General features: G+C 37.4%; 50 protein-coding genes (1 of these 50 cut by a window edge). 26 read left to right on the plus strand and 24 right to left on the minus strand.

What is annotated here, in order from left to right; translation table 11 throughout:
- Nucleotides 1-639, minus strand: the 5' portion of a protein-coding gene (locus tag MM239_RS04200) for a FecR family protein (protein WP_241346857.1). 384 nt of this gene lie to the left of the window's left edge; only the first 639 of its 1,023 coding nucleotides appear in the window; it begins with the start codon at nucleotides 637-639; its stop codon lies off the left edge, out of view.
- An 88-nt stretch (nucleotides 640-727) separates the two neighbouring features.
- Complete coding sequence (locus tag MM239_RS04205; RefSeq protein ID WP_241346859.1) at nucleotides 728-1,336, minus strand: RNA polymerase sigma factor; 609 nt, start codon at nucleotides 1,334-1,336, stop codon at nucleotides 728-730.
- A gap of 442 nt (nucleotides 1,337-1,778) precedes the next feature.
- Between MM239_RS04205 and MM239_RS04210 the strand changes: the two genes are divergently transcribed.
- Nucleotides 1,779-3,113 (plus strand): YfcC family protein, encoded by a 1,335-nt coding sequence (locus MM239_RS04210; protein ID WP_241346861.1) that lies wholly within the window; start codon nucleotides 1,779-1,781, stop codon nucleotides 3,111-3,113.
- A gap of 85 nt (nucleotides 3,114-3,198) precedes the next feature.
- Nucleotides 3,199-4,227, plus strand: a complete 1,029-nt coding sequence (locus MM239_RS04215; RefSeq protein ID WP_241346863.1) for a patatin-like phospholipase family protein — start codon at nucleotides 3,199-3,201, stop codon at nucleotides 4,225-4,227.
- A gap of 89 nt (nucleotides 4,228-4,316) precedes the next feature.
- On the opposite strand, the gene MM239_RS04220 is transcribed toward MM239_RS04215, so the two are convergent.
- Nucleotides 4,317-5,108 carry a hypothetical protein gene (locus tag MM239_RS04220; protein ID WP_241346865.1) on the minus strand — a complete coding sequence of 264 codons (792 nt, stop codon included), beginning with the start codon at nucleotides 5,106-5,108 and terminating at the stop codon, nucleotides 4,317-4,319.
- Between the two features lie 211 nt (nucleotides 5,109-5,319).
- Here MM239_RS04220 and MM239_RS04225 point away from each other — a divergent pair, with 211 nt between their 5' ends.
- Genes MM239_RS04225 through MM239_RS04235 form a run of 3 tightly spaced genes read left to right on the plus strand, consistent with a single transcriptional unit; the run spans nucleotide 5,320 to nucleotide 7,486 of the window.
- Nucleotides 5,320-6,444, plus strand: coding sequence for a pyridoxal phosphate-dependent aminotransferase (locus tag MM239_RS04225; protein ID WP_241346866.1), 1,125 nt, complete (start codon nucleotides 5,320-5,322; stop codon nucleotides 6,442-6,444).
- 45 nt (nucleotides 6,445-6,489) lie between these two features.
- Nucleotides 6,490-7,053: a GNAT family N-acetyltransferase gene (locus tag MM239_RS04230; RefSeq protein ID WP_241346868.1), complete on the plus strand. Its 564-nt coding sequence runs from the start codon at nucleotides 6,490-6,492 to the stop codon at nucleotides 7,051-7,053.
- Nucleotides 7,028-7,486, plus strand: a complete 459-nt coding sequence (locus MM239_RS04235; RefSeq protein WP_241346870.1) for a hypothetical protein — start codon at nucleotides 7,028-7,030, stop codon at nucleotides 7,484-7,486. The genes MM239_RS04230 and MM239_RS04235 overlap by 26 nt, the downstream gene beginning before the upstream one ends.
- A gap of 10 nt (nucleotides 7,487-7,496) precedes the next feature.
- Here MM239_RS04235 and MM239_RS04240 read toward each other — a convergent pair whose 3' ends face one another.
- Entirely contained in the window at nucleotides 7,497-10,253 is a 2,757-nt protein-coding gene (locus MM239_RS04240) for a TonB-dependent receptor (protein ID WP_241346871.1), read from the minus strand.
- A 270-nt stretch (nucleotides 10,254-10,523) separates the two neighbouring features.
- Here MM239_RS04240 and MM239_RS04245 point away from each other — a divergent pair, with 270 nt between their 5' ends.
- A complete protein-coding gene (locus tag MM239_RS04245) occupies nucleotides 10,524-11,000 on the plus strand; it encodes a copper resistance protein NlpE (RefSeq protein ID WP_241346872.1) in 477 nt (158 codons plus the stop codon).
- 132 nt (nucleotides 11,001-11,132) lie between these two features.
- On the opposite strand, the gene MM239_RS04250 is transcribed toward MM239_RS04245, so the two are convergent.
- From MM239_RS04250 to MM239_RS04260, 3 genes are all read right to left on the minus strand, one after another.
- A complete protein-coding gene (locus MM239_RS04250; protein WP_241346873.1) occupies nucleotides 11,133-11,771 on the minus strand; it encodes a carboxypeptidase-like regulatory domain-containing protein in 639 nt (212 codons plus the stop codon).
- A gap of 154 nt (nucleotides 11,772-11,925) precedes the next feature.
- A complete protein-coding gene (locus MM239_RS04255) occupies nucleotides 11,926-12,858 on the minus strand; it encodes a GNAT family N-acetyltransferase (RefSeq protein ID WP_241346874.1) in 933 nt (310 codons plus the stop codon).
- A 27-nt stretch (nucleotides 12,859-12,885) separates the two neighbouring features.
- The gene (locus MM239_RS04260; RefSeq protein WP_241346876.1) at nucleotides 12,886-14,484 is read right to left on the minus strand and encodes a glycoside hydrolase family 10 protein; all 1,599 of its coding nucleotides are present in this window, start codon (nucleotides 14,482-14,484) and stop codon (nucleotides 12,886-12,888) included.
- A 298-nt stretch (nucleotides 14,485-14,782) separates the two neighbouring features.
- Between MM239_RS04260 and MM239_RS04265 the strand changes: the two genes are divergently transcribed.
- The gene (locus MM239_RS04265; RefSeq protein ID WP_241346879.1) at nucleotides 14,783-16,201 is read left to right on the plus strand and encodes a Glu/Leu/Phe/Val family dehydrogenase; all 1,419 of its coding nucleotides are present in this window, start codon (nucleotides 14,783-14,785) and stop codon (nucleotides 16,199-16,201) included.
- Nucleotides 16,202-17,184: 983 nt separating this feature from the next.
- Here the strand turns inward: MM239_RS04265 and MM239_RS04270 are convergent.
- The 8 genes from MM239_RS04270 to MM239_RS04305 form a co-directional block, all read right to left on the minus strand.
- Complete coding sequence (locus tag MM239_RS04270) at nucleotides 17,185-19,416, minus strand: sodium-translocating pyrophosphatase (RefSeq protein ID WP_241346881.1); 2,232 nt, start codon at nucleotides 19,414-19,416, stop codon at nucleotides 17,185-17,187.
- Between the two features lie 280 nt (nucleotides 19,417-19,696).
- A complete protein-coding gene (locus tag MM239_RS04275; RefSeq protein ID WP_241346883.1) occupies nucleotides 19,697-20,569 on the minus strand; it encodes a DUF1684 domain-containing protein in 873 nt (290 codons plus the stop codon).
- A 63-nt stretch (nucleotides 20,570-20,632) separates the two neighbouring features.
- Nucleotides 20,633-21,016 (minus strand): hypothetical protein, encoded by a 384-nt coding sequence (locus MM239_RS04280; protein WP_241346885.1) that lies wholly within the window; start codon nucleotides 21,014-21,016, stop codon nucleotides 20,633-20,635.
- Between the two features lie 207 nt (nucleotides 21,017-21,223).
- Complete coding sequence (locus MM239_RS04285; RefSeq protein ID WP_241346887.1) at nucleotides 21,224-22,519, minus strand: TRAP transporter large permease; 1,296 nt, start codon at nucleotides 22,517-22,519, stop codon at nucleotides 21,224-21,226.
- Nucleotide 22,520: 1 nt separating this feature from the next.
- Entirely contained in the window at nucleotides 22,521-23,009 is a 489-nt protein-coding gene (locus MM239_RS04290) for a TRAP transporter small permease (RefSeq protein ID WP_241346888.1), read from the minus strand.
- Between the two features lie 20 nt (nucleotides 23,010-23,029).
- Nucleotides 23,030-24,010, minus strand: a complete 981-nt coding sequence (locus tag MM239_RS04295) for a TRAP transporter substrate-binding protein (RefSeq protein ID WP_241346889.1) — start codon at nucleotides 24,008-24,010, stop codon at nucleotides 23,030-23,032.
- A gap of 24 nt (nucleotides 24,011-24,034) precedes the next feature.
- Nucleotides 24,035-24,694, minus strand: coding sequence for a beta/alpha barrel domain-containing protein (locus tag MM239_RS04300; protein WP_241346891.1), 660 nt, complete (start codon nucleotides 24,692-24,694; stop codon nucleotides 24,035-24,037).
- A gap of 173 nt (nucleotides 24,695-24,867) precedes the next feature.
- On the minus strand, nucleotides 24,868-25,863 hold the full coding sequence (locus MM239_RS04305; protein ID WP_241346893.1) for a sugar kinase: 996 nt from the start codon (nucleotides 25,861-25,863) through the stop codon (nucleotides 24,868-24,870).
- Between the two features lie 104 nt (nucleotides 25,864-25,967).
- On the opposite strand from MM239_RS04305, the gene MM239_RS04310 reads away from it, so the two are divergent.
- Entirely contained in the window at nucleotides 25,968-27,614 is a 1,647-nt protein-coding gene (locus MM239_RS04310; RefSeq protein ID WP_241346894.1) for a UxaA family hydrolase, read from the plus strand.
- Nucleotides 27,615-27,665: 51 nt separating this feature from the next.
- Here MM239_RS04310 and MM239_RS04315 read toward each other — a convergent pair whose 3' ends face one another.
- Nucleotides 27,666-28,472 carry a M48 family metallopeptidase gene (locus MM239_RS04315; protein WP_241346895.1) on the minus strand — a complete coding sequence of 269 codons (807 nt, stop codon included), beginning with the start codon at nucleotides 28,470-28,472 and terminating at the stop codon, nucleotides 27,666-27,668.
- A 104-nt stretch (nucleotides 28,473-28,576) separates the two neighbouring features.
- Here MM239_RS04315 and MM239_RS04320 point away from each other — a divergent pair, with 104 nt between their 5' ends.
- Nucleotides 28,577-29,056 (plus strand): DUF4442 domain-containing protein, encoded by a 480-nt coding sequence (locus tag MM239_RS04320; RefSeq protein WP_241346896.1) that lies wholly within the window; start codon nucleotides 28,577-28,579, stop codon nucleotides 29,054-29,056.
- A gap of 1 nt (nucleotide 29,057) precedes the next feature.
- Here MM239_RS04320 and MM239_RS04325 read toward each other — a convergent pair whose 3' ends face one another.
- The 3 genes from MM239_RS04325 to MM239_RS04335 all read right to left on the minus strand — a co-directional run bounded on the left by MM239_RS04325 (nucleotide 29,058) and on the right by MM239_RS04335 (nucleotide 32,387).
- On the minus strand, nucleotides 29,058-29,798 hold the full coding sequence (locus MM239_RS04325) for a hypothetical protein (protein WP_241346897.1): 741 nt from the start codon (nucleotides 29,796-29,798) through the stop codon (nucleotides 29,058-29,060).
- 325 nt (nucleotides 29,799-30,123) lie between these two features.
- On the minus strand, nucleotides 30,124-31,605 hold the full coding sequence (locus MM239_RS04330; RefSeq protein WP_241346936.1) for a S10 family peptidase: 1,482 nt from the start codon (nucleotides 31,603-31,605) through the stop codon (nucleotides 30,124-30,126).
- 95 nt (nucleotides 31,606-31,700) lie between these two features.
- Nucleotides 31,701-32,387: a potassium channel family protein gene (locus MM239_RS04335; protein WP_241346898.1), complete on the minus strand. Its 687-nt coding sequence runs from the start codon at nucleotides 32,385-32,387 to the stop codon at nucleotides 31,701-31,703.
- 314 nt (nucleotides 32,388-32,701) lie between these two features.
- Between MM239_RS04335 and MM239_RS04340 the strand changes: the two genes are divergently transcribed.
- A complete protein-coding gene (locus MM239_RS04340) occupies nucleotides 32,702-34,189 on the plus strand; it encodes a potassium/proton antiporter (RefSeq protein WP_241346899.1) in 1,488 nt (495 codons plus the stop codon).
- A 114-nt stretch (nucleotides 34,190-34,303) separates the two neighbouring features.
- On the opposite strand, the gene MM239_RS04345 is transcribed toward MM239_RS04340, so the two are convergent.
- Complete coding sequence (locus MM239_RS04345; RefSeq protein ID WP_241346900.1) at nucleotides 34,304-36,859, minus strand: phosphoenolpyruvate carboxylase; 2,556 nt, start codon at nucleotides 36,857-36,859, stop codon at nucleotides 34,304-34,306.
- Between the two features lie 263 nt (nucleotides 36,860-37,122).
- Between MM239_RS04345 and MM239_RS04350 the strand changes: the two genes are divergently transcribed.
- From MM239_RS04350 to mnhG, 7 genes are read left to right on the plus strand one after another with little or no spacing between them, the layout of a single operon-like run.
- Nucleotides 37,123-39,429: a putative monovalent cation/H+ antiporter subunit A gene (locus MM239_RS04350; RefSeq protein WP_241346901.1), complete on the plus strand. Its 2,307-nt coding sequence runs from the start codon at nucleotides 37,123-37,125 to the stop codon at nucleotides 39,427-39,429.
- Between the two features lie 6 nt (nucleotides 39,430-39,435).
- Nucleotides 39,436-39,846, plus strand: coding sequence for a Na+/H+ antiporter subunit B (locus tag MM239_RS04355; RefSeq protein WP_241346903.1), 411 nt, complete (start codon nucleotides 39,436-39,438; stop codon nucleotides 39,844-39,846).
- A gap of 1 nt (nucleotide 39,847) precedes the next feature.
- The gene (locus tag MM239_RS04360; RefSeq protein ID WP_241297235.1) at nucleotides 39,848-40,204 is read left to right on the plus strand and encodes a Na+/H+ antiporter subunit C; all 357 of its coding nucleotides are present in this window, start codon (nucleotides 39,848-39,850) and stop codon (nucleotides 40,202-40,204) included.
- Entirely contained in the window at nucleotides 40,197-41,720 is a 1,524-nt protein-coding gene (locus MM239_RS04365) for a proton-conducting transporter transmembrane domain-containing protein (protein ID WP_241346905.1), read from the plus strand. Before MM239_RS04360 ends, MM239_RS04365 begins: the two co-directional genes overlap by 8 nt.
- Complete coding sequence (locus MM239_RS04370) at nucleotides 41,717-42,196, plus strand: Na+/H+ antiporter subunit E (protein WP_241346908.1); 480 nt, start codon at nucleotides 41,717-41,719, stop codon at nucleotides 42,194-42,196. The genes MM239_RS04365 and MM239_RS04370 overlap by 4 nt, the downstream gene beginning before the upstream one ends.
- Nucleotides 42,193-42,468 (plus strand): cation:proton antiporter, encoded by a 276-nt coding sequence (locus MM239_RS04375; RefSeq protein ID WP_241346910.1) that lies wholly within the window; start codon nucleotides 42,193-42,195, stop codon nucleotides 42,466-42,468. The genes MM239_RS04370 and MM239_RS04375 overlap by 4 nt, the downstream gene beginning before the upstream one ends.
- Entirely contained in the window at nucleotides 42,461-42,826 is a 366-nt protein-coding gene (gene mnhG / locus MM239_RS04380) for a monovalent cation/H(+) antiporter subunit G (protein WP_241346912.1), read from the plus strand. The genes MM239_RS04375 and mnhG overlap by 8 nt, the downstream gene beginning before the upstream one ends.
- 168 nt (nucleotides 42,827-42,994) lie before the next feature.
- Here the strand turns inward: mnhG and MM239_RS04385 are convergent, their stop codons facing one another.
- Complete coding sequence (locus MM239_RS04385; RefSeq protein WP_241346913.1) at nucleotides 42,995-43,777, minus strand: endonuclease/exonuclease/phosphatase family protein; 783 nt, start codon at nucleotides 43,775-43,777, stop codon at nucleotides 42,995-42,997.
- Nucleotides 43,778-44,342: 565 nt separating this feature from the next.
- Between MM239_RS04385 and MM239_RS04390 the strand changes: the two genes are divergently transcribed.
- A complete protein-coding gene (locus tag MM239_RS04390) occupies nucleotides 44,343-47,489 on the plus strand; it encodes a S41 family peptidase (RefSeq protein WP_241346914.1) in 3,147 nt (1,048 codons plus the stop codon).
- Between the two features lie 126 nt (nucleotides 47,490-47,615).
- A complete protein-coding gene (locus MM239_RS04395) occupies nucleotides 47,616-48,047 on the plus strand; it encodes a response regulator (protein WP_241346916.1) in 432 nt (143 codons plus the stop codon).
- A 133-nt stretch (nucleotides 48,048-48,180) separates the two neighbouring features.
- Here the strand turns inward: MM239_RS04395 and MM239_RS21070 are convergent, their stop codons facing one another.
- Entirely contained in the window at nucleotides 48,181-48,354 is a 174-nt protein-coding gene (locus MM239_RS21070) for a single-stranded DNA-binding protein (protein ID WP_317235614.1), read from the minus strand.
- The gene (locus MM239_RS04405; protein ID WP_241346918.1) at nucleotides 48,308-48,424 is read right to left on the minus strand and encodes a single-stranded DNA-binding protein; all 117 of its coding nucleotides are present in this window, start codon (nucleotides 48,422-48,424) and stop codon (nucleotides 48,308-48,310) included. The genes MM239_RS21070 and MM239_RS04405 overlap by 47 nt, the downstream gene beginning before the upstream one ends.
- Nucleotides 48,425-48,977: 553 nt before the next feature.
- Between MM239_RS04405 and pfkA the strand changes: the two genes are divergently transcribed.
- The gene (gene pfkA, locus MM239_RS04410) at nucleotides 48,978-49,952 is read left to right on the plus strand and encodes a 6-phosphofructokinase (RefSeq protein ID WP_241346920.1); all 975 of its coding nucleotides are present in this window, start codon (nucleotides 48,978-48,980) and stop codon (nucleotides 49,950-49,952) included.
- 5 nt (nucleotides 49,953-49,957) lie between these two features.
- Nucleotides 49,958-50,314, plus strand: coding sequence for a hypothetical protein (locus MM239_RS04415; RefSeq protein WP_241346922.1), 357 nt, complete (start codon nucleotides 49,958-49,960; stop codon nucleotides 50,312-50,314).
- Here the strand turns inward: MM239_RS04415 and miaA are convergent.
- On the minus strand, nucleotides 50,299-51,219 hold the full coding sequence (miaA, locus tag MM239_RS04420; protein ID WP_241346940.1) for a tRNA (adenosine(37)-N6)-dimethylallyltransferase MiaA: 921 nt from the start codon (nucleotides 51,217-51,219) through the stop codon (nucleotides 50,299-50,301). The two genes, MM239_RS04415 and miaA, sit on opposite strands and share 16 nt — an antisense overlap.
- A 44-nt stretch (nucleotides 51,220-51,263) precedes the next feature.
- Between miaA and MM239_RS04425 the strand changes: the two genes are divergently transcribed.
- The 5 genes from MM239_RS04425 to MM239_RS04445 are packed head-to-tail and all read left to right on the plus strand — an operon-like array spanning nucleotide 51,264 to nucleotide 55,013.
- A complete protein-coding gene (locus MM239_RS04425) occupies nucleotides 51,264-52,028 on the plus strand; it encodes a response regulator (protein WP_241346924.1) in 765 nt (254 codons plus the stop codon).
- Nucleotides 52,015-52,392 carry a response regulator gene (locus tag MM239_RS04430; protein WP_241346926.1) on the plus strand — a complete coding sequence of 126 codons (378 nt, stop codon included), beginning with the start codon at nucleotides 52,015-52,017 and terminating at the stop codon, nucleotides 52,390-52,392. The genes MM239_RS04425 and MM239_RS04430 overlap by 14 nt, the downstream gene beginning before the upstream one ends.
- 16 nt (nucleotides 52,393-52,408) lie before the next feature.
- A complete protein-coding gene (locus MM239_RS04435) occupies nucleotides 52,409-52,687 on the plus strand; it encodes a hypothetical protein (protein WP_241346928.1) in 279 nt (92 codons plus the stop codon).
- A complete protein-coding gene (locus MM239_RS04440) occupies nucleotides 52,684-53,451 on the plus strand; it encodes an MBL fold metallo-hydrolase (RefSeq protein WP_241346932.1) in 768 nt (255 codons plus the stop codon). The genes MM239_RS04435 and MM239_RS04440 overlap by 4 nt, the downstream gene beginning before the upstream one ends.
- Nucleotides 53,451-55,013: an NFACT RNA binding domain-containing protein gene (locus MM239_RS04445; RefSeq protein ID WP_241346933.1), complete on the plus strand. Its 1,563-nt coding sequence runs from the start codon at nucleotides 53,451-53,453 to the stop codon at nucleotides 55,011-55,013. Before MM239_RS04440 ends, MM239_RS04445 begins: the two co-directional genes overlap by 1 nt.
- Nucleotides 55,014-55,266 lie beyond the last annotated feature (253 nt).

A 55,266-nucleotide genomic window follows, 5' to 3' on the forward strand; every position in this document is an offset into this window, starting at 1 on the left:
TGATGAGTTTGTGCTTTTTATATTAAAAGAAGTACCAAGCGCAGTAGTAATTAAGCTTCTTGACTTTACTTTAAATGGCCTTGCTTTGTCTTCATAAACTTCAAAAAATGCTTCCCCAACTAACTCTACCATTCGAACCGAATCAGAAAACTGCTCTGGATAAGTCAGTGAACTGTTACTGTTGAGCCATACCCTAGTTCCATCAGGAAGTCCAAAGCTTCGCTTCTCACCTACGTTGGTGATTTTTTCAACCAAAACCTGTGGTTGAATTTTGATTTCTGATTGAACTTGAAGCATCAAGTACCCAAGTGATACCGCAAAAACAATCATTGCAGCGACTTTCAACCATTTCCAAGAGAAGAAATTATATCTACTATTTTTAATTTCTTCTGTTCTCTTATCTATTGAGCCTGATTTTATTAAGATTTGAGTGAGGATTCTGTCCTTTTCTGCTTGTGTTACCTCAAGTTCCTCCTGAAACTTTATTCCCAGCGCAATCTCTCTAGCTAAAAAGAATTGTGATTTTGCTCCTGGATTCACCTCTACCCAATTGCTCCAATACAAGTCCAGTTCCTTGTTAGGATTTTTAACCCATTTGATAAATTCTGGATCGAGTAAAAAGTCTTCTTTGGTGTACATTTTGGGATTTATAAGGATTGATTGCTTTAGTCTCTAAAAGTATAAAGCCGCAAACCTTCAAAATGACACCTTTAATTTTTAACTTTTTTTAATAAATATTTCTCAGAAAATCCAACGACTTGTATATCAGGTTTCTAACTGACTTTACATTATCTAAATTCATCATGTCTTGAATTTGTTTGTAGTCCATTTGCTCATAAAAATAATAGTAAATCACTTCCTTCTTCCTAGGACTAAGTTTAGCAATTGCCTCATTGAGCTTTTTTGAAATCTCATCATCCACTTGTCTATTGATCAATAGCTGTTCTGGAGAAAAACTAAAATTGAAATAATATTCATCATCAAGTGCTTCAAGTTTATTCGTCTTTTTATTTTCTTCTTTGAAAAGTTTTCTCTTGAGACTTTTGAACAAGTAAAACTTGATTCTATTGGTTTCTCCCAACCTGCTTCGGCTGTTACGAAGCTCAATGAATAAATCTTGGATAGCATCTTTGACAAGACCCTGATTGCTCACCATTTTTTTACCATAAGCAAAAAGCTGATCAAAATAGGTTGTGTAGATAGTTATAAAAGCCGCTTCACTCCCGCTTCGGAAATCATTCCATAGCTGGATGTCTTGAATTTGATGATCTCTATCACTTGGAAAATCATCATTTTTAAGAATATCAAAATAGGGTTTATTATTAGTATTTATCATAATCGATAATATTTAAGATCATCAATTAAGGGTTGAAACTAGTTATAAATTTAATCATTCAAAACTTTGTTTGGTAAATCAACCTCAAAACTATCTTTTTAACTACACACTCAGTATTATCAGTTAAAACCAAATTTTAACAATGAATTAATATTTTATAGAATTGATGATCAATTTCACACTTGAAGTCTAGACATTTTGAAGTTTTGATAATCTCTAGCTTTAATTTTAATCCTATTATTTCTTTTACATTTTTTCTCTATTTCTAAGAAATCGAATGAAATGCTTTACATTATCTCTGAATGATAATCCAGATTTTCTACTCAGTTTAATCAGGGCTTTCTTTGATTCCACTTGTGCAAAAATACATACTTGCTTGCCTGAATCTTAAAGTTCCATATCACCAAATCATTACCTTTGCATCAATCAGACTAAAACACCTATGAAACTTTCCTTTCCACATCCTATGATTATCATGTTGGTATTCATTGGACTAGCTACACTTTTGACTTACTTAATACCAGCGGGAACTTATGAAAGGGTCTTAGATGAATCTACAGGAAGAGAAATAGTAGTGGAAGGAAGTTATAGTCAAATGAGCAATCAACCTGTCAGTATTGGTAAAGCATTCTTGAGTATACCAGAAGGAATTATTGAAGGGGCTGAAGTAGTTGTTTTGATTTTGATCATTGGAGGAGCCTTCTATGTTGTGGACAAAACAGGTGCATTTCAAGCTGGTTTGGAAAGTTTGATCTACAAGTTTGATCAAGCGAAGTCTTGGCTACTGATTCTAGTCGGTGTTTTTTTTGGTACTGCTGGCGCTTTGAATGGGTTACAGGAAGAGATCATAGCCATGGTTCCGGTTTTGATGATTCTGACAAAAAGAATCGGATACACAAGGATAGCAGGTGTAGGTATAAGTTTGGGAAGTGCACTGATCGGTGGATCATTTGGCCCATCTAATCCCTTTTCGGTTATCATCGCTCAAAAAATCTCGGAGGTCCCAGCATTTTCTGGAGGATTATACCGAATGATATTTTTGCTTATAGCTTTAACTTTTTGGATCACTTATATCATCCGAACAGGCAAAGATCAAAAATCAGATCAAACAACATTGAAATTTGAAAAACCAGGTAAACTTTCCTATTCCCATCAGGTTATTTTGATACTTTTAGCCATCACCTTTGCTGTAATGATCTATGGGTTGAGCAATTGGGGCTGGGATTACAATGAAATGTCAGCGTTATTTTTTGTCTTCGGCTTAGCAGTCGGTATTATAGGTAAATTAGGGATCAATGGTACAGCAAAAGCCTACTCTGAAGGATTTGCAGAGCTGGTATTTGCAGGTATCATCGTCGGTTTGGCCAGAAGCATTTATTTGGTGCTTCAGCAAGGACAGGTCATTGACACCATCATTTATGCCTTATTTACTCCACTTGAAAAATTACCTTTGGCACTATCAGCTTTTGGAATGATGCTGGCTCAAGCAATATTACACATTCCTGTCCCGAGTACTTCTGGTCAAGCCGTATTGACCATGCCATTGCTATCTCCTATAGCAGATTTGATTGGAATGTCTAGACAAGTTGTTATTTTGGCTTACCAGTACGGTGCTGGGATTATGGATATGGTAACTCCTAGTAATGGTGGACTGATGGCCATCTTGACAGCTGCAGGAGTTTCTTACAAAGAATGGATACTTTACTCTTGGAAACCCATTCTGGTCATTTTCCTCATTGCGTCTTGTGGAGTGATTATTGGCATATATGTTTTTTAAGTATTAAGAAGAGATTTCTAATTGATTTCCCTATCTTTAATGTGCTTAAAATCAAATTATTCCATCCATTTATTTTTAAAAAAACATGAAAAAAGTAGCGATTCTATCCATAGACGGTGGTGGTATTAGAGGTGTGATACCTGGGACTATTTTACAATTGATCGAAGAAAAAATCCAAGAGAAACTCCAAGATCCAACAGCACGATTAGTGGATTTTGTGGATTTCATTGCAGGTACGAGCACGGGTGGGATCATTGGCTGTGGGATGCTTATTCCTGACACCATTGATCCCTCCCGACCAAAATATACTTTGAAAGAAGTAGTAAATCTCTACCATGAAAATGGTGGAGCTATATTCAGAAAGCCCATTGGTCACAAATTGAGAACAGTCTTTGGCATAAGAGAAGAAAAATACCCAAACACCAATCTTCTAAAAGCACTTGATACATATTTCGGAAATGTATATTTGAGTGAATTGATCAAGCCTTGTCTCTTCACCTCTTATGATATAGAAAGTAGAAATGCCAAATTCTTTAAGTATGGCTACGCTTGTGCTGATGAAGCCCATGATTTTTTTGTAAAAGATGTTGCCCAAGCTACAGCCGCTGCACCCACCTATTTTGAAGCAGCACTAATTAAGTCCAGGTTTGGCGTAGCGTATCCTTTAATAGATGGTGGAGTATTTGCCAATAATCCAGCTATGTGTGCTTATGCAGAGGCGCGAAAATGTACTTTTGGTCATATTTCAAATCCAACATCTAAAGACATGTTTATGATATCCCTTGGAACCGGTTCTGTGAAAGAACCATTTCCATATGAGAGAGCGAAGAGGTTTGGACTTGTTCAATGGATCAAGCCACTTATTGATATCATGATGTCTGGAAATTCAGAGACAGTCTCTCATCAATTGAAATGGCTATTTGATGCCGGCAACAATCAGGAAGGTTTTATCAGAATTGAACCCGAGCTGCATGAGGCAAGTCCAGACATGGATGATGCAAGCTCAAAAAATCTGGACGCTTTAAGAAATGCAGGAATCAAATATGTAAAAGATAACCCTGCCAAAATCAATGACTTAGTATCTAAGCTGATCGAAAATAGGTTGGATCCATAAGTTTTGTAGAGAATAAAAATAGCATAAAGCAGGAAATTTAGGTGTACATCATTCCTACTTTATGCTTTAATTTTGTCACCTGTTATCTCTTATCTCACAGCCCCTTCAAGCCTTGCCAGGTAAACCCATTTTTGATCTCTTGACTTCAGACCTGATTCAATCTTTGCTTTTTCTTCAGCTGTAGATTCCATGTCCTCATATTCTTGCGCATTAAAGAACTGCACATAATCCTTATAAAGGTTCATCGTCAAATGAGTGGACTTTGCCTCACTACCAAAAGGTAAGGCAGTCCTCAACAATACCCAGCTTCCCATGAGTCCCTTTTCAATTTTGTTCTGGTGTATGGGTAAAAAAACCTCCTTTTCGGCTGTTTCATATTCTTGAAAATTATTTTCTACAGCTTTCATTAAATCAAAAGAAGCAAGAACACCATTTTTGTACTTGAAATCATCATTGCTGTTGGCAATCTGCTTCATGTAGGTACGTTGCGTTAAATCAAATGCACTTTGGGATTTTTTGATCATTTCTTTAATTTGATTTTCATTCATATGTGGAAAACCGATTCGACCATACTTCACCAAATCTTCATTTGCTATACCATCCATCATCTTTACTGGATCATCATAATAAGTAACGGTGATGTATTGAAACTCCCCAGGTTCAGCACCTGACTGTATTACCCAAAAGTCCCAGCCCGAAATTCTCTTATCACTAATTGCGGATTGATACACTTTTTCCATAAAGTCTTTGTATGCAATGAAATCATACATTTCTGAAGACTCTACTTTTATAAATTCAAAAACGAGGTATTTATTTTGTTGAGCCAATAATGTAAAATTGAAAATCGGCACAAAAACGATAATCATGAGAAACTTTTTCATAATATGGCATTTTGGGTTGAAGATTATTTATTGAATATCTAAAATTTAAGCATAAAATTTTGGAATAAATAAATTTAACCATACTTTAACACAGTTTTTTTTCTATTCATAAAAATATCGTCAAAAAAAATACTGTTCATGAATTAATTCCATGTATTAGGAAATTTTCACCACATTTATTAAATTTTATGAAATTTACCAATAATCACTTATGAAAGTATCAAGACGAGAATGGTTAAAATATGGCTCCATAAGTGCAGGAATGGCATTTTTGGGAGAATTAAACCCCATATTTGGTTTAACGCTTGAAGAAAAATCCAAATTTAATCCCCGACCTTTAGAACCCCTAATCAAATTAGGTTCCAACGAAAACCCCTATGGACCATCACAGCTGGTGAGAGAAAAAATGATAGCTGGATTTGACAATTGCTGTAGATATCCATGGGCTTACACCCAAACACTTACAGAAATGATTGCAGCTAAAGAGGGTGTAAGTACCGATCATGTAGTATTGACAGCTGGATCAACAGAAGGACTCAAAATAGCTGGATTGACTTATGCAGGCAATGGTGGAGAGATCATTTCAGGTCTACCAACTTTTCTATCCCTCATGAACTATGCAGAACTATGGGGCGCATCCATCAATTGGGTTCCTCTAGATCAAGATATGCAGTTCGACTTGGAAGAAATGGCTAATCGTGTCAGCAAAAAAACCAAACTTGTATTTCTATGCAATCCCAATAATCCCACAGGAAAATTATTGCCGGCAAAAAAAGTAAGTGATTTCTGTCAATCAGTATGTGAAAAAACCATGGTCTTTAGCGATGAGGCCTATTACGATTATATAGAGGAAGAATCTTACCCATCTATGGTGGAACTGGTCAAAGAAGGTAAAAACGTAATCGTCTCTAAAACACTCTCAAAAATATATGGATTGGCTGGCATTCGGATAGGTTATCTAATTGCAAAGCCTGAAATCGCAAAAAAACTTTCTGATAGAATGGTGGCCAATCTAAATATTATGGCCATAGAGGCAGCAATGGCGGCTTTGGAAGATCAGGAATTCTACAAATTCAGTTTGGAAAAAAATCATCAAGCTCGAAAACTTATCGAAGCAAACTTAGACCACTTGAATCTTGACTATTTGCCATCTCAAGCCAATTTTGTATTCTTCAATGCACAGCAACCCGTATCATCTTTGGCAAAAAAATTGTTAGATAAAAATGTAATTGTCGGTAGGCCATTTCCACCTTACGATAACTGGTGTAGAATCAGTACTGGTACCATAGAAGAAGTTAACACTTTCAATCAAGCATTGACTTCGATATATGGTTGATCACCCTATAAATTTCCCACCATTTATCCAAACAAATCATCTCATATGGCTCTAGATAGGCAATTGATACTATCCAACGATCAGGTTGTTTTAAGACCAATCGAAGAAAACGATATCAAATCTCTTCATGAAATATGCCAAGACAAAAATCTTTGGAAGTATTTCACCCAAGATTTAACAGATTTTGATGAATTAGAACAGTGGATGATTCCTGCTCTAAAGGGCGAAAGATTACAATTTTTGATCATTGAAAAATCCACAGAAAAAATATTGGGTTCATCCGGATTTGGAAACTATTCGGAAAGGGATCAAAGAATAGAAATAGGCTGGACTTGGATCATCAGCTCATTACATGGAACAGGGCTTAATGATCAAATCAAGAGATTAATGTTAAGCTATGCTTTCGAGGTTTTGACCGTTCAAAGAGTAGAATTCAAAACTGATGTGTTGAATATCCCTGCACGTTGTGCCTTAAAAAACTTGGGTGCTATTGAGGAAGGTGTCTTAAGAAGTCACACACTAATGACCAAAGGGAGGCGAAGAGATACAATTTATTACAGCATACTCCTACCTGAATGGGAGCATGTCAAAAGAGAAAACGACTGGTAAATCAAACAACGATATGATAGATAACATTTTAAAAATAGAAAAACTTGCGAAACTTGCTCTGAGAGTAGGCCTTTCGATTTACTTTATATATTTCGGAAGTATGAATCTCTGGAGTGTATTGAGTGCTACTCAATCAAATAAGACTTGGGGCTTTTTGATTTTTATTATTTCTATCATTACTGCTATACTCTTACTTTCTCACTTTAAGGCACCTAAACTAGCTGCTGTCGGAGCAGGAATTGCTGCCATTATTTTTTTGATCATCGTAGTTGCGCTAGCTTTCATTGAGATTCAGCAGCATGCCATGCTTCAAATGATTATTTTGAGAGTTCTCAAAGATTTAATCCTGGCTATAGCTTCTATCATTTTGTTAGGTGAGTCTTTAAAAGAAATGGTTCGAGAAAAAATCACCAAACCATTTCCTGTCAGATAACTAGCGATGATTAGGATTCCCTTTTACCAAAACTTCTCAAATTGTAAGTAAGACTCAACATCACAAATCTGGTCAATACGTTGGTTCTCTGATCTTCTATAAATACATCAGTCACCTGTCTGGTTATACTTGTGTTTTGATTCAGTAAGTCAAACACGGTGAGTTTTGCCTCTAACTTCTCTTTGCTACCAAATCTATATCCCAAGTCTGCATTCATCAGTACGACCGTGCGATCAAATCCTTCGCCAAGCCCTTGAAAAATCATGTGATTTACATTTGAACTTACAAAGAATCCACCCAATGGTTGCCAATAGAAATCAAGTCTGGTGTTTTGAGTATAAAAATTGTTGTCGAGAGATGTTTGAATTGTACTTTGGACTGTATTGAAGCTTCCTTCCGTAGATAGATTGAAATCCAATCTCTCACTGATATTACTACTTATCCCTAATCCTGGAGCAACTGCAAGGTTTCTGTTGATGTTCAATTGATCATTGATTACCCCTGGTCTATTGGTGTAGTTCACACGAGTACTGATGTTTAAGTTACTTTTTATGGCAGCGATAGGAAACCCATAAGACACATAAGACCTTGCATCCCAATATCCATCGAGATTGACAGGCTTATTGAATTGGCCACCTTGTCTCAAAAGGACATTACCCTCTAGTAGCGTATCAGCTGCTGCAACAAATGTAGAGTTCCCTAAATAATTATTCCTTCTGGACCCGGAAACAAACATGAAGAATGATCTTGATGTCTCGGTATTGATATTCCTAATTCTTGCAAAAATTCTATGCTCATATTCTTGAACCAAATTAGCGTTACCAGTGGAAACTTGAATAGGGTTTCTATTATCAATAACCTCTTGAAGCTGCCTAATGGAGGGTGCGTCAGTTCTTGTTCTATAATCTAACCTGATGTTGGTTTTTTCAGAAGCATTGTAATTGATTACCGCTCTAGGAATTACATTTCGAAATGTCCGTTGTGTATTTTCAAATCCTGGAAAAATTCTATCACTATCAAGATTTGACACTTCATAATCTACAGAGGTAAAGATTCTGAATTTCTCATTGTTGAATCGATAACCTATACCACTTTGCTGTTGCAAATAGGAGTTTTCAAATGTATTGGACAATGCGGAGTCTAGCTCAAAGATCGTAGACTCTGCCAATCGCTGGCGTACTTCCTGTCGGGTATCTCCCAGATCATTTCCAATCCTATATTGAAGTCTCAATTGAGATTTCTCTGAAAGAGGTTCGTTGTAGTCGAAGCTGATTCGGTAATTGAAATTATTAGAATTGAATGTAGTATTTTGAATCAAGCTGTCAACAGCTGCAGTTTCAAAGTCCGTGTTGACAGAAGTCAAATTGGAAATTCTTTCATTTGAGTTCAATCTTGTGGTGGCACTTGTCGAAAGTATCCTTCCTGGCTTGTTGAACTTGAATCTATAAGTGAAATCATTATCAAAACTAAACCATTGATTGGATCCCACTGTGACATTATCTATTTCATTTATGGGACTATTCGGGTCTAAAAGGTTTTGAGCGACGGTGGAATTTGTAAATTCCCTCATTTGCGTATTGAATCGAGGTCTCCAGATGATGGCATGCTTATCAGTGATATCATAATCAAGTCTTAAATCAAGTCTGTGTCGCTGGCTATGACTTACATCGTTTGTTTCTTGATTGTACAATTGGAGGCTATCACTAGGTAAGATATAAGCCCTTGATGAAACACGGTTTAGCGTGTTTCTATTATCATTGAAAAAATATGAACCCGTGATTTTAGCCTTACCATTGTCAAACTTATCGGAGAAATTGAAGCCCGCTGCATTGGTAACTGTAATCCCAGGTCTTTCCCATGTCTGAAGAGGATTCCCTCCCCTGCCCCCACCACCAGCTTGACCAGCAGCATCACCAAAAGCACCTTCAAGATCGTCTGATGAGAAGTTTTGCTGATTGATATTGTTAGTAAGTCCAAGTACAGTAGTTCTTTGTGATCCTTTAAAAAAGTTAAGCGCGGCACTTCCTAAGTAGTTATTGTCCGTTCCATACCCAGCTGATACCCTTCCAAACATGCCAGATTTCACTTCCTTCTTGGTAATGATATTGATAGTCTTGGTCGTATTTCCATCATCAAAACCAGTCAAAACCGCCTGATCACTTCTTTGATCTAAGAACTCAATTTTGTCAATGATCTCCACAGGCAAATTGGCCATGGCCATTGCAGGATTATCTCCAAAAAATGGCTCACCATCCACAAGCACCCTACCAACTACTTCCCCTTGCACTTCTATCGTACCACCTCTCATCACTACTCCAGGCATTTTTCTAATCAGTTCATCCGCATTGGCTTGAGGTCTGGTCTTGAAAGCATTGGCATTGAAAGCCACTGTATCTCCTTTGACCTCTCCTGTAAGTACTTGAGCCCTGATTTCAAAAGTTTCTAGCAACTGACCGTCTTCAGAAATCTCTATATCTCCAACACTATTGTTTTCAATCTTCTCAATTTCAATTATATTAGTGCTGTAGCCAACAAATGATATTTCAATTTTGAATGTTCTAGCAGTTGGTTTTTGAAAAGAAAACTTACCGTTTCCATCAGTAAATGTGGATTGGAGTGTTTCTCCATTTATCGTTTTGATAAAAACATAAGCTCCTGGAAGTGTTTCTTTACTTTCTTGATCAAGCACTCTTCCTGATATAGATTGAGCATAAAGACTTGCGGAACACACCAGTGTAAAGGCAAAAAGAATAGCTGATCTTAGCATTATTCTAGAAAATTTTAATAGGTTCAAGGTTAATTGCAGTAGTATTATTCAACTCCCAAAATTAAATCTAGATCAAGCCCAATTCAAACCACTGATCAAATATCAAGCTTCGATGACTAGGAATATTTTACAGGGATGAAAGGATAGATGAGTGGTTTAAAAAGCCTTTAAATTTGAAGAATTGTCATTTTGTGAGTTTTAAATTATCCGAATAAAAAGTATAAATTTACCGATTATAACAAGACCTATTTTCTACTAAAAAACACAATCATGAAAATTCAACTAAACACATGTGGATTACTCTTAATCCTAACAATTTTTGTATTTACAGCCTGCCAGCAATCCAAACACTCAGAGGTGATTGTAGTAGATGATGAAGTGTTTGAAGATGAAGACTTAAGTGATGAGTTTATTGATCATCATAATGCTCTGAACTCCTTGGACTATATGGGAATCTATAGTGGTATGCTACCTTGTGCAGATTGTGAAGGAATCGAGACTACAATAGAATTAGAAAGTGGTAACTCTTATGTAAAAAAGACCATCTACTTAGGGAAAAAAGATCAACAAATATTTGAAAGTAGTGGGACTTTCTCTTGGCTAGAAGACGGAAACACCATAATCCTTGAAGGTGAAGACGAGCCAAACAAATATCTCGTGGGAGAAAACGTACTTTTTCACCTAGATATGGAAGGAAAAAGAATCACTGGAGATTTGGCAGACAAGTATCGTTTGGTCAAAGAGTAGAAGAATAGGTTTGAGACTAGTTTTATTTAGGCCATTTGAAAAAATTAAAACATACTCAAAATGGATAGAATCTTATAGTTCAACTACAATCTTATTTCATTATTGTAATTCCCTTAAACATCAATTTTAACCTCAAAAAAACCTCTTCGGCTTATAGAGTAAATTCACTTTAGCTGTATCGTATGAAGTTTGTTCTGTGGAAGAAGCTGGTGTTTGATATCCATTCCCTAACTCTCTGAATACCTGAAGCAAACCTCCTCCACTTGTATTGAAAATATTGACTCCTCCCGAACCGTCAGGAATCACTCTGCTCATAAACTCTTGGTATGCGCCACCCGGAAGGCTAGGTATGTAGCGAAAGCTTGCCTTCATGATCGAAGTGTTCTTCATCAGGCTCATCTCCAATCTAGACTTATACACTGGAGTGGACAATACCTGTCGTTTGAGTTCATCTTCCGTAGGAAAAGGCCTGACTTCTATCATATCCAACTCACTTTCTTTTGGAATCAGTCTAACTTCTTTAGGCAAACCACCTATACTAATCTCCATTTGCTTGAATTCGTAGCTAACATGACTAAATGTAATCTTTGCTTGGTCTGTTACTTTCAAAGAAAATTCACCTTTTTCATTAGAGACATCTTGGCCATTTGCATAGTAAATATGAACGCCCTCTATTGGAAGGCCTGTAACATGATCAAGTACCTTTCCTGTCCAGACTTTTTCCTCTTGCAATGGGATGAAACAAAGGATAGCTAGTATAACATTCAACATATATCTGACTTTATTGCTGAATGAATATCCCTTAAAAGACACTGTCTATCAATATTTTTAAATCATTATTAACTTTTAATAAGAAATAAATACCTGATTTTAGGTTTCTTAATAATCATTGAGAAAAATTTAACATTTATCAAAAAACCCTTCTTTAAAAAAGTTCAAAATCTCCAATACTGTATTTCCATTGATCTTTCAATTTAGACAACTGATTTTGGTCAAAATTGAGCGGCTTTAGAGTCAATTTTGGGCCAAAAGGGATTCTGAAAAAATTTCCGAGCTTTCGAATATCAAGCGCATCTAAAGTCAAAGAACAACTCGTAAAATGAACTGATTTTTGAATTTGCTTCAATTTCTTTTTCAATAAAGCTTTATCAATAGTTCCTTCATCTCCAAATACTAAAAATTCTACGATTCTCATTTCTCGAAGTCTTTTTGATGCCTTGAATCTATAAATCAACACATAGTTTTTTTCATCTGTAATTAATTCATACCGAAAAAGAGGATTATTTGCATACCTCCACATGATATAAGCAAATGAATATAATGTCCTGACCCCAACTTTTGAATTGCTAAAGTCAATATACTTGAGTTTCTCCCATTTTTCATCTGAAATGGCGGTGCTTTTTTGAGTTTTTGTAGGAAAAAAATGATTCCATTGAATCGCTAAATTTACCCTCCCAATATTCCTCCAACCAAGTTTAAGGTATCCAGGAAGACTTTTTTTGTTTGGCGTGTTGAAAATGAAGTGAAACCCATCCTCTTCCGCCTTTGAAGCAAGCTGTTTGGTCAATTTACTAAAAACCCCTAGTCCTTGCATCTCTGGCAATACCGCTGTATCTACCGCTCTCAAAGCTTCTATACGTTTAGAATCTTCAAGCCAGGTCCATCTCAAGAATGCACGTACACCTATGAGCCTCCCTTCAAATTCGGCCACCAAAACCAAAGACTTCCCAAAAGGATTTTGCTCGTGCTTCCACTTCCACAAAGCCGCAGACTTAGGAATCAACCCTTCCCCTAAGCTCGATTTAAGTAATGCTACGATTTGTGGGATATCACGCTCTTGAGCTTCTCTGAAAATCATGTTGACTTGGTGCTATTTGATCATATACTAAGGTAAAGATTTGATTTCAAAAACTTGCCCTTTGGATTCATTTCCATACCTATCTACAAAAGTAAGTACCACAAACTTGTACAGGAGGTCTTGGCCTGCAACAGGTATTACATTTCCATTTCTTTCACTGAGTTGAATTTTTTTAACCTGATGTAGAGCTGGTTGATTGATCAATTGATCTAGACCATTTGCAGCATAGAGATTTACATAAACAAAGGAAGGATCAATACCCTTTTCAAAGAAAAATTGATAGCCTTCTTGAAACTTTATCAACTCTCCCAAACTTGGTTTTGCCAAAACACTATTGGGCTGAAGTAGCGTTGCAGGCGTGATTACCTTCGAAGGATATGCTTTAGCTTTCAAAAGTTGGGCTACATCTTTATTTTTCACATAAAGAGACGTGGCCGAATAAAAAGCATTGCCTGAAATTCCCCTGACCTTTTTAGCATAATCCACCTGATCCAAAATCTCTTGAGGATTATTCCATGCAACATCAGCATTATCTCTGATTTTGTAAGGTCCATTTCCTACATAGATCTTCGTTTTACCCGCATGATTTGCCCACCAATTGACCAACTCTCTATGAGATGCTAAATTGTAATCCATAGACCAATAAAGCTGAGGAATCAAATAATCCAGCCAACCATTCCTAATCCATGTCAGAGGATCTGCAAAAAGTTCATCATAGTTTGTTACACCAGCTCGTGTATTTGATCCATTTGGATCAGAACTTTTGTTTCTCCAAACACCGAATGGACTAACTCCAAATTGCACCCAAGGCTTCTCGCCTTTTATTGTAGTGTACACTTCCTTGATCAAGGCATTTACATTATCCCTTCGCCAATCATCGATACGTTGATTAGGCTGTGCATATTTCTTATACGATTCAGTATCATTGAAAACTTCTTTATCGATTCTATACGGATAGAAATAATCATCAAAATGTATAGCGTCTATATCATAGTTCTGAACTACTTCTTTGATTACATTCACCAAATGCCGGCGTACTTCTGGCAAACCGGGATTGTAATAATACTTTGGACCATATTTAATCATCCACTCTGGATGCTTTTTGAAATCATGATCAGCACTCAACTGATCGGTCTTTAAGTCAAATGTAGCTCGATAAGGATTCATCCAGGCATGAAACTCCATCCCCCGCTGATGAGCCTGCACAATAATCCATGATAATGGGTCTTCTGTTGTCGATGGCTTTTTGCCTTGCTGTCCAGTAAGGTACTTCGACCAAGGCGCATACCTTGAAGGATAGAATGCATCACCCGCAGTCCTAACCTGCACGATCACAGCATTGAAATTCATCGATTCGTAATAATCAAGCATGGCTATAAAATCCATTTTTTGCTTTTCCCAGCTATCTGTACCAGCCTTTGGCCAGTCAATATTTGCAACGGTAGCTATCCAAACGCCTCTAAACTCTCTATCTCTCGGTTTTAAGTTAATCTCATAAGTATCATAGAATCTAGAATTTACTACTTTTTCGGGCAGACTGATCTGAGGATTGGTATTTGGGGCACCAACTGTCTTAGGTGGCTGTGTAGTAGGTGTTGGAGTTTTAGAGGATTTACATGATTGCACTAGGACAATTAGGACTATAGCAAAAGTTAGCCATCTGAAATTATAGAGATTTATTTTCAAGTTGATCAAATATAAATTAAGAATTCAATATACGCATTGGCACACATGAGCAAAATATCGTCCAAATACCACGCAAGTAAAAAACTAGATCGAAAACTAACAAGAAAACTCAAATACATATTTAAAAACTTAACATTTGATGGTAAAAGCTGTTAGATATTTAGGAAATTTTGGATGATTGCCTCAACATTTTCCAAATGATTCGTAAATTAAAGCTTTAACAAATAATTTAATTTTTATGAGTAAAGAACAAAAATACAGTTTATTCAATGATGTATGTGGCTTTGTAGATGATGCAGCAAAACACATGAATCTCAACCCTGGATTGATAGAGCAGATCAAGCAGTGTAACAGTATCTACAAATTCAATTTCCCACTTAGACATGAAGATGGAACCTACGAAACATTGACTGGTTATAGGGTTCAGCATTCGCACCATAAACTCCCTGTAAAAGGTGGTATCAGGTACAGTGAGCATGTCAACGAAGATGAAGTCAAAGGACTTGCTGCTTTGATGACTTATAAGTGTGCATTGGTAAATGTTCCTTTTGGAGGAGCAAAAGGTGGAGTAAGGATTGATCCTCTGAAATACAATGAGAATCAACTGGAGAAAATTACAAGAAGATACACTTCGGAATTGATCAAGAAAAAATTCATTGGTCCAGCTATAGATGTTCCAGCACCTGACTACGGTACAAGTGCAAGAGAAATGGCATGGATAGTAGACACCTATGAAGCATTCAATCCCGAACTTATCAATGCTAAAGGCTGTGTTACAGGTAAGCCACTATCTCAACACGGGATTGATGGCAGAACAGAAGCCACAGGTCAAGGTGTGTTCTTTGGAGTCCGAGAAGCTGTACAAGTGGAAGAAGACATGCAATTGCTTGGTCTTTCTGTAGGCATGAAAGGAAAAACTGTAATCATCCAAGGCTTGGGTAACGTAGGATTCTATTCTGCAAAATACATTCAAGAAGCTGGTGCAAAGATTGTAGGAGTTGCTGAATGGAATGGTGGTATCTATGATCCAGATGGGGTAGATATTGAAGCACTTAAGTCTTACCAGTTAAAAAACAAAGGTTTCAAAGGCTACACCAAAGGTGAGTTCATTAAGAACAGCTTGGAAATGCTGACTTATGAATGTGATATTTTGGTTCCGGCAGCATTGGAAAATCAAATCACTAAAGAAAATGCAAAAAACATCAAGGCTAAGATAATAGCTGAAGCTGCAAATGGCCCGGTGACACAAGAAGCTGAAAAAATACTTCTCGAAAATGGTGTATTGGTGATTCCAGACATGTACCTCAATGCAGGTGGGGTGACTGTTTCCTACTTCGAGTGGCTTAAAAATCTTTCGCGTGTTTCTTTTGGAAAGCTTGAGAAGAGGTACGATATGGAGAAGTATGATAAATTATTGAAAACTATAGAAAATGCTACTGGTGAAAGATTCACAGACCAAGAAAAAGACCTCTTGATCAAAGGAGCTTCTGAAAGAGATCTAGTACTTTCTGGACTTGAAGAAACCATGGTGGAAGCATATCATGCAATGAACAAAACCCGAAAAGACAAAAATATCCAAAGTTTGAGAACTGCGGCATTTATTCTTGCCATAGAAAGAATAGCTGTGAGTTATATGGATTTGGGAATTTTCCCTTAAGACTCACATAAGCTTTATCATTTTCAAAAAAAGAGGTTCACGGGAGCCTTTTTTTATTACAAAATCTAAGAGCATAGTATTCTAAGCAATAATCAATTGAAAAACAATAGATTAAAAATATATTTTCTCAAATAAGGAGGCTGGGAAATGGATGAATAACTGTGTTTTTTGTGTTCCTCTGCAATAAATTAATCTTGTTTTAGTAATTGCTACACCATTGACTTAAAGTCAAGCCATAAAATTCAAATTATTGATTTGTTCTCAAATCAATTTTATATTGTTTTTGATTTACAATCAAATCATAATGCATGGAAGAGCTAATAAAATACCAAGGGAATTAATAAAACATTCTAAAGCAGCTCTCATAGATATTTATACGAAGATTTGCTTGTAAAGGAAAGATTTCTGGGGATAAAGGGTCTAAGAGGTGTGGTCAAAACCATTTTATTGCTACAATTTTTGAAGCAAATTACAGGAGGGGTAGAAAAAGGGCTATATGTGACAGCTGAACGTCCTTAATTTTATAACCAGATCAAAAATGTAGAAAACTCATTTTTGGCTTTAGATGACCTAGAGTTTGGAATTGGAAATAAAATACCCTTATGGTTATTTGGTTTTTTGTATTAAATAGGCCTTTCAGAATAACACAACATATGCTTTGAACCATCACACAAAAAGAGGCTCACTAATGGAGCCTCTTTTTTCATTACAAAATCAAAGGATTGTAGTACTTATCAATACTAGTTCGATTCAAATTAATTTCTTTTGAAAGGCGTTCGATAGAATTAAGTTATCATCTAAAATCCGCAAGAGAAGGCTGTAATCGATTGATTTATCGTAATACAAGACCTTCCAAGTTTCACTCGATTTCTTCTAACAACTGATTGTTAGTCAATAAAAACCTGAAAGGTCTGCGGATTTTAGTTATCATTTACTTTGAGACCATTTAATCAGACGACTCAATAACAGCTCTAATAAGTAATCTATTGAATTTTTAATCTTTCAATAGTTTCTAGTTTAGCTTCACTATTCTCTTCTATCAAAGTGATTTCTTTTGAATCCTCCACAAAACCTGAATCAGAAACCGTACCATGAGGCACTTCAGAGATATGAGGTGCGATGATCAAAGCCACAATAGAAGTAAGCTTAATCAAAATATTCATAGATGGACCTGATGTATCTTTGAACGGATCTCCTACAGTATCACCTGTTACGGAAGCTTTATGTGCTTCTGATCCTTTGAACTCCATTTTACCATCTATCTCTACACCTTTTTCAAAAGATTTTTTCGCATTGTCCCATGCTCCACCTGCATTGTTTTGAAAAATCCCCATCAAAACACCTGAAACGGTAATGCCAGCCAAAAGGCCACCCAAAACTTCCGGACCAAAAGCAAAGCCAACAATAATAGGCGATAACAAAGCAATGGCTCCTGGAGCAACCATTTCCCTGATTGATGCTTGAGTAGATATTTCAACACATTTTTCATACTCCGGCTTGGCTTTGTATTCCATGATGCCTGGAATCTCCCTGAACTGTCGTCTTACTTCATTGACCATATCCATCGCCGCCCTTCCTACTGCAGCAATCGCCAAAGATGAGAATATAAAAGGAATCATGGCACCTACGAATAACCCTGACAAGACATCTGCCTTATATATATCAATCGAATTGATGCCCGCAAGACCTACATATGCTGCAAACAAGGCCAATGCAGTAAGCGCTGCTGAAGCAATGGCAAAGCCTTTTCCTGCTGCCGCTGTAGTATTGCCGACTGCATCCAAAATATCTGTTCTTTCTCTGACTTCTTTTGGTAGCCCAGACATCTCTGCAATACCTCCAGCATTATCCGCTATAGGACCAAATGCATCAATCGCTAGCTGCATGGCTGTCGTAGCCATCATACCTGCAGCTGCTATAGCTACCCCGTATAAACCTGCCGCCAAAAAAGAACCGTAAATACCACCTGCCAATACGAGTATTGGCAATACAGTAGATTCCATACCTACTGATAATCCACCAATGATATTGGTAGCATGGCCAGTGGAAGACTGCTTGATAATAGAATTCACTGGTCGCTTCCCCATGGCTGTGTAATATTCTGTGATGATAGACATCAAAGCTCCTACAATGAGACCAATGACTACTGCACCAAATACCCCCATTTTTGTAAACGCAATAGAACCACCCCTCGACAGCATCAAGTCACCTTCTGGTAGCATATACATAATCACAAAATAAGATGCTGCAACAGTAAGAATTATGGAAATCCAATTTCCCTTATTCAATGCTGACTGTACCGAAGCATTTTCACTAGAAATCTTCACAAACAAAGTCCCGATGATGGAGAACATCAATCCAAGTCCAGCAATTACTAATGGCAATAAGACTGGAGCAATTCCACCAAAATTATCTACTGACACAATCTCCCTACCCAATACCATGGATGCCAAAATAGTAGCCACATAAGAGCCAAACAAATCTGCACCCATACCTGCCACATCTCCTACATTATCTCCTACATTATCAGCTATAGTAGCTGGGTTTCTTACATCATCTTCTGGAATACCAGCTTCTACTTTCCCTACCAAATCTGCTCCTACATCAGCTGCCTTGGTATAAATCCCTCCTCCTACTCTAGCGAAAAGCGCTATAGATTCTGCTCCCAAAGAAAAACCTGCCAAAACTTCTAAAGCTGTAGCCATGGCATCACCATTGACATCTCCTCCTGTAGAGACTACAAACATATTGTAGAAAAGAATAAATAGGGAACCCATTCCTAAAACTGCCAATCCTGCCACTCCTATCCCCATTACAGAGCCGCCAGTGAAAGATACTTTTAGGGCTTTGGCTAAACTTGTCCTTGCTGCTTCTGTGGTTCTGACATTGGCTTTGGTGGCTATATTCATCCCCAAGTAACCTGCAAAAGCTGACAAAACAGCTCCTATCACAAATGATACAGCAATGATCCAGCTGGAATTTTCGACTAATGTTCCTGACCAACCCAAAACAATTCCTGCAATAACTACAAAGTAAAAAAGCACCTTCCATTCAGCTCTCAAAAATGCCATGGCACCACGTGCTATGTGACCTGCTAACTCTTGCATAGTAGCATCTCCAGCATCTTGTTTGGTGACCCAAGCTGATTTTATAGCCATGATGATCAGGCCAACGATCCCTAATACAGGGACTAAATAGATAAACATTTGTTCCATAAGATTATTTTGGTTTATTGTTATAGTGACTTTCTAACAAATATATTATTATTCAGTTAGCAAGCAATAAATGGCAAATAATCTTTGGCTGTCTAACCAGAATCATTTCAATATAACCAAGTAATCATTTGAAAACATAATCCATTTGATGTATTGACAATCGAAAACCTTCTAACTAAAAATGATTTCTTACTTCTCTAAAAACAAAATCATGCAGTGAAAAATTGGTTATCACCTAGTTTGCTGGAAGCGTTTCATGAAAAAATTAATGCTCTTGAATTCAATCCATTACCTTTTCCCAATACTTCTCACCTGCCTCTATTGCTAAGGTTAGAATGTTTTGCCTAGGTGGCAAGGGACATGTTGCAAATGGCGTGAATACGCACGGTGGGTTGAATGCTTTATTGAAATCTACAATAACCTTACCGAAAGGATCAGCCTTATTCACATACAAATACCTACCTCCACCGTAAGTCTCGGCTCCACTAGTACCATCTGAAAAAATTAGAAATAGCTGATCTCCCTCTTCCAATGCATCTAATTGATACCTTTTTCCTTCATATTCAAAAGTCAAGTAGCCCAAGGTCTTAGCTGGATATGTATGCCCCAAGACATTGGATATAGGTATTTCTCTTACTGGATTATAGGGTACAAAGTCAGCTACTATCCTCCAATCTAAAGAAACTGGAAACCTCTCAATGCCTGTGAATTCTTGAACCTGAATTGCTGACAAATCCCTAACTCTTAATCCAATTAAATCTCCTCGCTGCAAGGGGGTGACTCGAAAATCTTCATACGCTAAGGTAGAAGCTAGCTCCAGTTCTTGATCAAAAATCAAAACTTGATTATTGATCACTTCATCACCAATTTTCACATTTTCCAGTGCGGGCTCAAAGTAGACTTTGCCAGCAGACGTGTACCAGATTCCCATCATTGGAAAATCGGGTATATCCAATTCCGATGCTTGAAGGGTGTCCTCCTCGAACCAATGCAGACCTACTAAGTTGAGCCATCCATTCTCAGACTTCAATGAGTTTATCCTATCACTATACCAAGAAGAGATCTCTTTTTGGTGATCAGGCTCTTCTATGGCATAATGATTTACTTCTGGAGAAGTACATGCAAAAGCAACACTCAGGCTAATTATGATCAAGTATCTATTCAATTTGAGCATAAGTAAAGGAAAGAGGGTGAAAGGATAAGGTGGTAAACTTCCTCAAGATATACCAGCTTTTTGTCTAATCAAAGCTACTAAAGAAACAATTTCTGAGGCATCAAGATTCGCTGTTTTAAGTTTCATAAGAGTTGAATCGCTTTCCAAGATTAGTTCACCAGAACCATTTTGAATGGCTTGAATCTCATCAAGGGCCATTTCCTGATTTTTAAAAAGCCCAAATTTGATTACTGATTTATCATTTACAGCAACATATGGAATTCGTTTGCTATAAATAGCTAAACCAATTCCAATTACGCTGATGATCAAGATTGCATATGGTAATTCATTCTTATTCGATATCAAAATACCCAAAATAGATACAAGAAACTGTGCACTAAAAACAATGATCAAGATTTTGTAGGAAAATTTATCAAATACTTTCATGGGCTAAATATAAAATATCTTGTAGAATAATTTTAATTCAGTGCTTTTTAGCTCCATAAGAGCGACCAGGATTATTCTACCCATTCAAATTAATATTTTTTCATCATAATCTATTACAAATTTATTGAGGACTTTTGGAAATAAAAAAAGGCTAACCATTGGCCAGCCTCTTATTTCAAATTATTAACCATTAAATCAACGAGAATTTTATAAGCCAAACATTCTTGGCAACCAAAGTGTCAAGCTAGGCCAAACTGTGATCACAATAAGCCCTAAGATCATTGCAATAAAAAACGGCACCAGTGGCTTGACAACCTTTTCTATATTTGTTTGAGCAACCCCCACACCAATGAACAAGACTGACCCTACAGGTGGCGTACATAAGCCAATACATAAGTTGAGGATCATGATAATACCAAAGTGAACAGGGTCAATTCCTAATGCAGTCACTATGGGAAGAAATATCGGCGTAAATATTAAAACCGCTGGAGTCATATCCATAAAGATGCCGACAAATAGCAAGAGAATGTTAATGAGTAATAAAATCACCCAGATGTTATCACTCACAGACAATAATGCGGAAGAAATAGATTGTGGAATATCTTCACTAGACATCACCCAAGACATACTCATCGAAGTAGCAATCAGCAACATCACTACTGCAGTGGTCTCTGAGGATTTTAAAAGTATAGCAGGTAGTTCTTTCCACTTCAACTCTTTGTAAAAAAATGAGAGCCCCAAGGTATATATCACTGCAATTGCTGAAGCCTCCGTTGCGGTAAAAACCCCGCCTACAATACCTCCCATCACTACAACTAATAGCATCAAGCTAGGAAAAGCTTTTAGAAACTTACTAACTAAGTCTTTGATTGAAGTTACTTCACCACCAGGAAGATGCTTTCTTTTGACAAAAATTGCTGCTGTAAGCATGAGCAATAGACCGATAAATATCCCAGGTAAGTAACCAGCTATAAATAGTGCCGCAATAGAAACTCCCCCTGAAGCCAATGAGTAAACAATAAGGATGTTCGAGGGAGGAATGATCAAACCTGTAGTTGATGAAGTGATATTTACAGCTGCACCAAGTTCTTTAGGATAGCCTTCCTTTTCCATTCTTTTGCCAAGTATACCACCTATGGCCGAAGCCGCTGCTGCGGCTGATCCAGCGATGGCACCGAAAAGCATGGCCGCTATCACATTGACATACAACAGCCCTCCAGGAAGTCTTCCTGTGATCGCCTTTGCCAATTCTATCAGCCTATTGGCAATACCTCCTCTATTCATGATCTCCCCTGCCAGTACGAAGAAGGGTATGGCCAATAAAGAAAAACTATCCAATCCAGTCCCCATTCGCTGTGCTATAGTGGTAGCCGATGGTATAAATGTCACAGAAACCAAAAGTGTCAATAAACTTGAAAGTCCTAAACTCCAGGCTACAGGAACCCCAATTCCCATCAAAGTGATAAATGTCAATACGAGAATGATTATGCTTATATACTCCATGTTAAATTGCTTTTGAAGTTCTCATCATTTGAAAAATAAAGACCAATTGATAATAGATCACCAATAGACCACTAAAAGGGATAATGCCATAAACAAAAGCAAGTGGAATTTGTAAAGTAGCCGATTTTTGTCCTAGCATCATCGTGATATATACCAAATTACTCCCACCTAAGACCATCGCGATCAAAGCAAAAAAGATAATCAATACATTGATCAAAAGCTGCAATCGAACCTTTGCCTGCCCTTCTGCTCTACGTAATACAATGTCTATGGCAAGGTGTTGATTTTGACCAGCTACATATGCTGCTCCAAGCATACCTAGCCAAATGAGCATATATCGTGAAAGTTCATCTGTAAAAGAACTTGGACTTTGTAGCAAATACCTAGACAACACTTGCCAGGTTACATTCAAAACCATCAAGCCCATCAACATGATCAATGCTGATGACATGATTTTGTCTGTAAATATTTTCATTTTCTCACTAAACATGTAAACTATTGTTTGGAATATTATTGGGTTTTTCTAATTTGATCTACTACAGCATATAACTGCGGATCTGATACTTTCAGGTCTTCATACATACTTTCCACAGCCTCTCTAAATCCATCGTGCTTTGGATAGATGATTTCAACTCCTGCCTTTTCCATTTCGGACAATGACTCTTCTACTGATTCTGCCCAGATTTTGTATTGGTAAGTGGCTGACTCATCTGCTGCTTCTTGTAGCCATTGTTTCTCTTGATCAGAAAGTAGATTCCAGACCTTGGTACTGATGATCATGATATCAGGAATCGCCGTATGCTCATTAATAGAGTAGTATTTACAAACTTCATAGTGTCTTGAGGTAAACAGGCTTGGAGGATTGTTCTCCGCACCATCTACTATCCCTTGTTGCAAGGCTGTATAGAGTTCCCCATAGGATACTGGAGTCGGTGAGCCACCGAAGTTCTTGACCATATTGATGGCTGTATTACTCTCCATAACCCTGATTTTTAAACCTTTTAAATCTTCTGGGCTTGAAACTGGTTTACTTTTAGTATAAAAACTTCTTTTGCCAGCATCGTAGTAGCACAATCCTCTCAACCAAAAGTCTTCACCATCCAAAAGCAATTGCTTTCCAATAGGCCCCTTGAGGATTATGTCCCTATGCGCATCATCAGTGAACAAATAAGGCATACTGAGTACTTGAAGCTTCGGAGCAAAACTCTCCATTACAGCTGATGAGACCTTAGTCATCCCAAGACTTCCTATTTGTAGAAGCTCAACCAATTCTCGCTCTGATCCAAGCTGTTGATTTGGATAAATCTTGATAATCATTTCACCATTAGACTTTTCCTTGAGCTTGTCTGCCATAAAAACCATGGCTTCATGCACCGGATGAGTCACTCCTAGGCCATGTCCTAGCTTGATGACCCTCACTCCGCCAGGACCTTTGCAAGCTGTGATCCCAAAGACCATGATGAAGAATAAAACACTAAGCTTAAATTTCATTAAAATTGTATTTTGGGTTGAATTTTAAGATCTAATCTTTTGAATTAATGTAAGTGTCGCACTTATTTTTTCTTCAAGTACCTGATACTGTCCCGAACTAATGACTTGTTTTTCAAAAAGTTGAGAACCCATCCCTACACAAAAAACACCTGCATCAAACCAAGTAGAAAGGTTTTCTGATGTTGGTTCCACCCCACCTGTAGGCATAATGTTCAAATCAGGCATAACTGATTTCACAGCCTTTACAAATCCAGCTCCTAGCAAATTACCAGGAAATGCCTTGACCAACTGTGCGCCAAAAGTTTTAGCTTGAAATACCTCAGAAATGGTCGCACATCCAGGAACCCAAAGTACACTTTTCATATTGCAATAATGAATTACCTCTGGAATCAATGCTGGGGAGACTATAAAATCTGCTCCCGCAAAGAGGAACTGCTGAGCATCTTTCACAGTAAAAATAGTACCTATACCTAAGTAAAGACCTTCAAAAGATTCACTATAGATTTTCAAAGCTTTGAATACTTCAAATGCATTTGCTTCTCTATTGGTAAACTCAAAAACTCTTACTCCAGCTTCATAAGCTGATTTCAAAACTGATTTTGCAACTTCAATGTCAGAATGATTAAAGACAGGAATCATTCCTGTTTCATTCATGGCTTGAAGAATTTTTTTTTGTTGATTCATTGTTATGGTTATAATTGTAGATTTTAGTCCCGATAGCTACCTATATTAGATTTTTCATTTTAGATTGAAAAACCTTGCATAGGTTTGAGAATTGCCGCTTGGTTCTTTGTACATTGTACATTTTTCTATACCCATGCATTTACTTTTGTTTCATTTATCATGTTACCCTTTCTCTACCTCAGAAGCTTCCCAACATGTTCTCCTCTTACTAAGGCCTGAACTTCATCAAGGCTGACTAAGTTAGCATCACCTGGAATACTATGCTTGAGTACAGATGCTGCAACTGCAAACTCTAGCGCTTCTTGATCTTCATGTTGTAATAGACCATAGATCAAGCCTGCCATGTATGCATCTCCGCCCCCTACTCTATCAACAATATGAGTCATTTGATAAGCCTTTGACTTGAGCAATTCTTTTCCATTCCATAAGACAGCATGAAGTCCATTTTCCGAGGCTGATATAGAATCTCTCTCTGTAGTGGTAATATATTTGATCTGTGGAAATGCCTTCTTGGCGGCATCACAAGCATCTTCGTAACTTGAAGCCTTGATGTCCATACAGTTTTCAAAATCTGCCAATCCAGCGACAACAACATGCGTATATTGAATAAGCTCTGGCATCACATCTAATGGCCCTTTGCCGTATTGCCAGAGATTTCTTCTATAATTGATATCTCCACTGATCTTAACCCCCCTAGCATGTGCAGCTTTGAGTGCAGCCAAAGTCATATCCGCTGCATTTTGCGAAAGCGCAGGAGTGATTCCTGTCCAATGGAACCAAGCCGCTCCATCAAATACTTGATCCCAATCAACATGGCTTGCATCGAAATTTGCAAAAGCAGAATCGAACCTGTCATAAATAATCTTCGAAGAGCGCTGCATGGCACCATTCTCTAGAAAATAAAGTCCCAATCTTCCAGGAGCAGAAAAAACATGATCTATACCTACACCCATCTGTCTAAGGTATTGAGTGGCAGCTTTACCCAAATCATGTGGAGGAAACACGGTGACATGTTGAGCTTCTAGCCCCCACTGGGCCAAAGAAACCGAAACATTGGCTTCTGCACCTCCATATACAATATTGAACTGATCAGACTGGAGGAAGCGCTCATGACCAGGTGTACTTAGCCTCATCATGACTTCTCCAAGGGTAATAACCTTCATTTCCATCTTTAAATTATTGCTGAGCTTAAATTAATGCTTTATTATTTTTTTGTTTCCTAAACTTTTGCATAAATTGTGCAATCGATTGCGCAATATAAACAAAATAATCAATGAACCATAAGTTTTTACAAATTCATCCGCAAGACAATGTCTTGGTTGCCTTGACTGATTTAGCTTCAGGCGAAAATATCCAATTTCAAGAGAAAAACATCACTTTAAGGAATCAAATTGCCGCAAAACACAAATTTGCTTTAGAAAACATCCCCAAAGATGGAATAATTTATATGTATGGTTCTATAGTAGGAAAAGCTGTACATGAAATTTCTCAAGGAGAAGTGCTTACTACCTCAAATGTACATCACGAGGCCAATTCTTTTAGTGAAAAAACAGAAACCACTGACTGGGTAAAGCCTGATGTCAGCAAGTTCAAAAATAGGACTTTCAATGGCTTTCATAGAGAAGATGGACAAGTTGGTACAGCTAATTACTGGATTGTAGTTCCACTTGTTTTTTGCGAAAACCGAAACGTGGAAATTATCAAACAAGCATTTATAGAAGAGCTTGGGTTTAGCAAACCAAATCCTTTCAAAAGTCTTGTGCAACAAATGGCCGAGTTGTACAAAAAAGGAAAAAAAGAGGCTATCGAAGCATTAGAAGTAGAACAAGTAATTGAAAAAGAAGAGCAAAGGCTATTCAATAACATAGATGGAATCAAGTTTCTGACCCATCAAGGTGGATGTGGTGGAATACGCCAAGATTCAGATGCTCTTTGCGCTTTGATAGCAGGCTATATCAACAACCCCAATGTAGCAGGAGCAACCATCCTAAGCCTCGGATGCCAGAATGCGCAACCAGCTATTTTACAAGAAAAAATCAAAAACCTCAATTCAAACTTCAGTAAGCCAGTTATTATACTTGAGCAACAAAAGGAAGGAACTGAGCAACAATTACTTTCTCTTGCCATAAAACAAACTTTCTTGGCGATGACTGAGGCAGATCAGATCACCAGAAAGCCCGCACCTCTAAGCAAACTTACCATTGGACTAGAATGTGGGGGATCAGATGGTTTCTCTGGAATCTCAGCAAATCCAGCTGTAGGTCAAGTTTCTGACTTGATTGTGGCAATGGGTGGGAAATCTATTTTATCTGAATTTCCAGAGCTTTGTGGTGTAGAACAAGAACTAATCAATCGCTGTGTAAATAATACAATTGCCAAAAAATTTAGCAAATTGATGATAGCTTATGCTGCCTCAGCTGAAGCTGTAGGTTCAGGATTTGACATGAATCCATCTCCAGGCAACATCAAAGATGGCTTGATCACCGATGCTATGAAATCTTCCGGAGCAGCAAAAAAAGGAGGTAATTCTCCAGTGGTAGATGTATTAGACTATACAGAATATGCGACTAAGCCTGGGTTAAATCTTCTATGCACTCCAGGAAACGATGTAGAAAGTACCACAGCGATGGCAGGATCTGGTGCTAACATTATTTTGTTCACCACAGGCCTGGGAACACCTACAGGAAATCCCATCACTCCTGTTATAAAGGTATCATCAAACAGCAAACTGGCAGAAAGAATGCCTGATATCATCGATGTAAACACTGGAGGTATAATCTCAGGAGAAAAATCAATTCCAGAAATGGGAGAAGAAATGCTTGAACATATCATCAAGGTGGCAAGTGGGGAATTGAAAACTAAAGCACAAATATTGCAGCAAGACGACTTCATTCCTTGGAAAAGAGGAGTTTCTTTATAAGAAAAATGCCCGAGTTTAACCTCGGGCATTTTTCTTATACTTCTGATTTAACTACTGCTTGTTACTCTTTTCGTAGTAATCCATAGATTTTGGCATCTGCTTGTTTAGCTCATCGATACGTCTGTTTGGACCAGGGTGAGTTGACAAGAAATCAGGAGGTCTATTTCCACTTGCCCCAGCATTCATTCTTTCCCAAAAAGCTGGCGCTTGTCTAGGATCATACCCAGCCAATGCCATGAAATCTAGACCAAGTTGATCCGCTTCCAGCTCATGCTTTCTAGAAAAACTTAACATACCCAACTGTCCTCCGTAACCTACTGCTTGAAGGAAGATGTTTTGTGTCAAAGATGGATTCTGTCCCATGGCTACTTGCACACCACCAAGTAGACCATTTAAGACCAAACCATTCGACATTCTTTCCCTTGCATGACTTGCTACAGCATGAGCCACTTCATGTCCCATAACTACTGCTACACCTGTTTCGTCTTTACAAATGGGCATTATTCCTGTATAAAAAGCTACCTTTCCTCCTGGCATACACCAAGCATTGATTTGCTCACTTTCTATTAAGTTAAATTCCCATTGAAAACCTTCCAATGCATTGGAATAACCGCGCTCTGTCATATATTTTGAAACTGCATCAGCGATTCGTCTACCAACCCTGGCTACCATCTGGCCTTCGGATGTATTAGTGACAACTTTACTTTCAGCTAAAACTTGCGAGTACTGCTCGTAAGACATTGGTAGTATTTCTGAATTACCTACCAGACTAAGTTGACTTCTTCCACTTAATGGCACTTTGGCACAAGAATAAGTGATCAACCCAATCAAAAACAAAATGGAAATTTTCCTGATCATATGCTCTTCATATTTTGCACGAAAATCACCAAAAAAGATGCCATTTCAAAAAGCTTTTAATTTTATTTATTTTAAATTGCCTAAACACACGCAACAATATTCCCATGAATCAAGAAGCAAAATCCTACCAACGTAAAATGACGAACCCATTTATTTTTTGGTGGGCCATGTTTTTCAAGCTACCATCTGCTGTTTTCTGGAGGTTAAGAATCACTGAGCTTAACTTGCAAAGATGCAGTTTGAGCATTCCTTTCTTTTGGAGGAGTCAAAACCCTTTCAAGTCAATTTATTTTGCAGCCTTGGCTGGTGCAGGGGAACTTACTACAGGCGCACTTTGTCAAATTGCCATGGCTGGAAAAGGCAAATTCAGCATGCTAGTGGTAGACTTTAAGGCTGAGTTTCTAAAGAAAGCAAATGAAAAAATAATCTTCACCTGCGAGCAAGGGACTGAATTGACTCAAGTCATAGATCAAATGGAAATAAATGACACTGGTAAATTGACCATGATTTCAACTGGAACAAATCAGTCAGGTGAAATCGTTGCTAGGTTCTATATTACCTGGTCTTTTAAAAGGAAAGCTTGATCTATTTTTTCCCTGTTCTTCTATCAAAGAAATCAAGTAACCTCTGCTCAACAACTTTCCTTGGCATATCTTTGAACTGATGATGCCTATTGCTCAAGTTGAATTCTATGATCAAATCATCTAAATCCTGATCCGAAAGCTCATAATTCTTTTTGAGGGCTTGCATGACAGAGTCAGATTGAATCAAATCCAAATAATCTTGTTGCCTGGCCATTTCGGCTAGCTTTTGAGCATATTGTCGCTTCTGTCGTTCACTTTTCAAAAAATAGGAAAACAATCCATCTATCGTCAGTGCTGGCACCAATGCTTCATTATTATTTAAGCCTGAGTAAATTTTCCCAGGACCTGCTTCACGATCAGATAGTGGATTCAAACCTGATCCATTTCCATACTGACCTATTCGAAAAGGAACGCGATCATCTCGTCCATAAACATTGACTTGAGGAAGCATGCGCGCATTCATATGAATTTCAACCAAAAGATGAAACTGTTCTTGAATTTTCATTCCTGTCGGAATATAATATGATCTTTTGAAAACGATGGAGTCTCCTGATATTCCTGGAATTCGAAAATATCCTCTATTATTGGTTTCTACACTATCTCGTGTTCGGAGATTGATTACCCATACTTCTTCTAAATATTCTTTATCCAACCCATCTACCACATTTCCCGTGATATTTTGAGCAAAAGCTCCACAAAAGAGTCCTAAGAATAAAATTAATATGAGTCCAGATTTAATCACAGCATAAAATTAGGCGCATTAATAGAAATTGAAAAATTTGTCTTGTTAAAAAACTTTAAGCAAAGACCCTTTATACAGAAGAGTGATATTTAACATAAAAAGACAGCACACTCCAGAGCGAATACCTTTGAACCAACCATGTTTAAAAATTCAATTATATATACGCTAGTAGACTTCCAAAACATTGTCTATAAGCCTCAACTTGCCGAAAATATTTGAATAAAACTTCATCATCCAGTAGGGATTTATCAAAAAATGAAGAAAAACAGTTTGAGAAGTCTAAAAAGAGAAGCAAAGGTCGCTAGAACTTTGCTTCTCTTTTATTTTAATATTTGGCAGGAGTGCCTTTCTCTGGGATAGTCTTCTTGATGAATTCTCTAATATCATCATTTGATGTTTTGAGATCTTCTGCCCTGAGATACATCATATGACCTGATCGGTATCCTTTGAAAGACAACCTATCCTGAAGTTTACCATTTTGATCCATTTGCCACATATTGAACTTCGCATTGAAGTAATCCGTCCCACCGTCAAAATATCCAGATTGAGTCAATACATGTAAGTAAGGATTTTGACGCATGGCACTTGCCAGTTGTTCACCTGTGTTATCATTGCCCCTATCCCAAGGATGTACGGGGCCGAAAAGATTGTATGTAAGGTCTGTGTTGTACTTGAGTACATTTTTAGCATACATATTGAAAGCGGGAGCAAAAGCATGATTCCATGAAGTAAGCGCTGGATCAAAATCATACCTATCCCCTGCATCACTTTTATCTATTCCTTTGTACCTACTATCAAGCCTACCTATTGTCAGCCCTTGACTTCTCAATAGCTCCTTCCAGAAGAAGCTTGTAGGAACAGCCAAATTATGATCGGTAAACACACTTTCTTTCATTCCCGAGTAATAGGCCATTTTCTTTGCAATCTCGTTTCTTTTAGCTTTGTCTAGTGAACCTCCTCTTGCCACTGCTGGAAGCACTACATCCAAGGTATATTGTTCTACCTCCGGCAAGATTTCATCCAAATCCTTACCTTGAAGCTCTGGTGTCAATACACCATGATACCAGGCGGTAGCTGCATAATATGGCAAATAATTAGCGGCAGCCACAGGACCACTTCTATTCAATCCAAGATCTGTAGGAGACACTAACACTACTCCGTTGAAAAACATCCAGTGTGAATTCTGAAGTTGTGATACTAACCCTGATACTCTTGTAGTTCCATAACTTTCTCCTATCAGATACTTTGGAGATGCCCATCTATTTTGTCTAGTCACGAAAGTATTTACCCAATCCGCCAAATACTTGATATCTGCATTGACACCAAAAAATGTCGATCTTGACACCTCCTTATCTACTATTCTTGAATAGCCTGTATTGACAGGGTCAATATATACAATATCAGCTACATCTAAAATAGAGTGAGTGTTTTTGCTATAACCATATGGCTGTACGGGATAGCCTTCATCATCAATATTGAGTTTGTATGGACCAGTATATGCCAAGTGCATCCAAATAGACGCCGAACCAGGTCCACCATTAAATGATATTACCAAAGGTCTGTTTGCCTTGTCAGAAACATCCGAACGCTCATAGTAAGTATAGAACAGCGATGCTATCGGCTTGCCTTCATCATTCCAGACAGGCATAGTTCCAGCGGTTGCTTTGTATGGAACCCTTTTTCCATTAATAGTGACTTCATCGTTGGTCTCGACTGCAGACTCAATCTCAATTTGTCTTGTTTCTTGAGCTTCTGATCTTGCAAATGCGCACATTAGGAAGACAAAAGCCACTAAGTATTTCTTCATCATAATATTTGGATTAAATGCTAAGCAAAATAGTAAACTACTCCTATTTTAAAAATATTGAATCTTTAAAAGGTTAACCAACCATTTGAAAGGGTTTATGAAGATGATTTTCCCGATGAAGCATAGGACACTAGCTTAGAAATAATCACCGCTGGATATAAAATACCCAAAGCAGACAAGAATGTGGATAGCATTTTTGCTGCAAAATTGATCGGATACATGTCACCAAAACCAAGTGTACTGATGCAAGTGAGGCTATAATAAATGTAATACCCAAAGTCCACATCCGTTCCCGAAAGCTCAAAATCCTGACCTACTATGGAAGTTCCTGCGAGTATTTGAATCACTTCAAATCCTATCGCTCCGATAATAGATACTAAAAGGTAAACATTGATCGAGCCAATGATACGGTAAAAATTCACCTCATCATCTCTAAATAGCAACCTCAAATTCACTACTGTCAATGCGATCAAGTTCAGGATAGCTGCGATTCTTTCAAATAAGTAAAAATCAAATGGATTGTCACCAAACCTAATCAGTCTAAGCGAAACATGAATCAAAAAAAGTACCGCTGATAATGCGATGAAAGATTTTTCCATAGAAGAAAAGACACCAACGAAAAAAAGTAAGATCAACATGGCATTGAGAAAAAATGTAGCATCGTTTTGGTATTCTATAAATACAGGTAAGATAAAAACTGTAAAAACAAGCATCCCAAGCAATAAAAGAAAGCTAACATCCGACACCCAAAACCTATTGATCTTTTTTAGTACATTTTTCATATATGCTTCTATTAAATACCCTGATTTTGATCTTCAAATAAAGAATCGATTAAGAGGAAAATATTTAGAGAATAATTACGATTGGGTATAATAAAGAAATTCTGAAAGTATTGTAGACAATTAATCTCTTAAATTACAATTAACTTACAAAGCCTTCAATCAGTATTAATCGCCTACACCATTTTCAAGATACTATCAAAAATTTGATAAAAATAGTGTGAAGTATTATTCCTCAAATCGGCATTTGCAATAATATTGATTATTTTCGTGAAAAATTCAATTCGAATTGAATTCTTTGACTAAACAGCACATTCATGAATTTGACTATAGAGAATATCCTTCTTATTGGCTCCACCTTGCTTTTCTTAAGTATACTTGCAGGCAAGACTTCTTATAGGTTTGGAGTTCCGACATTGGTTTTATTCTTAATGGTAGGGATGATCTCGGGTTCTGATGGATTAGGCATTCACTTCGATAATCCAGAAATTGCTCAATTCATTGGTATAGTTTCACTGAATTTCATCCTTTTTTCTGGTGGTCTAGATACCAACTGGAAATCTATAAAACCAGTATTGGCAAAAGGCATTGCACTTTCTACTGTTGGGGTTCTGTTGACAGCTACTTCAGTTGGCTTGTTCGTCTGTTATGTTACTGATTTTTCTATTCTAGAAGGCTTGCTTTTAGGAGCTATCGTTTCATCCACAGATGCAGCAGCGGTATTTTCCATATTGCGATCCAAAAGTTTGGCTCTGAAGTATAGACTTCGCTCTGTGCTTGAGCTAGAAAGTGGAAGTAATGACCCTATGGCATATGTATTGACAATAGCATTTTTAGGTTTGGTGATCAATCCAAATCAGGGATTCCTTTCAATTGTTACCCTTTTCCTACAACAAATGATCCTTGGGGCAGCCCTTGGTCTTTTGCTAGGCTGGCTAAGTAAACAGGCTATCAATAAGATCAATTTAGGTTTTGAAGGCTTATATCCTGTTTTGGTGATAGCTTTGATGTTTATCACTTTTTCACTGACAGATTTTGTGGGGGGCAATGGTTTCCTAGCTGTATATCTTTGTGCAGTTTACTTAGGACAACAGGAATTGGTTCACAAAAACTCCATCTTGAAAATGTTTGATGGATTAGCTTGGTTGATGCAGATCGTACTTTTCTTAACCTTAGGTCTCCTTGTGAACCCTACTGAGATTATTCCACTCTTAGGTTTGGGAATTTCCTTGTCCCTATTCCTTATTTTTGTATCTCGACCGCTTGGGGTATTTCTTACCTTACTCCCTTTCAAAATGAAAAATAGGAGCCGATGGTATGTATCTTGGGTAGGTCTACGAGGTGCCGTTCCTATTGTATTTGCTACTTATCCACTGATTGCAGGCATAGACAAAGCCAACATGATTTTCAATCTGGTATTTTTCATTTCTCTATCTTCTGTTCTTCTTCAAGGAACCACCTTATCAGTGGTGGCGAAATGGCTTAAAGTAGCTCTTCCTGAAAAACTTAAGCCTAGAACACCGATAGATTACATCATGAATGAATCCCCTAAGACTGAAATGTCTGAAATTGTGATTTCGGAAGAAAATGAAATCGTTGGTAAAAAGATTCTAGAAATTGGATTTCCTAAAAACGCCATCATTGCCATGCTAAGAAGAGAGGGTGAATACATCACACCTAAAGGAACTACTGAAATTTTGGCATGGGATCAATTACTTATACTTTCAGAAAATAAAGAAACTTTACAAAAAGTCCATGAAGTATTAGGTGTAAAGTTGATTGAAGAAGAATTAGATGAGGAATAAATATTCCCTATGATGGTAATTTCTAATTTCAAAAGCATTAGCAAAAAGAAAACCTCCCTAGAAACAATAAAAGATGTTCTTAGGGAGGTTTTAAACTTTTAGCCTAATGTTATATTAAGCAGCATTTCTGGCTGCATTGATAATACCAAACATGGTACGCAAGATGAGTTTTTGTAAAACAGGATCATCTTCACCTCTCTCTAGCATGGTCTGAATAGCATATTGCTGAATGGTGATCAATGGTAACACGATTTTTTCACGTATTGCAATCGAATCCTTTGAAGTTGGGTTATCTTGAAGTAACTCCTCCATATCAGAGACCTCAAGGATGAATTTCATCGTCCTAGAATATTCCGAAAACATCAATTCCCAAAGCTCTGCATATCTTTTATCCTCTTTGAGGTAAGCTGTAGACTTGTAGAACGACTTCGCCAAAGACTGCATGCTGTTACCTAGCAAAGACCTGAAAAACAAGGAATCATTATATAACGCCTTTACTTCTTCAAATCTTCCTTCTTCTTTCAAAGCTTCTAAAGCTGCACCTACTCCAAAGAATCCTGGGATATTTTGCTTCATCTGTGCCCATGATCCTACAAAAGGAATAGCACGCAAATCATCAAATTTCAATCCTGTATCCTTACCTCTTTTCAAAGGTCTCGAACCGATGTTAACCTTACCGAAATACTTCAGTGGAGTTACATGCTCTAGGTAAGGCAAGAACTGTGGGTGACTTTTGAAATCTTTATAAAACTGATAAGATACATCCGCCATACGGTTGATTAATGAACGCTGCTCATCTGTGAGGTTTTTCTCCGAAGAAGGGTACAATTCATTCTCGATTCCTGCACAAAGTAGCTGTTCCAGATTGTAAGTACAAGAGATAGGTTTTCCATAATTCGCAGAAATCGTCTGTCCTTGGATTGTGATCTGGATTTCACTATTTTCTACCTTTGGACCTAGAGAAGCATAGAAATTATGCATCTGTCCTCCTCCTCTAGCTGGAGGTCCTCCTCTCCCATCAAAGAATACGACACTCACATCATATTGCTTAGATACCTTTGTCAATTCTTCTTTAGCCTGCAAGATTGACCAATTGGCTCTGATGTATCCACCATCTTTTGTTCCATCAGAGAAGCCGAGCATAATCGTTTGCTTATTCTTCCTGAACTTCAAATGTTTTGCATAATGCGGGTTTTTATAAAGTTGCTCCATGATCTTTGGAGCCTCTGCCAAATCATCAATTGTCTCAAAAAGCGGAACAATATCCAAAGGTAATTCTCCTTCCTCATGCTTCAAGTTAAGTTGGGCAAGCTTGAATACCTCGAGCATGTGAAGAGCCGACTGACAGTTTGAGATAATATATCGGTGCAATCCATCTTCTCCATTTTCCTTTTGAACAGTCTGAATTGCATCAAAACTTTTCAACATTTCCTTATGAAAATCATCCTGAATTTTAGACAGATCAGGTAATTTTTCAAAATCAAATAAGTAAGAGATCTTCTCTGTATCAGAAAGTTCATGATAAGACTTCAAAGCATCCTTACCCATTTCAAGCTCAATCACTTCATCCCACAAGCCATCATGTTTTCGGCTATCTTGACGCACATCCATATTGGCAAAATGGAATCCGAAAATTTTCACTTTCAAGATAAACTCATCCAACTGCTCTAAGAAAAGTCCATCGTGGTATTCAACCAAGCACTTTCTCGCCTCCATTAAATCTGCAAGCAATTCATCTTTTGTATGGTAATAACTGTGCTCTTCGAAAAGAGATTCGAACAATCCGTTTTCCACTTTTTGCATAATCGGCTCTACGTGCTTGAATGTAAGCCTTCTTTTGATCACTCTGACGTCTCTATAGTAGCATCTCAAAATCCATTTTTGTAACCTTTCAGCGACTTTGACAGTGATATCATGTGTCACAAATGGGTTTCCATCTCTATCACCACCTGGCCAAAAACCTACTTTAAGTAGTCCCGGATTGTCCCATTCATGCAAAGGAATTTCTAAGCTATTCAGTAGTCTGGTCATGATATCTGGAATGCTTTTGTAAAAAACATTAGTCAAAAACCAAATCAAACTCACAGCTTCATCCAGTGGAGAAGGCTTTTCCTTATTGATAAATCCAGTTTTCCCTAATTGCTGTAATAGCAAATTGATACTTCCTAAATCATTATTCTTTATGGCGGTTTCTAAATCGGTAATGATACCTAATACATTACCCGGGTAAAATTGTGTAGGGTGGGCTGTAAGTGTAAGTCTTACTGAAAAGTTTTTAAGCTTTTCGATCAGGGCATCTCTTTTCCTATCATTATCTACTCTTGCAAGTAGCGCTTTTACACTACCTTTACCTTTCACATCATGAATCTTGTCAAATGCAGCATCTTCTATGGAATCAAACAATACAACTTGTCTTTCCACATATTGAACCATCTTGAAAAGAAGATCATGCTGCTCATCATTCGAGTTTTTGGACATCAATTCATCAAAAAATCCCTGGATAATTTGCTTTGGCGTCTTGTCCTTTTGGTATCCTTCCTCACACTTGGAGGCCAATATTGGCAACAAAGTTCCTGTTCTGTTGATATCACTAAAAGGGAGATCCAAGAAGAGACTATTGTAAATAGTAAACCTCTTGGCTACTTCTGTTTGATAGTTATTCTTTATCATTTTATGGTTTAAAGGTTTGGTTATTTTTTTAATTCAGTCTGGTAAAAGTAATCAATTTTACGTTTTTTTCAGAGTTTTAGCAAAATCAATATACTTTCTTCATCATTTACAGATATTTATTGAAAATATAATCGATAAACGCAGAATATTTTAAACTTAGCAATTTCTATATATTTTAGGTTTATTGTTCATACCGGTCGACAGATTGAGCTTTTTTTGTAATTTAGAGTTTTTAAACCGTATTTAGAAATTCTTGAACATACATGATTCTAGCTATACTTTCAGGTTTTATCCTCGCTGGATGTACACCTTTTATTAGTAAATTTATCAAAGGAAAAGGATCTCTTCTACTTCCTTTACTACCTTTTGGTCTCTTTGTTTATTTTATTTCTTACTTAAAAGAAATTGGAGAAGGACAGACCTTCAAATTCAGCTATGAGTGGGTTCCAAGCTATGGAATCAATTTTGGTTTCCACCTTGACGGCTTGGCGATGCTTTTCGCTTTACTGATCACAGGAGTAGGGACATTGGTATTCACCTACACCACAAGCTATCTTAAAGGTCATCAATACTTGGATAGATTCTTTGGATACTTGAGCATGTTCATGGCTTCCATGCTTGGTTTGGTACTTTCAGACAATATTATCACCCTATTTATCTTTTGGGAGTTGACAAGTATTAGCTCTTTCTTCCTAATAGGATTCAACAACGATGATCCAAAATCCAGAAAGTCTGCCTTATTAGCCTTGAGTATTACTGGACTAGGTGGCTTATTTCTACTTGCAGGAATGGTACTTTTAGGCTTTGTAGGAGGCACTTATCAATTCCAAGAGCTTCTGAGTCAATCCAACTTGATACAAGATCATGCTTCCTACGGCTGGATAGTAGGGCTTATTTTTATTGGAGCATTTACCAAATCAGCGCAATTTCCATTCCATTTTTGGCTACCGGGTGCCATGAAAGCACCAACGCCAGTAAGTACTTACCTGCATTCTGCAACCATGGTCAAGGCTGGAATCTACCTATTGGCTAGATTTACGCCGCTCTTAGGTGGGACACCAGAATGGAATACCACATTAATCATTGTAGGGGCCATCACAATGGTATACGCTGCGGTTCATTCTATATTTCGCATTGATATGAAAGGAATTTTGGCCTATTCCACCATTTCAGCTCTTGGGATTTTGGTTTTCTTAATAGGCTTGGGAACTGAAGCTTCCCTATTAGCTGCGGGAGTTTTCATATTGGTACATGCACTTTACAAGGCCACACTTTTCTTGATCACTGGTATAGTAGATCATGAAACAGGAACAAGAGATGTCACAGTACTCTCTGGCTTAAGCAAGGTCTTGATGCCAGTGGCGGTAGCAGCAGGACTTGCAGCGCTATCTAATGCAGGTGCACCTCCTTTCTTTGGTTTTATAGGCAAAGACTTGATCTATGAAGCTACCCTGGCTTATGGAAACTGGGCTGTAGTGTTAACAATAGCCGCTATAGTTACCAATGTCTGCTTGTTATTCGCAGGTTTATTGGCTGGATTCAAGCCATTTGTAGGACCTCTTCCAAGCAACTATGCTGCATTGCACTTACCTCATCCTACGATGTGGGTTCCTCCGTTGATTTTAGCTGGATTGGGATTAGTTTTTGGTTTATTTCCCAGTCTCATAGAAGGAGTCCTTGTTCAGCCAGTATTTAGCAGTATGGTAATCGAGGGAGCACCAGTCCATATCAAGCTCTGGCATGGATTCAATTTGGTGCTTGGCTTAAGTTTACTTACGCTGACACTCGGGGTGGTACTTTACATGATTTTGAAACCATCATCTTTACTTTTTTCGAAGACACTTAAATTTGAAATGATTGCTCCACAAACCCTATTTGGAATTTTTGGTAAATTCTTCAATGCATTTGCAAGATTTTGGACGGGACTATTCCAAAATGGCTATTTGAGAAATTATGTGATCACTATTTTAGGCTTTTTAACCATTCTATTGGCATACAGGCTATATCAAGGGGTGAATCTGTATATAGATACCGCTCAGTTGACATCATTGACAATCTATGAAGTGACTGTGGCGATTATGATGATTGTGGCAATCATATTCACCGTGTTTTCTCGATCTAGGCTTGTGGCAGTGGCTTCTCTTGGGGTTATGGGATACTCGATTTGTTTGATTTTTCTATTTTACTCAGCACCTGATCTGGCCATGACACAATTTTCTATTGATACATTGACGGTGATATTGTTTGTATTGGTGATATACAACTTACCAAAATACAAAAACTTTTCAAGTAAAGCGGTAAGGTTAAGAGATGCAGTTTTATCAATATTCTTTGGTAGTTTGATTGCTATTTTGACCTTGGAAGTACTTGCAGAGCCATTGAATAGGGAGACTTCCATTTTTTATGCTGAAAGTGCCTACCTTTTAGCAAAAGGAAAAAATGTAGTCAACGTAATTCTGGTGGATTTTAGAGGTTTTGATACCATGGTCGAAATCACCGTTTTGGTTATTGCTGCAATTGGTGTGTTTAGCCTATTAAAATTAAGATTAAAAAGTATTGAAAAAGAGTAATCACTTATGAAAACCATTATATTTAAAACAGCCTCTACCTATCTATTGCCACTTTTGGTGTTGTTTTCGGTATTCATCCTATTGAGAGGACATTATTTGCCTGGAGGTGGATTTGTAGGAGGATTGATCGCATCCATTGCTTTTGTAATTCATTCCTTTGCAAATGGACTAGAGCAGACTAAAAACTTGATCAAATTTCACCCTGGTTTTTTGATGCCTGTGGGCCTATGTATCGCTTTGATCAGTGGTGCAGCACCCTTATTTATTGAACAAAGTTTCATGACTGGTTTATGGTTTGAGAATCCAATTCCTGTTATTGGAATGGTTGGTTCTGCTTTGTTCTTCGATGCGGGTGTATACTTAGTCGTGATAGGCGTTACTTTGACTATCATTTTCACCATATCTGAAACACTCTAACATGGAATTAATATTAGTTGTCATCATCGGTTTACTCTATGCTTCTGGGATATATATGATGCTAAGAAGAAGTATGGTTAAGCTCATCATCGGCCTCATACTCTTGGGAAATGGGGCAAATATGCTGATATTTTTGCTAGGCAGAATCGTCAAGGGGAAGCCTCCTATTATCGATTCTACAGCCAAAATGCTTACTGAAATCTATGCTGACCCTGTTCCTCAAGCCCTTATACTTACTGCTATTGTAATTAGCTTTGGACTACAGTCTTTTGCCATCATATTGGTCAAAAGAGCCTATAAGATTACCCAAACAGATGACTTGGACGAACTGAATACAACAGACGAAATCTATGAATAACCCATACATTGTATTACCAGTAATTTTCCAACTATTCACCTCAGTCTTACTGATGTTTTTTTGGTATCGTGTCAATGCTCAAAGGCTGATTACGATAATCTGTAGCATCATATCTGTAGGGATTGCCATCTGGCTCTTCAAAGAAGTCTACCAAAATGGCATCTTGACCATGCAAGCTGGTGAATGGCAAGCACCATTTGGGATCACCTTTGTAGCTGACCTTTTCAGTACGACGATGGTCCTTCTTACGGCAATTTCTGGAATGGCCGTAGGAATATTTTCCACAGGAAGCATCCGAAATGCACGCTTGAAATTTGGATACTTCCCAATTCTCAATTTCCTATTAATGGGACTTCATGGAGCATTTTTGACAGGAGATATTTTCAACTTATATGTCTGGTTTGAGATAATCATCATAGCCTCCTTCGTGCTGATCACTATAGGGGGCGAAAAGGCTCAAATCGAAGGAGCCATAAAGTATGTCACAATGAACCTGCTGGCCTCAGCCATATTTCTTACTGCTATTGCCATCTTGTATGGACTTGCAGGAAGTTTGAATATGGCCGATTTATCTATACAAGTCGCCGAGATTGAGAACAGGGGGCTTGTGAATGTAGTGGCCATACTATTCCTGGTAGGGTTCGGAATAAAGTCAGCCATTTTCCCACTCTACTTTTGGCTGCCTGCATCATACCATACTCCACCACCTGCTATATCTGCTGTGTTTGGTGGGCTATTGACCAAGGTTGGTGTATATGCTTTGTTAAGGATTTTTACTTTAATCTTCATCCCAGATGAGTTCCTTGGTAATTTGCTTGTAGTTTTAGCCTGTATGACCATTCTATCAGGTGGATTAGGAGCTATTTTACAAGTAAATATGCGTAAAATCTTCTCATACCTGATCGTCTGCCATATTGGATTCATGTTAGCTGGACTGGGCATTTATACCGAGCTGGCGATTATGGGAGCTATATTCTACCTTATCCATGATATCATTGTAAAAACCAATTTGTTTTTGGCTTCTGGATTGATCTTCAAACTCAAAGGCACATTGAATATTGAAAAACTTGGAGGTATTTATAAAAAGTATCCGAAATTCTCCTTGCTGATTGCAATCCCACTTTTCTCATTGGCTGGAATCCCTCCACTTTCAGGTTTTTGGGCAAAGGTGTTTTTGATAGAAGGTGGTTACAAAGCAAATGAATGGATGCTCATCGGATTTATCATATTGGGTAGTTTCCTTACGCTTTGGGTGATCGCAAAGCTATGGGCAGAAGTATTTTGGAAAGATGCAGTGGCACTTCCCAAAAAGATAAATGTAAAGTATTTTCATGAATTGAAACCTTTCAAGCGCTGGGCTATGGTAATACCAATCATTTTACTTGCTGTTACATCATTGTATATAGGTTTAGCTGCTGAACATATAATTTTATTAAGTAAACAAATTGCTGCAGAACTTATGAATCCTTCAGCTTATTTGGATGCAGTATTAGGGGCCAAAACGGAAACACCATGATAAAAACCAAATTCCTTAGTAACCTACTTTTGTCTCTTATATGGGTAGCAATAACTGGTGCGTTTACTGTTGAGAATTTTCTTTTCGGATTTGCACTTAGCTTCTTCCTATTGTGGGTCTCTGCTACCGACAGAAGAGACAATAAGTATTTTAATAGAATCCCAAAATTGGTATCATTTGTCTTCTTTTTTCTTTACGAATTGGTGAAAGCAAATGTCCAAGTGGCATATGACGTGATTACACCAAGACACTATATGGAGCCTGGTATTGTGAAAATCCCGTTGGATGCTGAGTCTGATTTAGAAATCACCTTATTGGCCAATCTAATCACACTCACACCTGGTACGTTGAGTTTAGATGTATCTGAAGATAGAAAAGTACTTTATGTGCATGCCATGTATGTAAAAGACAAAGAAGCGTTTATCGCAAGTATCAAAAATGGCTTTGAAAGAAAACTATTAGAAATAACAAGATGAGTATATCCGACTACCTATATTATATCATCCTACCGACTTTGGCCATTTCGATCTTGATAATTTTTGTAAGGTTTTTGATTGGACCAAAGCTTTCTGACAGGGTTGTTGCCCTAGATTTATTGCTTACAACTGGAATTGGAATTATAGCGGTCTACAGTATTCTTTCAGACCAGCCTGCCTTCTTGGATATAGCAATGATCATGGCCTTGATTGCCTTTTTGGGTACAGTTGCTTTTGCTTATTACCTTGAAAAAAGAGAAAAAAATGACTGAAATATTAGTATATATATTGAGCACATCTGGGGCAATATTTATTTTATTAGCTGCAGTAGGAATCGTAAAAATGCCTGATTTGTACCTTAGGATATCCGTCACTACCAAGGCAGCTACTTTGGGTATTGGTTTAATTTTATTATCAGCTGCATTTTATTTCAATGACAATGCCATTAGTGCACGGGTAGTAGCCATCATCATATTTATGTTATTGACAGCACCAGTTGGCGCTCACATGATTGGTAGAGCCTCCTACTTTACTGGAGTCAAAATGTGGAAAAAATCCAAAGTGGATGACCTCAAAGGTCAATATGATAAAAAAACCCACAAACTAAAAAGTGGAGAAGAAGATAAATAAAGAATAATTTAAATCCGCCGACCTTTCAGGCTTTTATTGAATAGCAATCAGTTATTTGCAATAACCGAGTGAATCCTGGACGGTTTATTGTGTCTTCAAATCAACCGATTACAACATTCTATTGCAGATTTTAGGGAATAATAATAATAATAAAGCATTTAATAACTTCTACTTTTCAGCTTCGGCTATTTTTTCATCTACTTTATCCATATCCCCATCGCAAACTTCCAGTTTTTCATTTTCACGGCTTTTTTCCAAATATAAAGTACAACCTATTGGAAAGTGATCAGAACCAACATTTCTATATCTCCTGATCTGCCCGAGAGTAAAGTGTTCACTGACAAATATATGATCCAAAGGCCAGCGCAAGAAAAAATATTTTGCATGAAATGTATTGTACAAACCTCTTCCTCTTCTCAAATCAAGCAAGCCACTAGTTTTGAGAAACAACTCACTTGAATAAGACCATCCTACATCATTGAGATCCCCAATGACTATACAAGGTGTGGAAAGTTCTTTCACCTTTTTGCCTACCTTAAGGATCTCAGCATCCCTTTCCGTACTGTCAGGATTCTCGCTAGGCACGGGTGGCTCTGGGTGTATTCCATACACCTTGATCATTTGACCTGTTGCAAGCTTGATATCAAGTTCTATAGAAGGAATTTCCTCTTTGATTAGGTAGTGTATTTTTGGATCATGAATTTCCAGTTTTGAATAAAAAAGTAAACCGTATGTATTGTCTAGTGGCTTTTCAATCTGGTAGTTAAAAGTTTCCTTGAAGACATTTATACTATCTGCCCACTTCTGATCTGTCTCTACCAAAAAAAACATATCTGGATCTACTTCTTTGATCAAATCAATAGTTTTTTGATAAGCTGTATTGTATTGATAAACATTGATTACTAACAACTTAACAGAAGGAAAATCCTTACATGTATTATTTGCAATCATTTTTTTGGATAGTATAGTGAATGGGAAAATCTGGTAAATTAAAAATATCCCTAGTACAATAAAAGTGACCAAAAACACCAAAGAGATTGCTTTTGGATCATTTAGATAAACGATAGACCAAATCACAATCAGTACTAATACCGCGATCAGCTTTTGAATTCTTAAATATTCAAACACTCTAAATTTCCAATTGCTGTGCCTTATCATAGGTAGAGTAACTACTACAATAACTAGAGTTGATATTATGAGAAGTAGCGTATTCATGACTAAATAATACATGCGTAAAGTTAAATAATGAGCGATCTGGGTACAATTGATTGAAAAGAGATTTTCAAGCATTGATTTTGAAAACCTGGTCAAAGTTATCAAAATCTTTCACAAGTATAAGTTTTATTTGAGTGGATTTGAATTTGGAATAGTAAGCGGTAAATTGAGCTCCTTAAAATTCTGAAATTCATCATCAAGATCAAAAACCTGACTATAAAAACATATGAGAAAAATTCTAGCCATCATACTACTTTCATGCATTTTATGGAATTCAAACGCGCAAAATCTGGGGTATTTTATGCAACCATCAATACATGGAAACACCATTGTTTTTGTCTCAGAAGGTGACCTCTGGAAAGTATCTACCCAAGGAGGTGAAGCTACCAGACTGACTACCCACCATGGTGATGAAAGCATGCCCAAAATCTCCCCTGACGGTAAGTGGATTGCTTATGCAGCCTCATATGAAGGCCCTACAGAGATATATATTATACCTATGACAGGTGGAATCCCTAAAAGATTGACCTATGAAGCCTCCCCTTCCTACCCTACTTCGTGGCAATCTCCAGAAGTATTGGCTTATACTACAAATCAATATGCTACGCTTCCTCAGCTGCAAACTGTTACTATAAATATCGGAACAGGAAAGAGGGACATATTACCTCTAGAGATGGCTGCTGAAGGTAGCTTTACGACAGACGGAAATACCTATTTTTTTGTACGGCCTACATTTCACAATAATGTAACCAAAAGGTATGAAGGTGGTACTGCCCGACAAGTTTGGAAATACACAAACGGTGAGCCAGAGGCTATCAAACTAACTAATGACTACAAAGGAGAAGACCATCACCCAACATTTCATGAAGAAAAATTATACTTTTTATCCTCTAGAGACGGGATCCAAAACATTTGGTCTATGGATAAAAATGGGGCTAATATTAAACAGATAACCAAAGAAACCACCTACGATGTTAGAGAATTTTCTGTTCATAAAAATAAAATAGCCTACCGTGTTGGTGCAGATATTTTTGTGCATAACCTTCAAGATCAATCTAATCAAAAACTGTCCATTTCCCTGAACTCTGACTTCGAACACCTTCGCGAAAAGTGGATATCTGATCCTCAAAATTACATCTCAGATATTTCAGTGAGCAATGATGGAGAACAAATTGCTCTGACTGCTAGAGGGAGAAGCTTTGTTGTTCCAGCAAAATCAGGAAGGACTATTAGAATAGATAGGAAAGATGGAGTAAGATTTCGGGAAGCTTCGTTTACACCAGATGGAAAATCCTTATTCCTATTTTCAGATAAAAGTGGAGAATTTGAAATCCATCAGTATGATAGTAAAGGACTTTCAGAAGGTAAACAGATTACTAAAGATGGAAAAACTTTAAGGTCTAATTTGACGCCTTCACCAGATGGTAAAAAAATCGCCTATACCGATCTCAATAGAGACTTGTGGATCCTTGAAGTGGCTGGTGGGAACCAAGTTAAAGTTTCCACTAACAGAGAAGGCATAAGCGGATCATTGGCTTGGTCACCTGACAGCCAATGGCTTGCATACAGTCAATCAGCTTCCAATACTTTCAATCAAATCTTTGCTTATAACTTCACAACGGGAAAGCGAATTCCAATCACTACTGACAAAGCCAATAGTACAAACCCTCAGTGGAGTACTGATGGTAATTGGATCTATTTTCTTTCTGACAGAAACTTCCAAACCAAAGTCGGTTCTCCATGGGGAACAAGGCAGCCAGAGCCATATTGGAACAAGCAAATGAAGATCTATCATATTGCGCTGAAAAATGACCTTGTATCACCATTTCACTTCAATCATGAACTTAAAGATGAAAAGAAAAAAGACGATGATAAAAAAGCTGAAATTAAAGTAGACATTGAAGAAGCGGGATTGATGAGTAGGCTTAGAGAAGTCCCTGTGCCTGCCGGCAATTACAGGGGGCTTATGGTCACAGACAAGGCAATCTACTACCTTAGCGACCCAACAGACGAAGGTAAATACAACCTGACCATGACGATGATCGATGCTAAAGTAGAGCAAAAAACTTTTATCGAAAATGTCAGGAGATTTATACCTTCTTTGAACAATAAGTACATTTTCGTAACTGTTGGAGGCAATCATCATGTAGTAGAGGTCAAAAATTCCCCAATCAGTAGCTTAGCAGATTTGAAACTAGATTTAAGCAAATGGAACTTCTCTATAGATCCCAAAGAAGATTGGATGCAGCTGTACACAGATGCATGGCGAATGGAAAGAGATTACTACTATGACCCTGGCATGCATGGAGTAGACTGGGACAAAATGTATGGAAAATACCTCCCTTTGGCAGAGCGTGTGACTACTCGATCAGAACTTTCAGATGTGCTTGGGGAGCTCATTGGAGAGCTAAGTGTACTCCATACCAGTGTGGGAGGAGGCGACCTCAGAAGAGGCCAAGATAATATTAGCTTAGGATTACTGGGTGCGAAACTTTCAAAATCAGAAGCACCTAAAGGTTTCAAAATTGATTATATCTATCAAACTGATCCAGACTATCCTGATGAAGCATCCCCACTCGCCCATCCCGATGTCAATATCAAAGTAAACACAATCATCACTCACATAGACGGAGAGCCTGTATACGATGTCATGGATATCAATTACTTCTTGAGAGACAAAGCTGGAAAACAAGTTCGAATTGCTATGACTGATGAAAAAGGCAGTAAGCTCGAGGATAAAATATTGATCCCAATGGATGCGAGGGCTGAGTCCAACTTAAGATACAACGATTGGGAATTTTCGCGTCGATTAGCTGTTGATGAGGCTTCTGAAGGTGAAATTGGCTATGTTCATCTGCGTGCTATGACTACAAGTGATATCAGTCAATGGTACAGAGATTTCTATCCTCAATTCAAAAAATCAGGACTAATCGTAGATGTACGTCACAATCGCGGAGGTAACATTGATAGCTTTATCTTAGAAAAATTGATGAGAGAAGCGTTCTTCTTTTGGAAAAACAGAGAGGGAGAACCTTACTGGAACATGCAATATGCATTTAGAGGTCACTTAGTCTTACTCGTGGATGAATTTACTGCATCAGATGGAGAAGCATTTGCGGAGGGCTTTAGAAGACTAAAGCTTGGAGACGCTATTGGTGCAAGAACATGGGGTGGCGAAGTATGGCTTTCTGGCGCCAACACACTTACAGACAATGGTGTAGCTAGAGCACCAATGATGGGAGTGTATGGTGAAGAAGGTGAATGGTTGATAGAAGGTGAAGGCTTTATTCCTGACATAGAAGTTATCAATCTACCGAAAGCAACTTTTGAAGGAAAAGATGCTCAACTTGAAGCAGCTATAAAACATCTCAAGGAATTGATCAAAAATGACCCTAGGCCAGTACCTTCACCACCTGCATACCCAGACAAATCATTTAATAATAATTAATTCACTCGAAATTAATTCCTTCTTGATATTGATCTAATAATTTAGGTTATTTGAGAGATGATAGTGCGAATCACCAATTCAATACTATCATCTCTTTTTATTATCACCCCAATTTGAATTATTACTATGAATAATATCAGTCAATTTGAAACTGTTTTACTAATCGATGATGATCCTGTGATCAGTGCTTTAGTTGCCAGATTATTCAGGAAGACAGGCTATTATCACAAGCTTTGGAAGTTTACTAATGGATTGGAAGCTTTTTATTATATGGGACATCTACTTTCTTTACAAAAAGAATACTACCATAAAAAACCTATCCTTATCATTTTAGATTTAAACATGCCTGATTACAATGGTTGGGATTTTTTAGAAATGTTCGAAGACCTAGATCATTCTTTGAAAGGAATATTCAACATTGTGGTACTTAGTAGCTCAGAAAGTAGGGATGATATTGAAAAAGTCAATGACAATAGAAATGTGCAAGGGTATATCATCAAGCCCAAAAATATCACTGAAATTAATAATATTGAGGAGTTTTTTGTCTTTGCACGATAAATCAAATGTTTAATAAAATTTGAAATCCTGTTTAGTTTTAGTCCGTATTGCAAAAAAAAACCTTGAAAATCTAAGCAATACTCCAGGGTTTTGTGCTATTTTTAAATCACAACAAGCTTCTCTTCCACTCAACTTAAGAGGATTTTTCTCCTAACAAGAGAATCTGCTCAGCAATGATTTCAGTGACATACTTTTTATTCCCCTCTTTATCATCAAAAGTCCTATTTGTCAATTTCCCAACTACACCAATTTCTGAACCTTTATCGGTGTACTTTTCTAAAAATACTTGCTGCTTTGTCCCAAGCAATCACATTATGCCATGTGGTCTCCTCCACTTTTTCTCCATTGGCATTCTTGTAATACTCATTTGTAGCCATGCGAAAAGAAGCTTTTTTCTACCCGCTTTCAAATTGATAATCTCTGGTTTGGCTGCTAATCTCCCGATTAGTTGAACCCTGTTTCTGATACTACTCCTTTTAAATATTTGTTTTGGTTAAAGGTCTCGCCGTTACATTTATCAGCTCTCATCAAATTTCTATAAATGTGATTTATCTGTCGGGCTCAATTCGTTTAAAACCGATTATAATCGTTTAAAAGAGGGGGGGTTTCTGCCCCCCCTTGATCACTACCTATTAAAAACTTCACAAAGGACTTACAAACAATCAAATTTTAATGACTTCAATAGGCTAAATTGAATTTCCTTCCAAATTTTCATTCCTGTAGCATATCCTTCCCAAATTGCCATAGCATGTTTTATCTACTTCTGCTTTTGATTTGTTCTCAATAAATCATCTTTTTGAAAAAGTCAGTTTTGAAGGATTAATATCGGTATTATGAAACTTAATACTTACATCAAATAATTCTTTTCTCAAATATTAAGAAAGACATCCATTTAGTAGTATTTTTGGAATTCAAAAACCTATTAATACAATGAAAAAAATTGCAGTTTTCACTTCTGGAGGAGATGCTCCCGGAATGAATGCATGTATAAGAGCTGTAGTGCGTACTGCCATCTATCATGGAGTAGAAGTATATGGTATCACCTATGGTTACGATGGTTTGATCAACGGAAATATCAAACGAATGCAGTCAAACTCAGTGAGTAATATAGTTCAAAGAGGTGGTACTATCTTGAAATCAGCAAGAAGTGAGGAGTTTAGAACGAAAGAAGGCAGACAAAAAGCTTATGAACAATTGAAGTCACTCGGAATTGAAGGACTTGTTGCTATCGGAGGAGATGGAACTTTCACTGGAGCCAAGTTATTCTTTGAAGAATTCGGTATTCCAACCATCGGTTGCCCAGGAACAATCGATAACGATATCTATGGAACAGATTATACGATCGGATTCGACACAGCTGTGAATACAGCTTTGGAAGCCATAGATAAGATTAGAGATACTGCTGCAGCGCATGATAGGATTTTCTTCATCGAAGTGATGGGTAGAGATAGCGGATATATAGCTGTAGAATGTGGTATAGGTGGAGGTGCCGAATTTGTTATGGTACCCGAAACAGAGACTGATATCAAAAAAGTAGTAAAGTCATTGAAAAACCAACGAAAATCTAGATCCTCAAGCATCATTGTGGTAGCTGAGGGAGATGAAGAAGGTAATGCTGACTTGATCATGGAAAAAGTCAAAGTAAAAATCAATGATGAGGACAAAGAGTTCAAAGTAACTACACTTGGTCATATTCAGAGGGGTGGAAATCCTACAGCAAGAGACAGGGTATTGGCTTCTAGATGCGGAATGGCCGCGGTCGAAGGGCTAATGAATGGTGAGTCAAACTGTATGGCTGGTGTAATGAATGGCGATGTCGTATATACCCCATTTGCTGACTGTATTGGCTTGACCAAACCATTAAAAGAAGACCATTTGAGGTTAATCGAAATTCTAAGCATTTAAAAGATATGGGATTTATTCCAATTATTTTGACAATGGTAGGCGCCATCATGTTATTCATCATGGTGGTAAAACAATCCATCGCTCAAAAGCGAGTAAATATTGAAACACTTACTCAAAAAGTAGCTCACCAATGGAGTATACTGACTAATGGAGACGTAAAATCACAACCCTCATTAGATAGCCTAAGTCAAATAATCAAATCGGATAAACCACAGCTTCAAAAAGATCAACTCCAACAATACGAAAGTACCATCAAAGACTCATTGATTCAAGCAAAATTGATGAGGGTACAACATAATAAATTGATTTCAAAAAGACCATATAGCTTTGTAGCAAAAATTTTTGGCTACAAAGCCATTTGATCTTTTACATAGGATATGATTTCATCAAATTGACTTGGTTCAAACCATGTAATTTCTTCATCTCTTTTGAACCAAGTCATTTGACGCTTAGCATAGCGCCTAGAATTCCTTTTCAAAAGCCTGATAGCCTCTTCTTTATCATACTCTCCAGCCAGATATCCAAAAATTTCTGTGTAACCAACAGTTTGTAAAGCATTCAAATCCTTAAATGGATAAAGGCTCGCAGCTTCTTCAAATAAGCCTTTTTCAATCATTTCATCCATTCTTTGATCTATTCTCTGGTAAAGTTCATCCCTATTTCTGGTTAAACCTACCTTGAAAATACCAAATGGCCTAGTTACCTTTTTTCTAATCCTAAAACTACTGAATGGCTTCCCAGTACCTTCATATACTTCAAGTGCACGCATCAGTCTTTGAGGATTATTCAGATCTACTTGCGTATAATATAAAGGGTCTACTGCCTTCAACTTTTCTTGCAAAACACCAATCCCCTCAATTTCAAATAACTTTATAAGAGAAGCCCTGATCGTTGGGTCTATATCGGGGATATCATCAAAGCCTTTGCAGATGGCATCTACATACAATCCTGACCCACCAGTCATGATCATCACATCTTTACTTTTAAATTTTTCTTCCAGCAACTCCAAAACTTCCTTTTCATAAGTCTTTACATCATAACCTTGATGAATGGATAGGTTATCAATAAAGTGATGCTTGATAGATAAAAGTTCAGTTTCATTAGGCTTGGCAGTCCCCAAATTCATTTCTTTGAAAAATTGCCTACTATCACATGAAATAATTTCTGATTCAAATTTTTTAGCTAACTTTAAACACAAATCAGTTTTACCTACAGCTGTAGGTCCAATTATCACCAGTAAGAATTTCCCATTACCCTCAATATTCATTTTCAAAGCATCTGTTTAGGTTGCAAAATTACCATTATTTATAGATGAAACATAAAAAGGTATTAATAGTAGAGGACAATGCGCTTAATAGAAGGCTGTTTGAACACATCATGGGACAAGAATATGAAGTTAAATTCGCAAAAAATGGGCTTGAAGGAATCGAATCGCTCAGAAACGATCATTTTGACCTCATCCTATTAGATATCCAAATGCCAGTGATGGACGGAATAAGCACCCTAGCGATCATCAAAAGCGAACAGTTGACCAACTCCCCTATCATCGCTACATCAGCATTTGCCAATCAAGCTGACCGAGATTATTTTGTTTCAACAGGATTTAATGATTTTATTCCAAAACCTATAAAGCCCAGATCATTTCTGGAAGTCATTTCAAATTATATCAACAGCGATTCAAGTAAACAGCATGAAAGAGTAATTATAGATCTTGATCAGTTTGAGATTTTAGACATGAAAGTTATTGATCAGCTCTTGAAATATAATTCATGGGACAATATTCGGTTGGTTTATGATGAATTCATCGATGAAACATCTTCATTACTGGATGAGATCGAATCTTTGATAAAAATCAAAAATTACCCACTTATAGGCGATAAATTACATATCATAAAAGGTAATTCAGGAACATTAGGTGCAAAAAAAATCTTTAATTGCTCCAAAGAGTTTGAAAACGATATAAAAAATAGCATTTTTGATCATGCTTTGGAAGACTATCTTCTTCTGAAGGATCAATTTAAGTCATTTCAATTACACATAAACAACCATAACATTTTGACCCATGGCGGAAAATAAAAAGGTACTTGTCGCAGAAGACAGTTCTGTCATTATTAATTTGACAAAAAATGTTTTGATGTTTGAAAAGTACGTCATCACAGCAGTGAAGAATGGTAAGCAAGTTCTAGAGAAATTAGCGAAAGAAGATTTTGACCTAATTCTAATGGATATCAATATGCCCATCATGGATGGGATAGAGTGCACCAAGATGATCAGGACATTAAGTGACAAAAAGAAAGCTAGTATTCCAGTAATCGCAATTACAGGTAACTACAAAAACTATACTTTGGATGATTTCAAAAAAGCAGGTCTTAATGATTACATCCAAAAGCCACTAGACTACGACAAGCTTTTGGCTACAGTCAAAAAACACTTATCTTAAACAAAGGTTATAAGCTATGGCAGTCAAATATACAAAAAGCTATCTCGACAAGCTTGAGAACTTATTTGCTTCCTCTGCTTTCATCTTGCGGTATGAAAAAGGTAATTTCAAGTCAGGTTATTGCATACTCAAAGACAACAAAGTCGTCATTGTCAATAAGTACTACACCTTAGAAGGAAAGATCAATACCTTAATTGATATCGTTAAAGAAATTGGTTTCACACCCAAAGATTTTATTGATAAAAAAAATCAAGATTTCTTAAGTGAACTCCAGCAAACTTCATTAGCGCTTTGAAAATTACATTTTTGGGAACTGGAACTTCTCAGGGTGTTCCTGTGATTGGTTGCGATTGTCCTGTATGCAGTTCCCTTGATTATAGGGACAAAAGGCTTAGAAGCTCAATACATATTCAGTCTCAAGAAGCCAGCATTGTCATCGATACTGGCCCAGACTTTAGATCTCAGATGCTTAGAGAACGCATCCCAAAGCTTGATGCTGTAGTTTTTACGCATGAGCACAAAGACCACACTGCTGGACTTGATGATATCAGACCGTATAACTTCATGCAACAGTTGGATATGCCCGTATATGCTACCCCAAGGGTATTAGATCAGATCAAAAGGGAATATTCCTATATATTTGAGGAAGTTAAGTACCCAGGCGTCCCCCAAGTTCAAGCCGTACCTATCTCGAAAAGTAAATCCTTCCACATCAGTGATCTCCAATTCACACCGATAGAAGTCATGCACTACAGACTACCTGTACTGGGATTTAGAATAGGCGACTTCACCTATATCACAGATGCTAAAACTATAGCAGGTGATGAGTTAGAAAAGATCAAAGGTACAAAAACACTCGTGATCAATGCCCTTCAAAGAACTCACCACATATCTCACTTCACTTTGGATGAAGCAATACAGCTGATCGAAACTTTGCAACCACAACAAGCGTACCTTACGCATATCAGCCATAAACTTGGTAATCATGAAGAAGTTGAAAAACTTCTGCCTGATCACATCAAGTTGGCATATGATGGACTGAAAATAGACGTTTCGTAATGCATCTTAACTATCATTTCTTAAAATTTCTTTGCCCTGCTATTGAAAACAAGTTGATAGGCTTTGAAATTTCCACCTGTTTTTCACAAAATAAAGATGAACTCATCATCGGTTGTACCTTAGGTGATCAAGAATCATACATAAGAGCAAACTTTCTCCCTAGCATTTCTTGTCTCTCTTTCCCAGATGAATTCAAAAGAGGAAAGAAAAATACTGTCTCACTCTTCCCTGAGTTGATTGGACAGACTATTTTAAGCTTTGAACTTATTCAATTTGAAAGAGCCTTCAAAGTTCACCTATCATCAGGTGACACCCTACTTTTCAAACTTCATGGCACACGTAGCAATATGCTATACTTCCCTAGTGGACAAAACACACCTTCCAAACTCTCGAGAAATGAACTTAAAGACGATTATCAGATTACTTTAGATTCTTTGTCAAAAGACCTCGAGCTCAGTTATGACAACTTCATCCTCCATGAGGGAAATGCTTCGAGATTTATTCCAACGCTTGGTAAAGTTCCTCGTGAATGGCTAAAATCACATGGTTATATTGAAGCTAGCATCTCAGAGAAATGGTCTTTGATGCAGACATTATTAGATATGTTGGAATCTCCCCTCTTCTCGATAGTCAGAAACCATGATGGGCATTATCTAACCCTCCTACCCTCTGAACAACCTGTATTTACCTCTGCGGACCCCATAGCTTCATGCAATGAGCTTTTCAAGTATTTGGTGGTCGTACAGGCATTTGAAAAAGAAAAAAATCACTGGATAAAATATTTCGAAGACATTTCAAAAAAATCCAGAGCTTACATCCACAAGACAGAAGAAAAACTGAATTTGCTAGAAAATGAAACATCTCCATCTCAAATTGCTGATGTGATTATGGCAAACCTCCATCAAATCCCTAAGGGTATCGAGTCTGTTGAGCTGTTTAATTTTTATACGCAAAGGGATCAAACGATCAAGCTTAAGAGAGGAGTATCTCCTCAAAAGTCCGCAGAAAACCTATACCGAAAATCAAAAAACAGAAAAATAGAACTTGACCAACTCTATCAAAACTTAAGTGATAAAGAAGCTTTGTTAGAGGATGTTCAATATAAGCTTAATGAGCTCAGAGAGATTTTGAACTTTAAAGAATTAAGGGCTTTTCTCAAAGACCACAACCTAATCAACCAGCAAAAAGAAAAACAAGAGCAAACACCATTTAAACGTTTCGAAATCGAAGGATTTGAAGTATTGGTGGGCAAATCTGCAAAGGCAAATGATGAAATGCTCAGGTATTTTGCATGGAAAGAAGACCTATGGCTTCACGCCAAAGATGTATCGGGCTCCCATGTGATCATAAAATACAAGTCTGGACTTAATATTCCAAAACCCGTATTAGAGCGAGCTGCCGAGCTTGCTGCATACTATTCTAAAAGTAAAAATGATTCTTTGGCATCAGTAATGTATACTCCAGTAAAATTTGTCCGAAAAGTAAAAGGCTCAGCTCCTGGAGCAGTGATGGTAGATAGAGAACAGGTCATCATGGTAACACCTTCAGGGCCTAGAGATTGATAAAATAATAATCAGCTTAAAAATTTTTAAAAGTAAAAAGTCAATTTTAATCAAAAGCAGCTTCATTTTTCAATCCATTTCAAGATAATTTAAAAAGTTGATATTTTTGAATTGATCTAACTCAAATGTAACTACTCAGGTTGTAAATTAGCTATATGATTTAGATTTTCTAAGATATTTCCCGAACGTTTGATCAGGGTATCCACGACGGATCTTATAACACAGAAGTTTTCAGCTCCATTGTTGGATTTGA

It is taken from the genome of Belliella filtrata, assembly GCF_022549775.1.
Taxonomy (GTDB): Bacteria; Bacteroidota; Bacteroidia; order Cytophagales; family Cyclobacteriaceae; genus Belliella; species Belliella filtrata.

Bases quoted from the DNA above. Each gene is read 5' to 3' on its own strand.
- MM239_RS04280 (WP_241346885.1), bottom strand. From the start codon at position 21,016: ATGAAAGTATTTGATAAATTTTCCTACAAAATCTTGATCATTGTTTTT.
- MM239_RS04405 (WP_241346918.1), bottom strand. From the start codon at position 48,424: ATGGCTACAAATGAGTATTACAAGAATGCCAATGGAGAAAAAGTGGAG.
- MM239_RS04430 (WP_241346926.1), top strand. From the start codon at position 52,015: ATGGCGGAAAATAAAAAGGTACTTGTCGCAGAAGACAGTTCTGTCATT.
- MM239_RS04360 (WP_241297235.1), top strand. From the start codon at position 39,848: ATGGAATTAATATTAGTTGTCATCATCGGTTTACTCTATGCTTCTGGG.
- MM239_RS04365 (WP_241346905.1), top strand. From the start codon at position 40,197: ATGAATAACCCATACATTGTATTACCAGTAATTTTCCAACTATTCACC.
- MM239_RS04215 (WP_241346863.1), top strand. From the start codon at position 3,199: ATGAAAAAAGTAGCGATTCTATCCATAGACGGTGGTGGTATTAGAGGT.
- MM239_RS04285 (WP_241346887.1), bottom strand. From the start codon at position 22,519: ATGGAGTATATAAGCATAATCATTCTCGTATTGACATTTATCACTTTG.
- MM239_RS04335 (WP_241346898.1), bottom strand. From the start codon at position 32,387: ATGAAAAATGTACTAAAAAAGATCAATAGGTTTTGGGTGTCGGATGTT.
- MM239_RS04255 (WP_241346874.1), bottom strand. From the start codon at position 12,858: ATGATTTTCAGAGAAGCTCAAGAGCGTGATATCCCACAAATCGTAGCA.
- MM239_RS04300 (WP_241346891.1), bottom strand. From the start codon at position 24,694: ATGAATCAACAAAAAAAAATTCTTCAAGCCATGAATGAAACAGGAATG.
- MM239_RS04330 (WP_241346936.1), bottom strand. From the start codon at position 31,605: ATGAAGAAATACTTAGTGGCTTTTGTCTTCCTAATGTGCGCATTTGCA.
- MM239_RS04425 (WP_241346924.1), top strand. From the start codon at position 51,264: ATGAAACATAAAAAGGTATTAATAGTAGAGGACAATGCGCTTAATAGA.
- MM239_RS04240 (WP_241346871.1), bottom strand. From the start codon at position 10,253: ATGCTAAGATCAGCTATTCTTTTTGCCTTTACACTGGTGTGTTCCGCA.
- mnhG (WP_241346912.1), top strand. From the start codon at position 42,461: ATGACTGAAATATTAGTATATATATTGAGCACATCTGGGGCAATATTT.
- MM239_RS04385 (WP_241346913.1), bottom strand. From the start codon at position 43,777: ATGATTGCAAATAATACATGTAAGGATTTTCCTTCTGTTAAGTTGTTA.
- MM239_RS04305 (WP_241346893.1), bottom strand. From the start codon at position 25,863: ATGGAAATGAAGGTTATTACCCTTGGAGAAGTCATGATGAGGCTAAGT.
- MM239_RS04230 (WP_241346868.1), top strand. From the start codon at position 6,490: ATGGCTCTAGATAGGCAATTGATACTATCCAACGATCAGGTTGTTTTA.
- MM239_RS04290 (WP_241346888.1), bottom strand. From the start codon at position 23,009: ATGTTTAGTGAGAAAATGAAAATATTTACAGACAAAATCATGTCATCA.
- MM239_RS04235 (WP_241346870.1), top strand. From the start codon at position 7,028: ATGTCAAAAGAGAAAACGACTGGTAAATCAAACAACGATATGATAGAT.
- MM239_RS04375 (WP_241346910.1), top strand. From the start codon at position 42,193: ATGAGTATATCCGACTACCTATATTATATCATCCTACCGACTTTGGCC.
- MM239_RS04250 (WP_241346873.1), bottom strand. From the start codon at position 11,771: ATGTTGAATGTTATACTAGCTATCCTTTGTTTCATCCCATTGCAAGAG.
- MM239_RS04210 (WP_241346861.1), top strand. From the start codon at position 1,779: ATGAAACTTTCCTTTCCACATCCTATGATTATCATGTTGGTATTCATT.
- MM239_RS04205 (WP_241346859.1), bottom strand. From the start codon at position 1,336: ATGATAAATACTAATAATAAACCCTATTTTGATATTCTTAAAAATGAT.
- MM239_RS04355 (WP_241346903.1), top strand. From the start codon at position 39,436: ATGAAAACCATTATATTTAAAACAGCCTCTACCTATCTATTGCCACTT.
- MM239_RS04310 (WP_241346894.1), top strand. From the start codon at position 25,968: ATGAACCATAAGTTTTTACAAATTCATCCGCAAGACAATGTCTTGGTT.
- MM239_RS04445 (WP_241346933.1), top strand. From the start codon at position 53,451: ATGCATCTTAACTATCATTTCTTAAAATTTCTTTGCCCTGCTATTGAA.
- MM239_RS04220 (WP_241346865.1), bottom strand. From the start codon at position 5,108: ATGAAAAAGTTTCTCATGATTATCGTTTTTGTGCCGATTTTCAATTTT.
- pfkA (WP_241346920.1), top strand. From the start codon at position 48,978: ATGAAAAAAATTGCAGTTTTCACTTCTGGAGGAGATGCTCCCGGAATG.
- MM239_RS04415 (WP_241346922.1), top strand. From the start codon at position 49,958: ATGGGATTTATTCCAATTATTTTGACAATGGTAGGCGCCATCATGTTA.
- MM239_RS04270 (WP_241346881.1), bottom strand. From the start codon at position 19,416: ATGGAACAAATGTTTATCTATTTAGTCCCTGTATTAGGGATCGTTGGC.
- MM239_RS04350 (WP_241346901.1), top strand. From the start codon at position 37,123: ATGATTCTAGCTATACTTTCAGGTTTTATCCTCGCTGGATGTACACCT.
- MM239_RS04340 (WP_241346899.1), top strand. From the start codon at position 32,702: ATGAATTTGACTATAGAGAATATCCTTCTTATTGGCTCCACCTTGCTT.
- MM239_RS04370 (WP_241346908.1), top strand. From the start codon at position 41,717: ATGATAAAAACCAAATTCCTTAGTAACCTACTTTTGTCTCTTATATGG.
- miaA (WP_241346940.1), bottom strand. From the start codon at position 51,219: ATGAATATTGAGGGTAATGGGAAATTCTTACTGGTGATAATTGGACCT.
- MM239_RS04320 (WP_241346896.1), top strand. From the start codon at position 28,577: ATGAATCAAGAAGCAAAATCCTACCAACGTAAAATGACGAACCCATTT.
- MM239_RS04435 (WP_241346928.1), top strand. From the start codon at position 52,409: ATGGCAGTCAAATATACAAAAAGCTATCTCGACAAGCTTGAGAACTTA.
- MM239_RS04390 (WP_241346914.1), top strand. From the start codon at position 44,343: ATGCAACCATCAATACATGGAAACACCATTGTTTTTGTCTCAGAAGGT.
- MM239_RS04315 (WP_241346895.1), bottom strand. From the start codon at position 28,472: ATGATCAGGAAAATTTCCATTTTGTTTTTGATTGGGTTGATCACTTAT.
- MM239_RS04395 (WP_241346916.1), top strand. From the start codon at position 47,616: ATGAATAATATCAGTCAATTTGAAACTGTTTTACTAATCGATGATGAT.
- MM239_RS04245 (WP_241346872.1), top strand. From the start codon at position 10,524: ATGAAAATTCAACTAAACACATGTGGATTACTCTTAATCCTAACAATT.
- MM239_RS04265 (WP_241346879.1), top strand. From the start codon at position 14,783: ATGAGTAAAGAACAAAAATACAGTTTATTCAATGATGTATGTGGCTTT.
- MM239_RS04225 (WP_241346866.1), top strand. From the start codon at position 5,320: ATGAAAGTATCAAGACGAGAATGGTTAAAATATGGCTCCATAAGTGCA.
- MM239_RS04345 (WP_241346900.1), bottom strand. From the start codon at position 36,859: ATGATAAAGAATAACTATCAAACAGAAGTAGCCAAGAGGTTTACTATT.
- MM239_RS04295 (WP_241346889.1), bottom strand. From the start codon at position 24,010: ATGAAATTTAAGCTTAGTGTTTTATTCTTCATCATGGTCTTTGGGATC.